General features: G+C 64.7%; 51 protein-coding genes, 1 tRNA gene, 1 other RNA gene and 1 pseudogene (2 of these 54 running past the window's edge). 27 read left to right on the forward strand and 27 right to left on the reverse strand.

Translation table 11 applies throughout. From position 1 onward, the window contains the following. The 4 genes in view from WDX12_RS12640 to WDX12_RS12655 are tightly spaced (at most 55 nt apart) and all read left to right on the forward strand, a layout consistent with a single transcriptional unit that may run on beyond the window. Nucleotides 1-250 carry the end of a phytoene desaturase family protein gene (locus tag WDX12_RS12640; RefSeq protein ID WP_434725090.1) on the forward strand. 1322 nt of this gene lie to the left of the window's left edge, so the window shows 250 of its 1572 coding nt (coding positions 1323-1572); the start codon falls outside the window, past its left edge; its stop codon occupies nt 248-250. Continuing rightward, the gene (locus WDX12_RS12645) at nt 250-732 is read left to right on the forward strand and encodes a MarR family winged helix-turn-helix transcriptional regulator (protein ID WP_434725091.1); all 483 of its coding nucleotides are present in this window, start codon (nt 250-252) and stop codon (nt 730-732) included. The genes WDX12_RS12640 and WDX12_RS12645 overlap by 1 nt, the downstream gene beginning before the upstream one ends. 55 nt (nt 733-787) lie before the next feature. Continuing rightward, a complete protein-coding gene (locus WDX12_RS12650) occupies nt 788-2941 on the forward strand; it encodes a thiamine pyrophosphate-dependent enzyme (RefSeq protein ID WP_434725092.1) in 2154 nt (717 codons plus the stop codon). Further along, a complete protein-coding gene (locus WDX12_RS12655; protein ID WP_434725093.1) occupies nt 2934-4508 on the forward strand; it encodes an indolepyruvate oxidoreductase subunit beta family protein in 1575 nt (524 codons plus the stop codon). The genes WDX12_RS12650 and WDX12_RS12655 overlap by 8 nt, the downstream gene beginning before the upstream one ends. 38 nt (nt 4509-4546) lie before the next feature. On the opposite strand, the gene WDX12_RS12660 is transcribed toward WDX12_RS12655, so the two are convergent. Beyond that, a complete protein-coding gene (locus WDX12_RS12660; RefSeq protein ID WP_434725619.1) occupies nt 4547-4993 on the reverse strand; it encodes a pyridoxamine 5'-phosphate oxidase family protein in 447 nt (148 codons plus the stop codon). Nucleotides 4994-5248: 255 nt separating this feature from the next. On the opposite strand from WDX12_RS12660, the gene WDX12_RS12665 reads away from it, so the two are divergent. Next, a complete protein-coding gene (locus tag WDX12_RS12665) occupies nt 5249-5518 on the forward strand; it encodes a GCG_CRPN prefix-to-repeats domain-containing protein (RefSeq protein WP_434725094.1) in 270 nt (89 codons plus the stop codon). A 338-nt stretch (nt 5519-5856) separates the two neighbouring features. Here WDX12_RS12665 and WDX12_RS12670 read toward each other — a convergent pair whose 3' ends face one another. From WDX12_RS12670 to WDX12_RS12710, 9 genes are all read right to left on the reverse strand, one after another. Continuing rightward, entirely contained in the window at nt 5857-7095 is a 1239-nt protein-coding gene (locus WDX12_RS12670; protein ID WP_434725095.1) for a DUF1501 domain-containing protein, read from the reverse strand. Between the two features lie 36 nt (nt 7096-7131). Then, complete coding sequence (locus tag WDX12_RS12675) at nt 7132-8589, reverse strand: DUF1800 domain-containing protein (RefSeq protein WP_434725096.1); 1458 nt, start codon at nt 8587-8589, stop codon at nt 7132-7134. An 82-nt stretch (nt 8590-8671) separates the two neighbouring features. Next, nucleotides 8672-8950: a GCG_CRPN prefix-to-repeats domain-containing protein gene (locus WDX12_RS12680; protein ID WP_434725097.1), complete on the reverse strand. Its 279-nt coding sequence runs from the start codon at nt 8948-8950 to the stop codon at nt 8672-8674. Nucleotides 8951-9061: 111 nt separating this feature from the next. Beyond that, complete coding sequence (locus WDX12_RS12685) at nt 9062-9502, reverse strand: periplasmic heavy metal sensor (protein ID WP_320297795.1); 441 nt, start codon at nt 9500-9502, stop codon at nt 9062-9064. Then, entirely contained in the window at nt 9499-9948 is a 450-nt protein-coding gene (locus WDX12_RS12690) for a hypothetical protein (RefSeq protein ID WP_434725098.1), read from the reverse strand. The genes WDX12_RS12685 and WDX12_RS12690 overlap by 4 nt, the downstream gene beginning before the upstream one ends. A 74-nt stretch (nt 9949-10022) precedes the next feature. Then, nucleotides 10023-10562, reverse strand: coding sequence for an RNA polymerase sigma factor (locus tag WDX12_RS12695; RefSeq protein WP_434725099.1), 540 nt, complete (start codon nt 10560-10562; stop codon nt 10023-10025). A 45-nt stretch (nt 10563-10607) separates the two neighbouring features. Then, the gene (locus WDX12_RS12700) at nt 10608-11045 is read right to left on the reverse strand and encodes an EF-hand domain-containing protein (RefSeq protein WP_434725100.1); all 438 of its coding nucleotides are present in this window, start codon (nt 11043-11045) and stop codon (nt 10608-10610) included. Between the two features lie 156 nt (nt 11046-11201). Further along, nucleotides 11202-11390, reverse strand: a complete 189-nt coding sequence (locus tag WDX12_RS12705; protein WP_140648157.1) for a YodC family protein — start codon at nt 11388-11390, stop codon at nt 11202-11204. 922 nt (nt 11391-12312) lie between these two features. Beyond that, nucleotides 12313-12388, reverse strand: a tRNA-Thr gene (locus WDX12_RS12710). A gap of 335 nt (nt 12389-12723) precedes the next feature. Between WDX12_RS12710 and WDX12_RS12715 the strand changes: the two genes are divergently transcribed. After that, the gene (locus WDX12_RS12715; RefSeq protein WP_434725101.1) at nt 12724-13920 is read left to right on the forward strand and encodes a hypothetical protein; all 1197 of its coding nucleotides are present in this window, start codon (nt 12724-12726) and stop codon (nt 13918-13920) included. Nucleotides 13921-13983: 63 nt separating this feature from the next. On the opposite strand, the gene WDX12_RS12720 is transcribed toward WDX12_RS12715, so the two are convergent. Together WDX12_RS12720 and WDX12_RS12725 are read right to left on the reverse strand one after the other, a co-directional pair. Continuing rightward, nucleotides 13984-15585: a cisplatin damage response ATP-dependent DNA ligase gene (locus WDX12_RS12720; RefSeq protein WP_434725102.1), complete on the reverse strand. Its 1602-nt coding sequence runs from the start codon at nt 15583-15585 to the stop codon at nt 13984-13986. A 238-nt stretch (nt 15586-15823) separates the two neighbouring features. After that, a complete protein-coding gene (locus WDX12_RS12725; RefSeq protein ID WP_434725103.1) occupies nt 15824-16834 on the reverse strand; it encodes a ligase-associated DNA damage response exonuclease in 1011 nt (336 codons plus the stop codon). 208 nt (nt 16835-17042) lie between these two features. On the opposite strand from WDX12_RS12725, the gene WDX12_RS12730 reads away from it, so the two are divergent. The 3 genes from WDX12_RS12730 to WDX12_RS12740 all read left to right on the forward strand — a co-directional run bounded on the left by WDX12_RS12730 (nt 17043) and on the right by WDX12_RS12740 (nt 19212). Beyond that, a complete protein-coding gene (locus tag WDX12_RS12730) occupies nt 17043-17960 on the forward strand; it encodes a methyltransferase domain-containing protein (RefSeq protein ID WP_434725104.1) in 918 nt (305 codons plus the stop codon). Between the two features lie 275 nt (nt 17961-18235). Further along, nucleotides 18236-18610, forward strand: a complete 375-nt coding sequence (locus WDX12_RS12735) for a hypothetical protein (protein ID WP_320297787.1) — start codon at nt 18236-18238, stop codon at nt 18608-18610. A gap of 71 nt (nt 18611-18681) precedes the next feature. After that, nucleotides 18682-19212, forward strand: a complete 531-nt coding sequence (locus WDX12_RS12740) for an AAA family ATPase (RefSeq protein WP_434725105.1) — start codon at nt 18682-18684, stop codon at nt 19210-19212. 368 nt (nt 19213-19580) lie between these two features. Here WDX12_RS12740 and WDX12_RS12745 read toward each other — a convergent pair whose 3' ends face one another. The 7 genes from WDX12_RS12745 to WDX12_RS12775 form a co-directional block, all read right to left on the reverse strand. Beyond that, nucleotides 19581-20522, reverse strand: coding sequence for a 2-hydroxyacid dehydrogenase (locus WDX12_RS12745; RefSeq protein WP_434725106.1), 942 nt, complete (start codon nt 20520-20522; stop codon nt 19581-19583). A gap of 35 nt (nt 20523-20557) precedes the next feature. After that, nucleotides 20558-22186, reverse strand: coding sequence for an ABC transporter ATP-binding protein (locus WDX12_RS12750; RefSeq protein ID WP_434725107.1), 1629 nt, complete (start codon nt 22184-22186; stop codon nt 20558-20560). Next, nucleotides 22183-23322, reverse strand: coding sequence for an ABC transporter permease (locus WDX12_RS12755; protein ID WP_434725108.1), 1140 nt, complete (start codon nt 23320-23322; stop codon nt 22183-22185). Before WDX12_RS12755 ends, WDX12_RS12750 begins: the two co-directional genes overlap by 4 nt. After that, nucleotides 23322-24419, reverse strand: coding sequence for a microcin C ABC transporter permease YejB (locus tag WDX12_RS12760; RefSeq protein WP_320297782.1), 1098 nt, complete (start codon nt 24417-24419; stop codon nt 23322-23324). The genes WDX12_RS12755 and WDX12_RS12760 overlap by 1 nt, the downstream gene beginning before the upstream one ends. A gap of 30 nt (nt 24420-24449) precedes the next feature. Further along, nucleotides 24450-26327: an extracellular solute-binding protein gene (locus WDX12_RS12765; RefSeq protein ID WP_434725109.1), complete on the reverse strand. Its 1878-nt coding sequence runs from the start codon at nt 26325-26327 to the stop codon at nt 24450-24452. Next, a complete protein-coding gene (locus WDX12_RS12770; RefSeq protein WP_434725110.1) occupies nt 26327-28207 on the reverse strand; it encodes an extracellular solute-binding protein in 1881 nt (626 codons plus the stop codon). Before WDX12_RS12770 ends, WDX12_RS12765 begins: the two co-directional genes overlap by 1 nt. Before the next feature lie 257 nt (nt 28208-28464). Then, nucleotides 28465-29133 (reverse strand): c-type cytochrome, encoded by a 669-nt coding sequence (locus tag WDX12_RS12775; RefSeq protein ID WP_434725111.1) that lies wholly within the window; start codon nt 29131-29133, stop codon nt 28465-28467. Nucleotides 29134-29326: 193 nt separating this feature from the next. Between WDX12_RS12775 and WDX12_RS12780 the strand changes: the two genes are divergently transcribed. Both WDX12_RS12780 and WDX12_RS12785 read left to right on the forward strand, forming a co-directional pair. Next, nucleotides 29327-30055, forward strand: a complete 729-nt coding sequence (locus WDX12_RS12780; protein ID WP_434725112.1) for a 3-deoxy-manno-octulosonate cytidylyltransferase — start codon at nt 29327-29329, stop codon at nt 30053-30055. Between the two features lie 23 nt (nt 30056-30078). Beyond that, on the forward strand, nt 30079-30942 hold the full coding sequence (locus WDX12_RS12785) for a prephenate dehydratase (RefSeq protein WP_434725113.1): 864 nt from the start codon (nt 30079-30081) through the stop codon (nt 30940-30942). 259 nt (nt 30943-31201) lie between these two features. Here the strand turns inward: WDX12_RS12785 and WDX12_RS12790 are convergent, their stop codons facing one another. Genes WDX12_RS12790 through WDX12_RS12800 form a run of 3 tightly spaced genes read right to left on the reverse strand, consistent with a single transcriptional unit; the run spans nt 31202 to nt 32909 of the window. Then, entirely contained in the window at nt 31202-31504 is a 303-nt protein-coding gene (locus WDX12_RS12790; protein ID WP_140843772.1) for a Dabb family protein, read from the reverse strand. 10 nt (nt 31505-31514) lie between these two features. Further along, complete coding sequence (nudC, locus tag WDX12_RS12795; protein WP_434725114.1) at nt 31515-32456, reverse strand: NAD(+) diphosphatase; 942 nt, start codon at nt 32454-32456, stop codon at nt 31515-31517. 33 nt (nt 32457-32489) lie between these two features. After that, nucleotides 32490-32909: an HIT family protein gene (locus tag WDX12_RS12800; RefSeq protein WP_320297775.1), complete on the reverse strand. Its 420-nt coding sequence runs from the start codon at nt 32907-32909 to the stop codon at nt 32490-32492. A 182-nt stretch (nt 32910-33091) separates the two neighbouring features. On the opposite strand from WDX12_RS12800, the gene ffs reads away from it, so the two are divergent. From ffs to WDX12_RS12855, 11 genes are all read left to right on the forward strand, one after another. Beyond that, nucleotides 33092-33188: signal recognition particle sRNA small type (ffs, locus tag WDX12_RS12805), an RNA gene on the forward strand. A 106-nt stretch (nt 33189-33294) separates the two neighbouring features. Further along, nucleotides 33295-35118, forward strand: coding sequence for a DNA polymerase III subunit gamma/tau (locus WDX12_RS12810; RefSeq protein ID WP_434725115.1), 1824 nt, complete (start codon nt 33295-33297; stop codon nt 35116-35118). Between the two features lie 23 nt (nt 35119-35141). Next, entirely contained in the window at nt 35142-35465 is a 324-nt protein-coding gene (locus tag WDX12_RS12815) for a YbaB/EbfC family nucleoid-associated protein (protein WP_040993963.1), read from the forward strand. Between the two features lie 217 nt (nt 35466-35682). Beyond that, nucleotides 35683-36684: a cell wall hydrolase gene (locus tag WDX12_RS12820; RefSeq protein WP_320297773.1), complete on the forward strand. Its 1002-nt coding sequence runs from the start codon at nt 35683-35685 to the stop codon at nt 36682-36684. A gap of 189 nt (nt 36685-36873) precedes the next feature. After that, nucleotides 36874-37479 (forward strand): recombination mediator RecR, encoded by a 606-nt coding sequence (recR, locus tag WDX12_RS12825; RefSeq protein WP_434725116.1) that lies wholly within the window; start codon nt 36874-36876, stop codon nt 37477-37479. A 172-nt stretch (nt 37480-37651) separates the two neighbouring features. Continuing rightward, nucleotides 37652-38923, forward strand: a complete 1272-nt coding sequence (locus WDX12_RS12830) for a lytic murein transglycosylase (protein ID WP_434725117.1) — start codon at nt 37652-37654, stop codon at nt 38921-38923. Between the two features lie 260 nt (nt 38924-39183). Next, entirely contained in the window at nt 39184-40812 is a 1629-nt protein-coding gene (locus WDX12_RS12835) for an ABC transporter substrate-binding protein (protein ID WP_434725620.1), read from the forward strand. Between the two features lie 18 nt (nt 40813-40830). After that, nucleotides 40831-41898: an ABC transporter permease gene (locus WDX12_RS12840; protein ID WP_434725118.1), complete on the forward strand. Its 1068-nt coding sequence runs from the start codon at nt 40831-40833 to the stop codon at nt 41896-41898. Further along, nucleotides 41895-42815: a nickel transporter permease gene (nikC, locus tag WDX12_RS12845; protein WP_434725119.1), complete on the forward strand. Its 921-nt coding sequence runs from the start codon at nt 41895-41897 to the stop codon at nt 42813-42815. Before WDX12_RS12840 ends, nikC begins: the two co-directional genes overlap by 4 nt. Beyond that, entirely contained in the window at nt 42812-43651 is an 840-nt protein-coding gene (locus tag WDX12_RS12850; protein ID WP_320297768.1) for an ABC transporter ATP-binding protein, read from the forward strand. The genes nikC and WDX12_RS12850 overlap by 4 nt, the downstream gene beginning before the upstream one ends. Next, nucleotides 43648-44394: an ABC transporter ATP-binding protein gene (locus WDX12_RS12855; RefSeq protein ID WP_434725120.1), complete on the forward strand. Its 747-nt coding sequence runs from the start codon at nt 43648-43650 to the stop codon at nt 44392-44394. Before WDX12_RS12850 ends, WDX12_RS12855 begins: the two co-directional genes overlap by 4 nt. A 210-nt stretch (nt 44395-44604) precedes the next feature. Here the strand turns inward: WDX12_RS12855 and WDX12_RS12860 are convergent, their stop codons facing one another. From WDX12_RS12860 to WDX12_RS12870, 3 genes are read right to left on the reverse strand one after another with little or no spacing between them, the layout of a single operon-like run. Continuing rightward, a complete protein-coding gene (locus WDX12_RS12860) occupies nt 44605-47703 on the reverse strand; it encodes an efflux RND transporter permease subunit (protein ID WP_434725121.1) in 3099 nt (1032 codons plus the stop codon). Beyond that, entirely contained in the window at nt 47703-48776 is a 1074-nt protein-coding gene (locus tag WDX12_RS12865) for an efflux RND transporter periplasmic adaptor subunit (protein ID WP_434725122.1), read from the reverse strand. Before WDX12_RS12865 ends, WDX12_RS12860 begins: the two co-directional genes overlap by 1 nt. Continuing rightward, the gene (locus WDX12_RS12870) at nt 48773-49909 is read right to left on the reverse strand and encodes an efflux RND transporter periplasmic adaptor subunit (RefSeq protein ID WP_434725123.1); all 1137 of its coding nucleotides are present in this window, start codon (nt 49907-49909) and stop codon (nt 48773-48775) included. Before WDX12_RS12870 ends, WDX12_RS12865 begins: the two co-directional genes overlap by 4 nt. Before the next feature lie 317 nt (nt 49910-50226). Here WDX12_RS12870 and WDX12_RS12875 point away from each other — a divergent pair, with 317 nt between their 5' ends. Continuing rightward, nucleotides 50227-51504, forward strand: a complete 1278-nt coding sequence (locus WDX12_RS12875) for a 4-aminobutyrate--2-oxoglutarate transaminase (protein WP_434725124.1) — start codon at nt 50227-50229, stop codon at nt 51502-51504. Between the two features lie 119 nt (nt 51505-51623). On the opposite strand, the pseudogene WDX12_RS12880 reads toward WDX12_RS12875, so the two are convergent. Further along, nucleotides 51624-51855: pseudogene (locus WDX12_RS12880) on the reverse strand (ribbon-helix-helix domain-containing protein). Nucleotides 51856-51893: 38 nt separating this feature from the next. Continuing rightward, complete coding sequence (locus tag WDX12_RS12885) at nt 51894-53147, reverse strand: NAD(P)/FAD-dependent oxidoreductase (RefSeq protein ID WP_434725125.1); 1254 nt, start codon at nt 53145-53147, stop codon at nt 51894-51896. Between the two features lie 415 nt (nt 53148-53562). On the opposite strand from WDX12_RS12885, the gene WDX12_RS12890 reads away from it, so the two are divergent. The 4 genes in view from WDX12_RS12890 to WDX12_RS12905 are tightly spaced (at most 60 nt apart) and all read left to right on the forward strand, a layout consistent with a single transcriptional unit that may run on beyond the window. Then, nucleotides 53563-54852: an imelysin family protein gene (locus WDX12_RS12890; protein WP_434725126.1), complete on the forward strand. Its 1290-nt coding sequence runs from the start codon at nt 53563-53565 to the stop codon at nt 54850-54852. 60 nt (nt 54853-54912) lie between these two features. Further along, nucleotides 54913-55224, forward strand: coding sequence for a (2Fe-2S)-binding protein (locus WDX12_RS12895; RefSeq protein ID WP_224666571.1), 312 nt, complete (start codon nt 54913-54915; stop codon nt 55222-55224). After that, a complete protein-coding gene (gene bfr, locus WDX12_RS12900) occupies nt 55190-55675 on the forward strand; it encodes a bacterioferritin (RefSeq protein ID WP_320297758.1) in 486 nt (161 codons plus the stop codon). The genes WDX12_RS12895 and bfr overlap by 35 nt, the downstream gene beginning before the upstream one ends. A 12-nt stretch (nt 55676-55687) precedes the next feature. Beyond that, on the forward strand, nt 55688-55877 hold the start of the coding sequence (locus tag WDX12_RS12905; RefSeq protein WP_434725127.1) for a di-heme oxidoredictase family protein. 1412 nt of this gene lie beyond the right edge of the window; only the first 190 of its 1602 coding nucleotides appear in the window; the start codon lies at nt 55688-55690; the stop codon falls past the right edge of the window.

The following is a 55877-nucleotide window of genomic DNA, read 5'->3' on the forward strand; positions in this document are numbered from 1 at the left end:
TTTCCGCGAGACCGTGATCGCGCGCCGCGCCTATTCGCCCGCCGATCTCGAAGCGATGAACGTCAACCTGGTCGGCGGCGATCCCTATGGCGGCTCGTCGACCATCGATCAGTCCTTCCTGTGGCGGCCGTTCAAGGCAAGCCGCAACCACGAGACCGGCATCAAGGGCCTCTATCATATCGGCGCCTCGACCCATCCGGGCGCCGGACTCGGCGGCGGCTCCGGCTTCCTTTTGGCGGGCAGGCTCTGATGGAACAGAAGCTCGAGGAAAGGCGCCAGCGCATCTCAACACTCGGCCAGATCGGCCTGCAGCAATTCGCGCCCTACCTGATGAACCGCATCATGGGCCGCTACAACGCCACGCTGCGTGACGACTTCCGCAAGCAGGGCCTGACCATTCCGCAGGTGCGCACGCTGGCCGTGCTGTCGGTCACCGACGGCGTCACCGTCAACGACCTCTCAGTCTACACGGTTATCGAGCAGTCGACCTTGAGCCGCACGCTCGACACGCTGGAAGGCCAGGGCCTGGTGCGGCGCGAGCAGGGCGTCAGCGACAGCCGCTTCCGCCATGTTTTCCTGACCGATGACGGACGGGCACTGTTCACCCGCGCCTGGCCGGCCATGCACGATGCTTTCGAGGCGATGTTCGACGATGTCGACGATGCCGAATACGCGGCGCTGATCGCGACGCTGCAAAAAATGCTGAAGAACATTCGCAAGCACGAGATCTAGATGCACGCGCCGCCTCCCCAAGGCAACGGGAAGACGGCAACGGAAGGAGGCGAAAATGGCCGAACGGTCTTTTGCCAAGGAAGTCGAAAAGCTGAGACTTGGCGCCGGCGAGGAATTCGCCGGCGAGGGCATCCTCGCCATCACCAAGGCGCTGCTGCAATGTGGCGTCGGCTATGTCGGCGGCTACCAGGGCGCGCCGATCAGCCATCTAATGGACGTGCTGGCCGACGCGCAGGACATCCTGGGCGAACTCGGCGTGCATTTCGAGGCGAGCGCTTCCGAAGCCACCGCCACCGCCATGCTTGCCGCTTCCGTGCATTATCCGATCCGCGGTGCCGCGACCTTCAAGTCGACGGTCGGCACGAATGTCGCGTCCGACGCGCTCGCCAACCTGGCGTCCGGCGGCGTCACCGGCGGCGCGCTGATCATCGTCGGCGAGGACTATGGCGAGGGCTCCTCCATCATGCAGGAGCGCAGCCACGCCTTCGCCATGAAGAGCCAGGTCTGGCTGCTCGACCCGCGCCCGAACCTGCCCTCGATCGTCAAGGCGGTGGAGGACGGCTTCGAGCTATCGGAAATCTCCAACACGCCGGTGATGCTGCAGGTGCGCATCCGCTGCTGCCACGTCCACGGCCACTTCATCGCTAAGGACAACAAGCGCCCGCCGATGTCGGTCGCCGATGCGCTGTCGGCGCCCCGCCGCGACACCGGCCGCATTGTTTTACCGCCCGCCTCCTTCCTGCATGAGAAGGAGAAGGTCGCCAAGCGTTGGCCGGCGGCGGTCGATTTCATCAAGAGCCGCAAGATCAACGAGCTCTTCGGGCCGGACCACGGCTCGGTCGGCATCGTCATGCAGGGCGGTATGTACAATTCCGTCATTCGCGCGCTGCAGCGGCTCGGCCTCGCCGACAACTATGGCGACACCGACGTGCCGCTTTACGTGCTGAACGCCGTCTACCCGCTGGTCGACGACGAGTTCCTTTCCTTCTGCGAAGGCAAGCAGGCGGTGCTGGTCGTCGAGGAAGGCCAGCCCAACTACATCGAACAGGCCTTTGCCGCGATGCTGCACAAGGCCGGGCGCGGCACGAAGCTGGTCGGCAAGGAGCATCTGCCGATGGCCGGCGAATACACTGGCCAGGTGATGCTCGACGGCATCGGCTCCTTCCTGCGCGCCAATGCTCCGCATCTTTTGCCGGGCGAGGTGCGCGCGCCGAACAAGCTGGGCGAGGGCGTCGACACGGCCGACCTCATCAACGTCGTCCCCGGCCGGCCGCCGGGCTTTTGTATCGGCTGTCCGGAGCGGCCGATCTTCGCCGCGACGAAGCTGGTCGAGCAGGAGCTCGGCAAGCACCACATCGCCTCCGACATCGGCTGTCACCTGTTCTCGATCATGCCGCCCTTCGAGTTGGGCGCCACGACGATGGGCTACGGGCTGGGGCCTGCCTCGGCCTCCGCCTTCAATTCGCCGGACGCGAAACGCCGCTCTATCTCCTTCGTCGGCGATGGCGGCTTCTGGCACAACGGCCTGACCTCCTCGATCGGCAACGCCGTCTTCAACAAGAATGACGGCGTCATCGTCATCGTCGACAATTTCTACTCGGCCGCCACCGGCGGCCAGGACATCCTGTCCTCGCGGGCTTCGAACCGCACCAAGTCGACCAAGCACCCGATCGACGAAGCGGTGAAGGGCATGGGCGTCAAATGGCTGCGCCACATCGATCGCACCTATGATGTCGGCAAGATGCGCGCCGCGTTGCGCGACGCGCTGACCACCGAGGAGAAGGGGCCGAAGGTCATCGTCGCCTCGTCGGAATGCATGCTCAACCGGCAGCGCCGCGAGAAGCCGCTGGTCGACAAGGCGATCAAGGGCGGCGAGCGGGTGGTGAAGCCGAAATTCGGCGTCGACGAGGACATTTGCACCGGCGACCATGCCTGCATGCGGCTCTCCGGCTGCCCGTCGCTGTCGGTGAAGTCGCTCGACGATCCGCTGCGCGACGATCCGGTCGCCGCGATCGACCAGAACTGCGTCGGCTGCGGCAATTGCGGCGAGGTGGCGGATGCCGCCGTGCTCTGCCCGTCCTTCTACCGGGCCGACGTCGTCCACAATCCCGGGCGTTGGGACCGGTTCCTGGAAAGCGTGCGCCGCGTCGTCATCGGCCTGTTGCAGCGCCGCCGCGAGAGCCGCCGTTTGATGTTCGCCGATGCTTGACCACAACGCCGCATTGCGCCCGAAGGCGGGCGCTCATGACGACGAGCGGGTGATAAAACTCGCCGTGCTCGCCGTCGGCGGCCAGGGCGGTGGCGTCCTTGCCGACTGGATCACCGACGTCGCCGAACGCAACGGCTATATCGCGCAATCGACCTCCGTCGCCGGCGTCGCCCAGCGCACCGGCGCGACGATCTATTACATCGAGATGGCTCGCGACACCGGCCGGCTGCCGGTCTTTGCGCTGTCGCCCTCGCAGGGCGACGTCGATATCCTGATCGCCGCCGAATTGATGGAGGCCGGCCGCGCCATCATCCGCGGCTTCGTCACGCCCGAGCGTACGACGCTGATCACCTCCTCGCACCGCATCGCCGCCGTCTCGGAAAAGATCGAGCCGGGCGACGGCCGCGCCTCGTCGGAAAAAGTGCACGCGACTGCGCAGGCTGCCGCAAAGCGCTTCATCGCCTTCGACATGGAAAAGATCGCAGCCGAGAACGGCACGATGATCTCGGCCAGCCTGCTCGGCGCGCTGGCCGGCTCCGATGCGCTGCCCTTCACGCGCGAGAGCTACGAGCAGGCGATCGGCGCCGGCGGCCGTGGCGTCAAGGCGAGTCTCGCCGCCTTCCGCGCCGCTTGTGACCGCGCACGCGGCATCGCTGCAGCACCGGCCGATGTCAGGGCAGAGGCGAAACCTGCCGCGCCCCAAGCCAAGTCGACGGCGAAGGTCAGCGGCCCGGAAACCCTGCTGAAGGGCTGGCAGGAACTTGCCGCCCGCGTCGCGGCGCTGCCGGAACCAGCGCGCGACATGGCCGAACGCGGCCTAAAAAAGGTCGTCGACTATCAGGACATCGCTTATGGCCGCGAATATCTCGACCGGCTGGACAGAGTGGTGGCGCTGGACGATGCGGCGCGCGGCTATGCTTTGTCGATTGCGGCCGCAAAGCATCTCGCTAACGCCATGTGCTACGACGACATGATCCGCGTCGCCGATCTGAAGACGCGCTCGACCCGCGACAAGCGTGTGCGCAAGGAGGTCGGCGTCAAGGACGGTTCGGTGCTGCAGGTCACTGAATATTTCCATCCGCGCATCGAGGAGTTCTGCGGCACGCTCCCGGCGGGGCTCGGCAGCTATATCGAGAGCCGGCCGAAGCTCGCCGCTTTCCTCGACCGCCGCATCAATCGCGGCCGCCACATCCGCACCGACAGTTTTTCCGGCTTCGCCATGCTGTGGTTCATCGGTGGCCTGCGCCGCTGGCGCCGCCGCCTGCTGCGCCACAGGATAGAGGTTGAGCATCTGGAGCGCTGGTACGAACTGGCGCTCGCCCATGCGCGGGACAACTACGCGCTTGCCACCGAAATCCTGAACTGTCGCCGCCTGATCAAGGGCTACAGCGACACCCATGCCCGCGCCCAGTCGAAATTCGACCGCGTGCTGTCGGCGCTAGCCATGCTCAAGGGTCGTGAAGACGCCGCCGACTGGATCCGCCGCCTGCGCGAGGCGGCGCTGAAGGACGAAAAGGGCGACATGCTCGATGGCGCGTTGAAGACGGTGGCGACGCTGGGCGGATAGGCCGGCTTTGTAACGCGCGAGTTGTTGCCACGGATTGGCTATTCGGTCGCTTCCCGTCCCGAGACCTCCTCGACATGGATCCGGAAGAAGACGTGCGGCAAACTGTCTGAGACTGGAGGCATGACAGGCTTGAGCGCGCCGGGCTCCCACCAGTCCGTGTGCTTGCTCAACACCGACCATGCATGGTCGCGCTCAACCCGGTGGCCGATTCGGTCCGGCAGTTCCTCATAGCGGCCGTCGACGATCACGCTTCTCCAGCCGCGCCCCTGCGTGTGCTCTCCCACCTGCGCGCATACCGGGGGATTGGCCCGCATCCAGTCGATCTTCTTGCCCGGCAAGGAGAATGCATAGAGGTGACTGTCGGCATAGGCGTAATTGAAACATACGACGTAGGGTCGTCCGTCCTTCGCGCATGCCAGATGTCCAGTGCGGTTGGCCGCCAACATTTTCGTGCATTCCAGGGTGGAGAGCGTGCGGATCATCATCTGTGTGATCTCCTTCAGCCGGCCTTCGGCCTCGCGGATTTCTGTCGATCGGTTCTTGCCGATACTAGTGCGGGACACGTCCAGGCTCATTGATATGGATCAATTTGTTACGGGGCGAAGGCCGGGGCCTGCCATGCCGCACTGATCGAAATCTGCGGCGAACCGATCTAACGAAGATGTGATCGATGCCGCTCCGACGGAATTCGGCTCCGTCCTCCGTTTCACGGAGGTAGGGATGAATTACGGAGACAACGCATGTTCACCAAATACTGTCTGCCCGTTGCCTTGGCCGCCGGCACATTGATGCTGTCCGGCGTCGGCTCGCAGGCCATGCCGATGGCCAAACCCAATGCCGCGCCGCTACCCATCGAAACCGTCGGCTGGCGCTGCGGCCCCGGCTGGCACATGAACCGCTGGGGCAGATGCGTGCCGAACGGCCGGGTGATCATCCGCCCGATGCATGTGCGCCATTGGCACCCCGGCTTCTGGTATCACGGCCGCTGGCATCGCGGTTTTTGGAGCTGATGATCCGTCGAGGGATCGACGCCCCCGCCGGCAACGGCGCGGGCGTTTTTTGTTGAGGGGCTATCTCGTTGAGCTTCGCGGAACGTTCGTGATTGGCCGAAGCCCCTCAGCTTCGTCATCCACGGGCGGAGCGGAAGCGAAGCGGACGCGGAGACCCGAGGATCCATTCCGTGACCTTGGCCGAGGGATGCAGCGGAGCAGAATTCTGCACCGCGGCAACGCCTCGGCGTCACGGAATGGATTCTAGGGTCTGCGCGCGTCGCTTCGCTCCTTGCTCCGCCCTAGAATGACGAAGGATATCTGATGCCGCGCCTGTCACCGCCGGGCAAAGTCGAAGCTCACACCACCAAATCTCGCATCGGCCTCACCGCCGCCGACTCCGGAAACACCTTGTCGCCAAGCACGGCCGGCGACAGTCCGAACTGGTCGGCCAACAGGCCCTTCAGCACCGCGCGCACATCGCTGGTCGGCGCGAGGTCGCGTTGCTCGTAGAGCTGCGCCGGCTTCAGGCCCGGCCAGTCGGCGATGACGCGGCCGCCCTTGATCGCGCCGCCGGCCAAAAGCACCACCGTGCCGGTGCCGTGATCGGTGCCGACCGTGCCGTTGATGCGCGCGGTGCGCCCGAACTCGGTGATGGCGACGACAGCCGTATCCTTCCAGCGTTCGCCGAGCCCCTTCTCGAATTCCTCGAAGGCGCCGTCGAGGCCGCCGAGCAGATTGGCGAGCCGGCCGGTGGCGCCGCCTTCGTTGACATGGGTGTCCCAGCCATCGAAGGCGAGCGCGGCGATGCGCGGCCCGTCATCGGCCGCCATCAACCTCGCAGCACCCTGCGACGACTGCCGCATGCCGGCGGCGTTGTCGAGGCCGCCTTTCGGCTTCATCGTCTTGCCGTCGAGCGCGTCGCCCATCGCCATCCGGTCAGCGTCGAGGCCTTTCTGAAGTGCTGCCGCCAGCAGCGGATCGCGATGGTTGTAGAGGTCGAGCACGCGCTCCGCCAAGGCGTCGCCGGGCGTCGGCAAAGCCTGTGGCGCCCAGCCGAGCACGGGGGCTGCGCCGCGGATCACCAGCGGCGTCGACGGCCCGACCGCCAGCCCGCCGAGCTTCGCCACGCGCTCGCCCGCCGGCAGGCTGGCCAAAGCCCGGTTGAGCCAGCCGGTGGTTGCGTTGCCCGGACCCGGCAGGCCGCTTTCCAGAACGTCCTGGCCGTCGAAATGCGAGCGGTCGCGATAGCCGGTCGCGGCCGCATGCACCACTGCGGCCTGGCCCGCCTTGAACATGCGCGCAAACACCGGCATTGCCGGATTGACGGCGAAGAAACCGTCGAGCGGCAATGCCGCGTTGGCGCCTGAGAGCGAAAGCGCGATGTCGCCATGCAGGCCGACATAGTCGGGATCGCCGACCGGTCCGACTGTCGACAGCCCGTCCAGCGCGCCGCGCAGCACGATGACGATCAGGCGCGGGTCGCGGTTGTCGGCGGCGCGGGCAAAGCGCGGCAGATAGGCCCAGGCAAACAGCGCGCCGCCGGTCATCAAGACAGCACGGCGGGACAGGTTGGGAGTTTCGCAAAGAAGGTTCATGGCCGCTTCTCCATTGCTAGGTCACCGGCGCTGGAATTACCGTCGCTGGAATTCTGGGGCCATCAACAGCAGCGCCAGGCCCTGCTGCTTGGACTCCGCGCGCGAAATCGCCTGCCGCGTCTCGGCCGAGACGGACGCGCCGATCAGCGAGGCCAGCGCCTCGTCGGGGTCGCCGATGTCGTCCGCTTGCTTCGCGGCCTGCCAGGCGATGTCCAGCCGCGTCTTGAGCCCCTCGGCGGAAGCCCATGCGTCCGTCCGGTCGGGAAAGCCGTTCGGCCCCGACGGCTGCCATAGCGGTTCGCCGAGCACGCTCAGCCAGCGAAGCGATCGTTGCGGTTCGTTGCCGGCGGTGGCGCCGACCGCCCGCCGCAGCGCGACGACATAGTCCAGTGGCGAGCGCAGTTTCGTGAGCGGCGTCGACCAGGCTTCGGGCATCTCGATCAGCGTCAATGCGATCGAGCGCAAGTCGCCGTCGGTCTTGGCGAAGACCGTGGCAAGGCGGGCGACTGCCGCCGGGGGCGGATCGTCCGCGATGAAATGGCGGGCAAGCTTGGCGGCGATGTGCTGCGCGGTGGCCGGATGGCGGGCAATGTCGTTGAGCGCCGCCTCCGCCTGGCCCATGCCGCCGTCGGGATAGGTCTTGCCGAGCAGCACCGCCTTGCCCGGCTGATGGGCATTGGCGTTGAAGACGAAGGTGCCCGGCTCTCCGAGCCGCCCCTCGCGTCCAGCCATCGTCCAGCCGGTCAGCATGCCGGCGAAGCTGGTGACGTCGGCCTGGGCATAGCCGCTGCCGACGCCCAGTGTGTGCAATTCCAGGATCTCGCGGGCGAGGTTCTCGTTGAGGCCGCGGCCGCGCCGCTTGCCGGCGCGCGAGTCCGGCCCGATCGACTGCTGGTTGTCGAGATAGAACAGCATGGCGGGATGATGCTCGACGGCCAAAAGCATGTCGGCGAAACGGCCGAGCACGAAGGGCCGGATCGCCTCGCGCTCGAAGGCGCCGGCGCATGCTCGCACGACCGGCGCCTTGGCGACGGAGACGCAGAAATGGTTCGTCCAGAAGCCGACCAGCCGTTCCACGAAACCGGGTGTCGCCACGAGCGCCTTGTCGAAACGGGCCTGCGCTTCGTCGCGATAGATATCGGCCTCGACACGCGGCACCGCGGGCTTGGCTTTTGTCCCGGCCGAGCCGGCCGGGTCTTGCATGGCTGTCGGCTGTATCGCGGCCGCCGCCTTCTCATTCCGCGCCGCCTTGCGCTCCATCGCCGCCGTCATGCTGGCCTGGATTGCCGCGGTGCTGTCCAGCAGCCCGGCATTCTTCGGGTCGTCGGGGGAAATGAGCGCGATGTCTTGCAGTTTGAGCTCGGCCTTGAGATAGCCGCGCGGATCGGCGGCGATCTTGCCGAGGTCGTCGCCGGCTTTTGCGCCGAGGCCGAAGCGGTGAAGCGTCACCAGCGCCGGATCCGGCGATGCGGGATTTGAGACCGGTGCGGCCAACGAAGCCTCCGTTCCGAACTATGCATGGATCGGGAAGGGCGCTCATGACGCCGGCCGCAGCACCGGCGTCATGAGCGGGCGATCACCAGCGGCGCCAGTGGTGATAGGGGTGCCAGGCCGGGCCGATATAGACGCGCGGTCCGCCCCAGTAATAATAGCCGGGATAGACCACGCGACGATTGGGGACGCAGCGGCCCCAGTGGTTGGGATGCCAACCCGGACCGCAGCCCCAGGCGACGTGCTCTATCATTGCGGGCGCCGGCGCGACCGGTGCGATCGGCATCGCCGAGGCGGCGCTTGCGGCGGCCGTTCCGCCGATGGCGAGCGCGGCCGCGATCGAGTACTTTGTCAGACGGTTCATGGGATACTCCCGAAAGTTTCGAGGTTGAAGAGAACCTGCTCGCCGCCAAAGGCGGTCACAGGCCTGTCCCTCTTTCCCTTGAACGGGCGTGCTTGCCCTTTCCGTCGCTGCCTATGGCGATTTTTTTGCGGGCGGCTGCCTGCCGGCACGCCGCAGCAGGGCGTCGGCCAGCAACTGGCGGTCCTCTGGCGAGCTCGACGCGGCGAACGCGATGATGCGCTGCTCGAGCCGGGTGCGCACGGTGACATCGGCATTGCGCGCGCGCTCCAGCGCCGCGGCAAGCGCGTTGCTGTCGAGGGTCGGCTGCTGCAGGAGGTTCGCCGCCTCGCGCCGCGCGGCCTGCCCATCGAGGATCACGTCGCGGGACTCGCGACGTACCTCGCGCAGCGCCTGGCGGAAGATCTTGCGGTCGGCGGAGGGCAGCCGGCCGCCTGCCGATTCCAGCGAAAAGCCCGGATTGGATTTGCCGATCAACCAGCCGGCGCCGCCGGCCACCGCGCCGATCAGAAAAACATTCAGCACCAGGGATGCCGCGACGAGACGGGGGTTCATAGGTCCTCCTCGGCCTGGTCGGCGTCGGGACCGGCATCGCCGAACGACGTCGCATTGGCGTCCATCACATAGTGGTCGGAGGGAGCGTCCGGGGCAACGACGGTCACCAGCGCCAGCCCTGCCACGGCGCCGGCCAGGCCGACACCGGCAAGCCCGAAGCCCAGCCACCAGAACCGGTGGCGGCGCTGCTGCCTGACCTCGGTCGCGGCGTGGGCGGCAATCGCGCGATGCAGAGCCGGGCTGGGCGCTTCGACCCGATGCCGGTCGAGCATGGCGTCGAGCCTGCCGGCACGCGCCAGGATGGCGCGACCCTCGTCGGTCTCAGCAAACGGCATCGCCGCGGCCTGGTCAGCCGGCGGCCAGCGGTGCAACGCGCCGCCATAGGCATCCGCCAGCGCGGCGAAGCGCCCGGCATCCATCGGTCTTGCGATAGGTTTCTCAGCCATCTCTTTCCCCCTTCCACCGTTTTGACGTGGCCCCCCACGCCGCGGTCCTTGGAATTCGCAGTCCCTTCGAGGTCTCAGTCATCGCCATCTCCCGTGAGCATGGCCTGCAGCGAGCGACGGCCCCGCGCGAGCAGGCTTTCCAGCGCATCGACGCTGACCTGCATGGCGCCGGCGGCCTCGATGTTGGACAGCTCCTGATAATACACCAGCACGATCGCCTCGCGCTGGCGCGGCGCGATGCGCTGCAGCGCCTGGTTGACCCTGCGCTCTTCGTCGCCCGGCATCGCATCGGGAAGCGGCGCTTCATCGGCCACCTCCGGCAGCTCGTCCGTCGTCCATTCGCGTCGGCGCCGCAGTCGGTCGTAGCAAAGGTTGAGCGCGACGCGGTGGATCCAGGTGTCGAAGCGCGCCTGCCCGTGGCGCCAGCCCGAGGCATGGCGCCAGATGCGCACGAAGGTCTCCTGGGCGATGTCCTCGGCCTCCGCCGCGTCGCCGAGCATCCGGGCGGCCAGGGCCAGGAGGCGCGGCAGCTTGCGCGCCACCATCGCCTGCACGGCGGCGGGATCGCCGGCGCCGATGCGGCGTACCAGTTCCTCGTCCGGATCGGCGCCCATCAACCCGGGCGCTCGCGACTGTCATTGTGCGGCATAGCCTCTTGGTCATTGCTCCTGATTGGGAGCGGATTTGTGGCCCGGCCTCTCGTCGGCGCCGAGCACGCCGTCGCCGTTCTTGTCGAGCCTGGCGAAGCGCTTGGCGAGGAAGGCATCGAGCTCGCCCTTGTCGACGAAGCCGTCCTTGTTGGCGTCCATGCGCGCGAAGGATTTGGCCGGATCGCCCTTGGCCTTGCGTCCGGTCTGGAAAGCGGTCCATTCGGCGAGGCTGACCTTGCCGTCATTGTCGGTGTCGGCCCGCACCAACGCCTTTTCCCGGCGCGCCTCGAATTTTTCCAGCGACAGGCCGGGCTTGTCCGTGGCGGCGGCCGAGCTGTCCGGCGCCGCCTGGGCCGGCACGGGGGCAGGGGTCGGCGTCGTTGTCTGGGCGACCGCGGCCGCGGTCTGCAAGCCAAAGGCAACGACGAATATCGTTTGGCGGATCATGCTCTCGTCTCCGGTTGGGCGCGGCCATTGGCGGCCACGCTTCAGCCGTTAAACGCGAGGCGGAGCAAAATCCGTCGGTTCTTTTTCGACCGGACAAAAGTCCACTGCATCCGGCCCGGCCGGACCGGAGCATCCCTGAAGGACGGAAAGCGACGACTATCTCGGGTGGTCGACCGCCACAAGTTGGTCCGGCTTGAAGCCCGCATGCTGCGGGGTCCAGACATCGCCTTCGCGGTTGAACCAGTGGCACAGATACGTGCCGGAAGCCGCACCGTCGCTGATTGTCATCTCCGGGCCTCCGGATTTCAGCCTGACGACGTCTCCGGTCTTGAAACTATTGGGCATTTTGACCTCCCATGCTGACAAGGCGAGTTTCCCACCAACAGCGATTCCCGACAATGGCCGAGATGCGCATGTAAAGTGGTGCAGGCTGGGAAGGCGTGGAAAACTGGCGCCGCGCGCGACACGCCGGATAGCGCTGAATGCATGGCCGCCAAAGCTTTGGAGCCGAAACTCGCGGCCTGCTCCCTCCTCGGGTTCAATCGGTGTCGCGCTGTGGAGCTGGCGGCTGTGTCGACCGGCCGTCTTCTCCGGCCGGGCGGACGGTCATGGACCTTTCATCGGGCCACAATGCCTGTGCCTTCATCACCGCCGCCAGAAGATTATCTGCTTCAACGCTTCCGATTTCAGTCAGAAGCGGGCCTTTGCCTCCTGCTCCGAAATCGACGTGATAGACCGTCCAACTCCTCATCGCATTTCCGACAATTTGCGTCTCGGCGCGGGCACGCGGGATGGAAGCCCGGCTTGCTTTTTGTGGTTAGGATTTTGAGGTCCGCAAGCCGGGCATGCACCGACCGATGGGCGGGGGGCTTGGGGTTATCAGCCGGTGCGATCGCGAGACTGTCTGATTTGCCCGCTAGCCCACAATCGACCGAGGTCTGTCCTGCCAAACGCATTGGTCCGAAGGGACAAAAGATATAGCCCCTTATTCCGTTAGGGAAAGAAAGCCTTGCCCTCAAGGGAAGGTGACACGCCGCCCCCGGAGCGTCCTTGTTTGGACGGAAACAGCAGTGGGAGAGGGAAGAAGGAAGATCCTGAAAAAGATTGAGAGCGCGAATGGCAGCGCAGGAAAAGGGTACCCCGCACGCTTCTGGAGTCCCGCTGACGTCGCGCAGTAAGGATTGGGCGAATGTCCTTATTGCGGACTCACGCCCAAATAAGGTCGTGCCGCAATATCCGCGCAAGCGATCCTAATTGTCGGGAGTTTTGGTGCCGCTTGCGTGACTCGAACACGCGACCCCATCATTACGAATGATGTGCTCTACCAACTGAGCTAAAGCGGCCCGGGAAGCGTCAGGCTTCCAGAATGGGCTGGGTGATAGACTCAACCGCTCGCTAATTCAAGATGGGCAGCGGTGAATTCCGGCCTCGTCGGCGGCAATTCCGATCTACGGTTACCGCGCGACGGGCGCAGGCGTTGCCCGCGGCGGCGTGCGGGCCGGCCGCCCTTTGCACCTGGCTGGCCGGCGCGGTCGCGCCGGCGGTGACGAAAAATGTTGATTCTTCAACAAAAAATGCCGAAATGGCTTTGGCCGGCAAGGCAGCCGCTCGCCGTTGATTGATTGGTCGGCTGCGCTACCGATCAGGAACCGTGAGCGAACGCGCAGAGGGAGCTCGCTTGGACCCCATCGAGAAAGCGATCCGCAATGCCTTCGAGAAAGGCAATGCCGAGGACCGGGCGTTCCGCGAGAAGGTCTATCGATCGGCCTTTGCCGCGCTGGACCGCGTCCTGCAGGCCAATCCGAACATAACCGTCGAGGCCGCCATCAGCCGCCGCAAGGCGGTGCAGGCCAAGATCACCGAGATCGAATCGGAGTTCCTGCCGGCAGTGCCCGACGTGACGCTGCCGCCGGAAAACGTCGCGCCGGCCGGCAATGGCGCGCCGGATCCCCGTGTCGAAGCGCCGGCCGGATCGGCAGCGCCCTCGGTCGACGCGCCGTTGCCGCCGTCGCAATCGGCACCCTCGCCCTCGATCACCGTCGACGGTCCGGTCCAGCCCGACGCCTCGGACCAGCCGCGTTCGCGCGTTTTGCCGCGCGTGCCCGACATCATGCCGGACGAGACGGCGCTTCCCGATGCGCCGTCATTAGATGATTCGCCGGGCGCTCCGGTCGGCAACGGCGCCCAGGTTGCGCCCGACCGTGACGAGCGGCGCATTAGGGGCCGGCGCCTGCCGCTCACCGCCATCTTTGTCGTCGCGACGCTGCTCGCGGCCGCCGGAATCGGCCTCTATTTCGCCAAGCAGACCGGTGTGTTCAAGACGGCGGCCGAGCTCAACACCGGTCCGCCGGAACCGACGCCGACGCTGGACGACGAGGATTCCTCGCAGCCGGCCGAACCCGGCTCGCCCCAGAAGCCAGGCGAGGCGGACCAGTCGAAGAACTGGATCAACGTCTTCTCGCCCGCCGATCCGACCCATGTCAGCGCGCCGTCCGACGCCGCCGCCGAGGTGATGAAGGACGACACCGGCCAGTTCCTGCGCATCCGCTCGGGCGCCTCGGGCTCGGCCATTGCCTTCGATGTCGGCCAGGGCGTGCTGGAGAAGCTTGCCGGCAAGCATGCCATGTTCGACATCATCGCCCGCTCGGAAGAGGGCAAGGAGACGCAGATCTCGGTCGACTGCAATTTCGGCGATCTTGGCGATTGCGGCCGCAAACGCTACGCGGTCGGCCACGAGCGCAACGAATATCTGTTCGATGTGCGGTTCCCGAACAAGCATCCGGGCGCCGCCGGCACCATCGCCGTCAACTCCGACTTCGACCAGCAGGGCAAGTCCGTCGATATCTACGACATCCGCGTCTCGATCGCGGAGTGACTGCGCTTACCTATCGATGCGGGCGCAGCAATCCCCGACCGCGCCCGCATCGGATTTTAGCTCTTAGCCATCCAGCAGCGCCTGCAGCGTCTCGATGCGGTCGGCTTCCGCCGCCGGCTTGTCCCAGCGCAGCCGTGAGATGCGGGGAAAGCGCATCGCGACGCCCGATTTATGCCGGGTCGAGCGGTTGAGGCCTTCGAATGCCACCTCCAGCACCAGGCCGTTCCGGCGGTCGGCGCGCACCGAGCGTACCGGCCCGAAACGCTCGATCGTGTTGTCGCGCACATATTTGTCGATCTCTCTCAGCTCCTCGTCGGTGAAGCCGAAATAGGCCTTGCCGACCGGCACCAGCTCTTCCGAGCCCTCGGGGCCGGACCAGACGCCGAACGTGTAGTCGGAATAGAAGCTGGAGCGCTTGCCGTGGCCGCGCTGCGCATACATCAGCACCGCGTCGATGGTGTGCGGATCGCGCTTCCATTTGAACCAGGGCCCTTTCGGCCGGCCGGCGAGATAGGGTGAATCCCAGCGCTTCAGCATCACCCCCTCGATGATCGGGTGCGGCGGCGCCTGGCGAAGCTTCTCAAGCGTTTCCCAATCGGGGAACGCGACAAGGGGCGACAGGTCGAAGCGGCGGGGATCGAGCGTCCCGACGAAGGCCTCGAGGCGCTTGCGGCGCTCGGCGAAGGGCAGCGCGCGCAAATCCTCGCCGTCGATCTGCAGCGCGTCGTAGCAGCGCATGAAGGCCGGATATTGCTGCTGGATCTTCGGCGAGACGCTCTTGCGGTTCAGCCGCTGCTGCAGGTCCGAAAACGTACCCGTCGCCTCGCGCGGGTCGCCGACCAGCAGCTCACCGTCGAGCGCCGCTTCGAAATTCATCGCCGCGGCAACGTCCGGGAAGGCGCCGGACACGTCGTCGCCGGTGCGCGAATAGAGCCGGCGGACGCCGCCTTCGCACACCGCCTGCACGCGGATACCGTCCCACTTCCATTCCGCCGCGTAGTCTGCCGGGTCGAGCTTTGCGAGATCGCCGTCGTCGACGGCATTGGAAAGCATCACCGGCCGGAACAGCGCAAGCGCGGCACTCCTCGGCTTTTCCGCCCGGCCTTCCAGCCAGGCGAACAGCTCGGTGTAAGGCGGCGCCAGCCCGTGCCAGAGTTCCTCGATCTCGGCGACGTCGACCTGGCCGAGGTCGGCCAGCGCCTGCTTGGCGAGCCTGGCCGACACGCCGATGCGCAAGCCGCCGGTCACCAGCTTGATGATGGCGAAGCGCGCCGAGATGCTGGCGTTGTCGAGCAGCCGCGCCAGCACTTTGGGCCCGTCGGAGCGGCTTGCCGCCTGCAATTTGCCGACCACCTCGGCAAGCGTCGGCACATGATTGGGGATATGTCCTTGCGGTTGCGGCCAGACCAGCGACACGGTCTCGGCGAGGTCGCCGACATAGTCATAGGAATAGCCGAACAGCACCGGGTCCATGCGCTCGACCACCAGCGCGCGCAGCATCGCCGGCTTTACCGCCGCGATGTTGAGATCGCCGGTGATGGCCGCCAGCGCCAGCCCGCGATCGGGGTCCTCGACGCTGCGGAAGTAGTCAGTCAGCAGCGTCAGCTTGCCGTTGCGCGACGGCGTCAGCACCAGGCGGTCGAGGAGCTCGGCGAAGCGGTTCATGGCTGGGGGGACCACGCCAATGGCGAGAGCCGGCGCGAGGCGCCCCCCTCTGGCCTGCCGGCCATCTCCCCCTCAAGGGGGGAGATCGGGTGTCGCGCCGGCTTTCGCCAATCTCCGGCGCCGCGGGAGATGCGCCGGCGCTGAAGCTGCCAATCTCCCCCCTTGAGGAGGAGACGTCCGGCAGGACAGAGGGGGGCGCCGTAGAACTCAGCGGCGACGATTGGCGAACACTGTTCCATCAGTCGCCCTCGTCCTCATACCCCACGAGATGCAGCGGCCTTGCCGCGATGCCCTCCAGCTCGCACCAGCGCACCAGCGCCTCCTCGCGGCCATGCGTCACCCAGATTTCCTCCGCGCCGGTTTCCTTGATCGTGATGATCAGCTCGTCCCAATCGGCGTGGTCGGAAATGATCAGCGGCAGCTCGACGCCGCCTTGCTTGGCGCGCTGGCGGATGCGCATCCATCCCGAGGCGAAGCACGAGATCGGGTCCGGAAAACGCCGCGCCCAGCGGTCGGCGAAGGCCGACGGCGGGCCGACGACGATGGCGCCGGCGAAATCGGCCTTGCTGCCGCTCTCGACCGTCGCCGGCTCGAGTTTGCCGAGATCGATGCCCTGGCCCTGATAATATTCGCTGAGCTTCGCCAGCGCGCCATGGATATAGATCGGCCTGTCGTAGCCGGCGTCGCGCAACAGCCGCATCACGCGCTGCGCCTTGCCGAGCGCATAGGCGCCGATCAGATGCGAGCGCTCGGGAAATTGCGCCGCCGATTTGAGCACGCGGGCGATCTCCTCATGGTCCGGCGGATGACGGAACACAGGCAGGCCGAAAGTCGCCTCGGTGATGAAGACATCGCACCGGATAGGTTCGAACGGCAGGCAGGTGGCATCCTTTTGCCGCTTGTAGTCGCCGGAGGCGACGATACGCATGCCCCGGTGCTCGACGCAGATCTGCGCCGAGCCCAGCACGTGCCCGGCCGGATGGAAGGTGACGGCGACGCCATTGATGTCGAGTGTTTTGCCAAACGCTGCTGCCTGCGTCGTTCCGGCGAAATCTTCGCCATAGCGCAGCCCCATGATGTCGAGCGTCTCTTGCGTGGCCAGCACCGACTGGTGGCCGGATCGCGCATGGTCGGAATGGCCGTGCGTGATCAGCGCTCGCTCGACGGGCCGCACCGGGTCGATGAAGAAATCGCCGGGCGGGCAATAGAGGCCTTCCGGTCGGGATTTGAGCAGTTCGCTGGCGCGCATCGCTCCAAGATAGTGGCTAAATTCCGCGCGGGAAGCCTGTTGCAAGAGACTGCTGACTCATCTTGGATCGCGATGGCGTTTCGTTGAAACGCCATCACGATCCAACTCTTTGTTGGAGCATGATCTCTCTCCGAAAACCGGTTCCCACTTTTCGGGATCATGCTATGGAACCCTTCGCCGGCCCGCCTCGCCGGTGGGATCCTTCGCAATGAAACCGTTCCAGGCCTCGTCGGGCGATCTGAATGCCGACCGTCGCGCCGATTTCGCCGAGACGCTGCTCGCCTCGGGCGAGCCCGCGCAGGCGGCGGAGCTTCTGCTCGGCGCGCTGGAACTGGCGCCGCGCTGGGCCGCGGGCTGGTTTCGCCTCGGCGAGATGCAGGAAGTGGCTGGCCTGCTCGACCAGGCCGCGCAAGCCTGGGCCATGGCCCTGAAGCTCGAGCCCGCGGATCGCCTGGGCGCCGCGCTCAAGCTTCAACTGATCGGCAAGGCGCCAGCCGCGGCGGCGCCGCCAAGCGCCTTTGTCGAGACCTTGTTCGATCACTATGCCGACAGCTTCGAGGACTCGCTCGTCAAGAAGCTCGGCTACGGGCTGCCGGACTTTCTCGGTCGCTCCATCGGCACGGCAAGGCCCGGCCGGTTCCGGCTGGCGCTTGATCTCGGCTGCGGCACCGGCCTGATGGGCGAAAGGCTGCGCCCTTTCGTCGACCGGCTGGAAGGCTACGACATCTCGGCCGGCATGCTGAGGAAGGCGAAAGCCAAGGGCATCTACGACCTGCTGGCCAAGGCCGACCTTCAGCATTTCTCCCACACCGGCGACAGAGCCGACCTCGTGGTCGCTGCCGACGTATTCATCTATCTGGGCGCCCTCGAACGCATCGTCGGCGCGGTTGCGACCGTGCTTGCCGAGGATGGCATATTCGCCTTTTCGCTCGAGACGCTTGCCGGCGGCGGTGATTTCGCCCTTTTGCCGTCACGGCGCTATGCCCATTCCGAGGCCTATGCGAGGCGCGTGCTTTGCGCCAACGGGCTTGCGGTCCTGTCGCTGGAAAGCATGGTCATCCGGCACGACCGGCGCGATCCGATCGAAGGTCTTGCCATCGTGGCGGGGAAAGGACATCCGGTGTAAAGGATCGCCAACGCCGCGATCCTTCCCACCCCCCTCTGGCCTGCCGGCCATCTCCCCCGCAAGGGGGGAGATCGGATGTCGCGGCGGCTTTCGCCAATCGCCAACGCTGCAGGAAGAGCGGCAGGCCGAAACTGCCAATCTCCCCCCTTGAGGGGGAGATGTCCGGCAGGACAGAGGGGGTGCTGTCCCGCCGACGTTGTATTAATTCTCTGCCCCCGAAAAAGCCCGAATCGCATGTCGGGTTACAGGGGGGCGAACGTCGCAAGGAGATATCCATGCGCTGGACCATGGTTGCGTTGGCATCCTGCCTGACGGTTGCCGGCTGCGTCGGCGGCACGTCGATGGCCGAGCGTCAGGACGAGGATGTCCAGTCCTCGTTGCAGTATGACGATGTGCCTTGCGACCAATTGCTGGCGCAGCGCAATCAGCTGGCGCAGCAGAACAATCTGCCTGTCACCGCCAAGCCCGGCTTCTCCAATCCGGCGATGGGCTTCGGCCCTTTTATGCCGGACACGCGCTCCAAGGCGCAGCGCGCCAGCAACAAGGCGAGCGGCGAGATCGACGCCATGAGCCGCTCGATCGACCGCCGCGACTGTGGCAAGCCGAAGAAGAAGGAGACGTTCGGGCTGCCCGGCTCGAAGCCTTCCTGAGAAGCCGACATTCGATATTTTAACGCCCGGCCGGATCGCCGAGCGTTTGACTGCGCTTGAAAGTCCAACCGATGAACCTCTCGGACCTCGGCGACCGCATCGTTATCCTGGGACCGTCCAACAGCGGCAAGTCTACCCTTGCCGACGCGATCGCGCGCAAGCGCGGCTTGCAAGCCGTTCACCTCGATCTGCTCTTCCATCTGCCCAACACGGATTGGGAGCAACGCCCGAGGGACGAATTCATCGCCCTGCACGATTCCGCGATAGCTGGCGAGCGCTGGGTGATGGACGGCAACTACTCGGTGTGCATGCCGCAGCGCCTTCGGCGGGCAACAGGCTTGATCCTGCTGGATATCTCCACGGCGTCGAGCCTTCTGCGCTATTTTAGGCGAACGCTGTTCGAGAAAGACAGGCTAGGCGCCCTGGAAGGCGGGCGCGACAGCGTCAAATGGGACATGATCCACCACATCGCCGTCACCACGCCGAAAAACCGCAAGAAATACCAGGCGATGTTCGAAGAGCTTGCGCTGCCGAAGCTGCGGCTGTCTTCGCTGCGGGCGATCAAGCAGTGTTTTCGCGACTGGGGTTTGACTCCGAACTAGTGGCACTGCACAGGGGTTTGACCGGTCGGCTCCATTTGCGTGCGTCGGTAGGTGGCATGTTTGGAGGTTGGCCGAAACGCCCATCGCGATCGTCATTCTAGGGCGGAGCAGGAGCGAAGCTCCGTCGCGAAGACCCTAGAATCCATGCCGTTACCTTCGCCAAGGCGTGCAACGGAGCAGAATTCTGCACCGTGGCGGCGATTCCAAGTCACGGCATGGATTCTATGGTCTGTGCGCGTCGCTTCGCTCCTTGCTCCGCCATAGAATGACGAGGTTGGGGCGGCTTCGATAATCCCCGGCATTTGTGCTGACTTTCACGGAAAATCTTGCACCAAGACAAACGGCAACCTTTCATCCCTTGTCGGGGACTAATATCCCGCTTCGCGGTCGACCAGGTTCTGGAGCTTATCGCCGCGCTCGAATGCGTCCATCTGCCGAAGCATGATCGGCACCAGATGGGCCGGGTCCGAGGTCGCCGCCGCGTGCGGCGTGACGAACACTTTCGGATGGCTCCATAACGGGCTGGTCTTCGGCAGCGGCTCGACTTCGAACACGTCGAGGCTCGCTTCCTTCAGCGTGCCGTCGTCCAGCGCGCGCACGATGTCGGCGTCCTTCTGCAGGCGGCCACGCCCGGCATTGATCAACACCGCGCCGCCAAGGCCGTTGCGCCGGCGCAGTTCCTTGAGCAGCCCGTAATTGACAATGCCTTGGGTTTGCGGCGTGAGCGGCAACAGCACCACCAGTATATCGGTGGCGTTGAGGAACGGGATCAGCCCCGCCTCGCCGGCATAGGTCGAAACACCCTTCATGGCCTTGTCGCTGCGCGACCAGCCATTGACGGCGAAGCCGAGCGAAAGCAGCGCCGACGCCGCGGCGCGGCCGAGGTGACCGAGGCCCATGATACCGACGGAGATGTCGCCGGCCGGCCGCTGCAGCGGCTCGTGCCAGGTCTTCTTCGGCTGCTGTGCCCGATAGAGCATGCCGTGCCGATGGTGATCGAGCACCCTCCAGACGACATATTCGGTCATGTACTGGGTGAGATTGTCGGCGACGACCCTGACGATCGGCACATCGGGCAGGCCGGGGTCGGCAAAGATGTGATCGACACCTGCGCCGACCGAGAAGATGGCGCGCAGGTTGGGCAGTCCGGAGAGCAGGTTCGGCTTGTGCTTCCACACCACCGCGTAGGCGATCGAGGGGTCGCTGGCGCCGGCCGGCTCCAGCACCACCTCACGTTCGGCCGCCAGCAGCTGGTGCCAGCGCTGCGGATGAAACGCCGTGACGGCAAGCAGGATTTTGCCTTTTTCCATTTTCGGATTTTTCTTCCCTGTATCTCCAGCCAAGCCTACTCGCTGACCACGCCGGTCGGCGCCGTCTCGATCTTGAAGGCCGCCGCCATCAGCGCCCGCGTATAGTCGGTTTGCGGGCTGCTGAAAATCTGCGCGGAAGGTCCCGCCTCGACGATCTGGCCATTGCGCATGACGATGACGTCGTTTGCAAGGGCACGGACGACCTTGAGGTCGTGGCTGATGAAGAGATAAGCGAGGTTGTGCTTGGCCTGAAGGCCGCGCAGGAGGTCGACCACCTGCGCCTGCACGCTCATGTCAAGCGCCGAGGTCGGCTCGTCGAGCATGACGAAGCGCGGGTTGAGCACCATGGCGCGGGCGATGGCGACACGCTGGCGCTGGCCCCCGGAGAACTCGTGCGGGTAGCGGTGACGGGTTTCCGGATCGAGGCCGACCTCCTTCAGCACCTCCACGATCTTGTCGTCGCGCTGGTCGGCGGAGAGTTTCGGCGAATGGATCTTCAGCCCTTCCTCGATGATCTCCGAGACCGAGAGGCGCGGGCTGAGCGATCCGAACGGATCCTGGAAGACGATCTGCAATTCGCTTCTCAGCGGCCGCATGGCGCTGAAGGACAGCTGGTTGATGTCGCGTCCGTTGAAATTGATCGTGCCGGTCGAGGAGATCATCCGGGCGAGCGCCAGCCCGAGCGTCGTCTTGCCCGAGCCGGATTCGCCGACGACGCCGAGCGTCTGGCCGGCGCGCACGGTGACGTCGATGCCGTCGACCGCCTTCACATGGTCGACAGTCTTGCGGAAGAAACCCTTCTTGATCGGGAACCAGACCTTGATGTCCTTGCCCGTCATGACGGATTTGGCGCCCGGGTCGGCCGTGGGCGGCTTGCCCTTCGGCTCGGCCGCCAGCAGATGCTTTGTATAGTCATGCTGCGGATTGGCGAAGATTTCCCTGGTCGGACCGCTCTCGACGATCTTGCCCTTGGTCATGACGCAGACGCGGTCGGCGATCCGGCGCACGATGCCGAGATCGTGCGTGATGAACAACAGCGACATGCCCTTGCGGGTTTTGAGCTTCGCCAGCAGTTCCAGGATCTGCGCCTGCACGGTGACGTCGAGCGCCGTCGTCGGCTCGTCGGCGATCAGCAGTTCCGGCTCGTTGGCCAGTGCCATGGCGATCATGACACGCTGGCGCTGGCCGCCGGAGAGCTGGTGCGGATAGGCGTCGAGGCGCTTTTGCGGATCGCGGATGCCGACCTCGTTGAGCAGCTCCAGCGTGCGCGCGCGGGCCGGAGCATCGCGCATGCCTTGATGCAGCTGCAGCACCTCGACGATCTGCTGCTCGATCGTGTGCAGCGGGTTGAGCGAGGTCATCGGCTCCTGGAAGATCATGGTGATCTTGTTGCCGCGCACGCCGCGCAGGGCCTTCTCGTTCATGGCGAGCAGGTCGGCGCCGCTGAACAGGATCTTGCCCGACGGATGGCTGGCGGCGGGATAGGGCAGAAGCTTCAGCACCGACAGCGCCGATACCGATTTGCCCGAGCCCGATTCGCCGACCAGGGCCACCGTCTCGCCCTTGGCGATGTCGAAGGAGATATGGTCGACGGCGATCGATTGCTTGCCGCCCTGCGCGAAGGCGACGCTCAGATCTTGGACGGACAGCAGGGCTTGGCTCATTTGAACGTCTTGCGCGGATCGAAGGCGTCGCGTGTCGCCTCGCCGATGAAGACCAGCAGGGACAGCATCACCGAGATGACGATGAAGCCGGAAATGCCGAGCCAGGGGGCGTTGAGGTTGCGCTGCGCCTGTTTCAGCAATTCGCCGAGCGAGGCCGAGCCTGGCGGCAGGCCGAAGCCGAGATAGTCGAGCGAGGTCAGCGTCGAGATCGAGCCACTGAGCAGGAAGGGCAGGAAGGTCAGCGTCGCCACCATGGCGTTCGGCAACAGGTGCCGGAACATGATGGTGAGGTTCGGCACGCCCAGCGCGCGCGCCGCGTTGACATATTCGAAGTTGCGCGCGCGCAGGAATTCGGCCCGCACCACGCCGACCAGCGCCACCCACGAGAACAGCAGCATCAAGCCGAGCAGGATGAAGAAGCCGGGCGGCAGGATGGCCGAGACGATCAGCAAAAGGTACAGCACCGGGATCGCCGACCAGATCTCGATGAAGCGCTGGAAGAGAAGGTCGGTCCAACCGCCGAAATAGCCCTGCACCGCGCCGGCCGCGACGCCGATCAGCGACGAGCCGAGCGTCAGGATCAGGCCGAACAGCACCGAGATGCGGAAGCCGTAAATCACGCGCGCCAGCACGTCGCGGGCCTGGTCGTCCGTGCCCAGCCAGTTCCAGTTGCCGACGACGCAGTTCTCGTCGGCCTCTCCCTTCGGGTATTGGCCGCAACGCTTGTTCTTGTCGTAAAGCCAGGACGGTTTTGCCGGCGCCGGTTCCGGAATGGCGTTGTTGACCGTCTGATAGGAGTAGCGGACCGGCGGCCAGATCATCCAGCCATTGGCATTGATCTCGTCCTGGATCACGGGATCGCGATAGTCGGTGACGGCATAGAAACCGCCGAACTTTTCTTCCGGATAGGCGACCAGAACCGGAAACAGGATCTCGCCCTTGTAGGAAGCGATGATCGGCTTGTCGTTGGCGATCAGCTCGGAAAACAGTGACAGCACGAACAGCAACAGGAAAATCCAGAGCGACCAGTAGCCGCGTCGGTTGGCCTTGAAGTTCTGCAATCGCCTCTGGTTGAGCGGCGACAGCCATGGCCTGCGGGGCCGCGCCGGCGCGCTTTCGATCGCGGCCTCGGCCATCAGATGTCTCTCCGCTCGAAGTCGATGCGCGGATCGACCCAGGTGTAGATCAGGTCGGACAGAAGGCCGACGAACAGGCCGAGCAGCGAGAAGATGTAGAGGGTGGCGAACACCACCGGATAGTCGCGGTCGATCACCGACTTGAAGCCGAGCAGGCCGAGGCCGTCGAGCGAGAAGATGTTCTCGATCAGCAGTGAGCCGGTAAAGAAGGCCGAGATGAAGGCGCCGGGAAAGCCGGCGATCACGATCAGCATGGCGTTTCGGAAGACGTGGCCGTAGAGCACCTTGTGCTCCGACAGGCCCTTGGCGCGCGCCGTGACCACATATTGCTTGCGGATTTCTTCAAGGAAGGAGTTCTTGGTGAGCAGGGTGGTCGTCGCGAAAGCCGACAGCACGAGCGCCGTCAATGGCAGCGTCATGTGCCAAAAATAGTCGGCGATCTTGCCCGGCCAGGAGAGCTGGTCCCAATTGTCCGAAACGATGCCGCGCAGCGGAAACCAGTCCCAGAACGAACCGCCGGCAAACAGCACCATGAGCATGATGCCGAACAGGAAGCCGGGAATGGCATAGCCGACGATGACGACGCCACTGGTCCACACGTCGAAGGTCGAGCCGTCCTTCACCGCCTTGCGGATACCGAGCGGGATCGAGATCAGGTAGGACAGAAGCGTGATCCACAGCCCGATCGAGATCGAGACGGGCATCTTCTCCAGGATCAGATTCAGCACCGAGATGTCGCGGAAATAGCTGTCGCCGAAATCGAAGCGGCTATAGTTCCACAGCATCATGCCGAAGCGTTCGAGCGGCGGCTTGTCGAAGCCGAACTGCTTTTCCAGCTTCTTGATGAATTCGGGATCGAGTCCCTGCGCGCCGCGATATTTCGAGCTAACGTCGCCGGCAACGTCGAAATTGCCGCTACCGCCGGCGTCGCCGCCACCGCTGCCCAGGCGATCGTTGCCGCCCTGGTTGGTCAGCCGGGCGATCACCTGCTCGACCGGACCGCCCGGCGCGAACTGAATGACCGCGAAGGAGATCGCCATGATGCCGAACAGCGTCGGGATCATGAGAAGAATGCGGCGCAGGATATAGGCGCCCATCAGGCGTCCGACCCCGCGCAAACGTTCATGTCAGGCTTTGCCAATCTTTGCCGCCTTGCCCTTGTCGACCCACCACAGCGCTTCGACCGGAAAGCCGAAATCGGGTTTCTGCTCGGGGAACCCGAACATGTCCCAATAGGCGCTTCGGTGATTCGCCAGATACCAACTTGGAATCCAATCGCGCCGCGCGCGCAAGGCCCGGTCCAACGCGCGCATGGCGGTGGTCAGGCTTTCACGGTCCTTGGCGGCGCCGACGGCATCGATCAGCGCATCGACCGCCGGACTTGCAACGCCTGACAGGTTGCGCGAGCCCGATACGGTGGCGCTGCGCGAGTGGAAGAAAATTTCCAGATCGTCGCGGGTCGGCGTGGCGCTGAAATTGAAGGCGGCCGAGAGCAGGTCGAAATCGAACGTCGATTGCCTCAGCTGGTACTGAGCTGAATCGACCAGCCGGATCGAGGCATCGATACCGATTGCCTTCATATTGGCGACCCAGGGCGAATAGACCTGCACGAAGGTCTCGTCGTCGACCAGGAATTCGGCGGACAGCCGCCCGCCCTTGTCATTGACCACGAAATCGCCGGAGCGTTTCCAGCCGGCCTCGGCGAGCAGCTTCAGCGCCGCGCTCAGTTGCTTGCGGTCTCGCCCGGACGCGTCCGATGGCGGTTGCGTCACCGCTTCGCCGAAGGTCTCAGGCGGCAGCTGGGCGCGCAGCGGTTCCAGCAGCGCCAGCTCCTGCGGCGTTGGCGCGCCGGCGGCCCGGAAGTCGGACTTTTCGAAGCAGGATTGCGAGCGCTCATAGGAACCATAGAAGAAGTTGCGCCGCGTCCATTCGAAATCGAAGCAGAGCGCGATCGCCTGCCGCACGCGCGGGTCCTTGAATTGCTCACGCCGCTGGTTGACCGCGGTGGCCTGCATGGAAGGCGTTGTTTCGGCCGGGAACTCGTGTTTGATCACCTTGCCGGCGGTGAAGGCTGGAAAGTCGTAGGCCGTCGCCCAGACACGCGAGGTGAATTCCTCGCGATAGAGGATCTCGCCCTTCTTGAAGGCCTCGAACCCAGCCGTGCGATCCTGGTAGAATTCGACGCGGATGCGCCCGAAATTGTTCTGGCCGCGATTGACCGGCAGGTCGTTGCCCCAATAGTCGGTTACACGCTCATATTCGATCCAGGCACCCGCCGACCAGCGTCCGACCTTGTAGGCGCCACAGCCGAGCGGCGGATTGAGCTGCGAGGAATCGAACGGATTGGCCGTAAAGAAGGCCTTCGACAGGATAGGGAATCCGACCACGTTCAGGATAGTGCGGGCCGACTGCTTGCCGGAGAATTTGAGCTCGACGGTGTGAGCGTCCTTCGCCACGACATCTTCCAGATGCGTCAGCGACAGCGCGTAGTCCGGATGCCCTTTGTCTTTCAGCAGCTTGAAGGTGAAGGCGACATCGTCGGCGGTGAGTTGCGTGCCGTCATGGAAGCGTGCCTGCGGGCGCAGCGAGAAGGTGAAGCTGTTGCGGTCGTCCGAAATCGTCACGTTGTCGGCGATCAGCCCGTAAACCGCGTCAGGCTCGTCGAGCGCTCTCGCCATCAGCGTATCGAAGCACATCTCCATGCGTTGCGGAGAATCGCCCTTGGGGACGAAGGAATTCAGCGTGTTGAAGGTTTGCGGGCTCTGGTTCGCGCCCCAGTTCGGCGGCGAGAAGTTGAAGGTGCCGCCTTGCGGCGCATCGACATTGACATAGTCGAAATGCGTGAAGTCGGGCTTGTATTTCAGGTCGCCGAAGGCCGACAGGCCATGCAGCTTGACGCCGGTCGGTGTCTCGGCAAAGGCGCGGCCAGACAGCAAGGCCGCAGCTGTTGCCGCGACGCCGAGCGCCAGGAAGTCGCGACGGGGAAGCAAAGCCTGCCGCCCCATCAATTGAGGCCTTTGTATTTGGCGGCCAATGCCTTTTCCTTCTCTGGGTCGATCCACCAGGAATCGATATCGGCGCCGCGATAGGTGGGTTGCTTCTCCGGCATGCCGAATTTGTTCCAATAGGCGAGCCACACCACCGCGCGATGGAATTGCGGGACCACATAGTAGTTCCACAACAGCACCCGATCGAGCGCATGGGTGGCCGCGACGAGGTCGTCGCGATCGGTGGCGAAGATGATGCGGTCGACCAATGCGTCGACAACCGGGTTCTTGATGCCGGCATAGTTGCGCGATCCGGGCGCGTCGGCGGCCTTCGAGCTCCAGAAATCGCGCTGTTCGTTGCCTGGCGATTCTGACTGCTGCAGCAGATTGGTGATGACGTCGTAGTCGAAATTGTTGACCCGGTTGACGTACTGGGTGGGATCGATGATGCGCAGCGTCGCATCGACGCCGATCTTGCGCAGGTTGGCGACATAGGTGCCCGAGAGGATCTGGTCCGTGTCGGACGTGCCGATGATCTCGAATTTGAACGGCGCGCCGGTCTTGGCGTTCAACATCTTGCCGCCCTTGATCACCCAGCCCGCCTGGGCGAAGAGGTCCACCGCCTGCTTCAGGTATTTCCGTTCCGCCTGCGGCGAGTCGTAGATCGGCAGCTTGAATTCCTGGGTGAACAGTTCAGGCGGCAGCTTGTCGCGGTATTTCTCCAGGATTTCGAGTTCCTTGCCTTGTGGCAAGCCGCTCGAAGCCAGCTCGGTGCCCTGGAAATAGCTCCGGGTGCGGGTGTTGAAGCCGAAGAACAACGTGCGGTTCATCGTTTCGAAATCGTAGGGATAGTTCAGCGCCTCGCGCACCCGGCGATCCTGGAACAGCGGCCGGCGCTGGTTGAGCATGAAAGCCTGCATCGGCTCAGGCGAGGTGGTCTTGAATTCCTTTTTGATCACGTCGCCGGCGCTGATGGCGGGAAAATTATAGGCCGTCGCCCAGCGCCTGGAGCTGTTTTCCGGCTTGATGTCGTCCAGCCCGCCCTTGGTGAAGGCCTGCCAGGCGGCGTTGTCGTCCAGTATGTAGGTGAAGCGCTGGGTGTCGAAATTCTCGCGGCCGACCTTCACCGGCAGCTTGGCGCCCCAATAGTCCGGCACGCGCTGCCAGACGATCTCCGAGCCCGGCTTGAAGCTGGCGATCTTATAGGCGGCAGACCCCAGCGGCGGCTCCAGCGTCGGCCTGGTGATGTCGCGCTTCTTGCCGCTGGCGTCCGTGCCTTCCCACCAGTGCTTCGGCAAAACGACGAGATCGCCGAGGATCTTGGGCAGCTCGCGGTTGCCCTTCTGGTTGAAATGGAATTCGACCTCGCGATCGGAGATCGCCACAGCGTCGGTGACGTTCTCGAAATAGCGGCTGTACTGCGGGCTGTTGGCCTTGAGCACCTGGAAGGACCAGATCACGTCGTCGACGGTGATCGGCTGGCCGTCATGCCATTTTGCCCGTGGATCGAGCCGGTAGGTGGCGGACGAGTAGTCGGAAGGGTATTTGTAGGCATCGGCAACCAGCGGGTGGCTGACGCTGCCTTCGTCGGTCGCCTGGTCCATCAGCGTGTCGTAGAGCAAACCGCCGCCGAACCCGACCAGCCCCGCGGCCGGCGACCCCTGTACGATGTAAGGGTTGAAACTGTCGAAAGTGCCGGTAACAACGGAATTGTAGGTGCCGCCCTTCGGTGCATCCGGATTGACGTAGTCGTAGTGCTGGAAATTCTCGCCGTACTTGGAAGGTCCGATCAGCGACGACGTCGTGCGCCACTCATCGGCGAAGCTGGCCTGCAGGCTGGCGGCGAAGGCGAGCGCCAGCGCCGATGCGAAAAGCGTGCGGAAGCGGCCAACCTTCATGCGTTCTCCTCGTCGTGAGCCTTAGAGCGCCCATCGTTTCACGGAAACGACGGCCGCTCTATTGCCTTGTCTCGGCGCAATTCCAGACGGAAAACCGGTTCCCATTTTTCCTGGAATTGCTCTACCCACCCGCAATCTAGATCATTTGACGCCGGTGGGAACCGCAAGCACGGCCTTTGTCGCCGTCCATGCATATTTCCTAACAGAAAAGCCGGGACGAACCCGGCTTTTCCAAGGAAGTCTCTATGACAAATTGTTTATTGAGCAGGCGCCGCGGGCTTGGCCGGCGCAGCGCCTTCGGCGGGCTTGGCCGGGGCAGCACCCGCAGCCGGCTTGGTAGCGTCCGCCGGCTTTGCCGAGGCGTCGGCGGCAGCGCCCGGCTGCGGCAGCGGCTTCGGATTGTCCGACAGCGTGCGCAGATAGGCGATCACGTTGGCGCGGTCTTCATCCTTCGGCAGGCCGGCGAAGCCCATCGCCGTGCCTTTCACGAACTTCTTCGGCGAGGTGATGAAGTGGTTGAGGTTTTCGTAGGTCCAGTGCTCCTGGCCGCCCTTGGAGAAGTCCTTCATGCCGGCCGAATAGGCGAAGCCCTCATGCTCGGCAACCGGACGATCGACGATGTCCCACAAATCCGGGCCGACCTTGTTCGGTCCGCCCTTCTCGCCGGAATGGCAGGCCTGGCACTTCTTGAAGATGGCGGCACCGGCATCGGCGCTGGCGCCGGCGAGCAGGTCGGCGATCGGCTTGGCTTCCGCCGCAGGCGCGGCGGCGCCGCCTTCGGTCGGCTCCTGGGCCTCGATGGCGAAGCCGGGCTTTTCCGGCGCCGGCGAGGCGAACAACGCGTCCGAGACGAGACCTATCGAAAAGACGATGAAGCAGGTTCCCAGAAATCCGCCGAGCAGCTTGTTGACTTCGTTGGAATCCATACGCCCCTTGCTCCCTTTTCCGGCGGACCGTCCCGTCCACTCCGTCCGTCGGTATCGCGAACTGCCTCGAAAGGCCAGTCAAATCGGGCGGAAACTAGGTCTTTTGCTCTGGCGTTGCAACACCTATAAGGGCGCTTCCAGTGAGACCTTTTGCCACTTTTCCATCCGCGTTTTTCGACCGCCCAGAAATCCGATGTCAACCTTGATCCTGATCCCCGCCCGCATGGCCTCGACGCGCCTGCCGGGCAAGCCGCTGGCCGATATTGCGGGCGCGCCGATGATCGTCCATGTCGCCCGCCGTGCCGCCGAGGCCAGGCTTGGCCGTGTCGTGGTGGCAACCGACACCGAAGCGGTCGCGCAAGCCGTGCGGGCGCACGGTTTCGAGGCGGTCATGACCCGTGCGGATCATGAATCGGGTTCCGACCGCATCTTCGAGGCGCTGACGGCCCTCGACCCCGAAAAGCAGGTGGAAACGATCGTCAACGTCCAGGGCGACCTGCCGACCATCGATCCCGAGATCATCGGCGCGTCGCTGCGGCCGTTTGAGGACAGATCGGTCGATATCGCCACGCTCGGCGTCGAGATCGTGCGCGACGAGGAGAAGACCAACCAGAATGTGGTCAAGATCGTCGGCTCGCCGCTTTCCGCGACAAGGTTGAGAGCGCTCTATTTCACCCGCGCCACCGCGCCTTGGGGCGAGGGGCCACTCTACCATCACATCGGCCTCTACGCCTATCGCCGTGCCGCGCTGGAACGCTTCGTCGCGCTGAAGCCGTCGCCGCTGGAGCGTCGCGAGCGGCTGGAGCAGCTGCGCGCGCTCGAAGCCGGCATGCGCATCGACGCCGAGATCGTCAGATCGCTGCCGCTTGGCGTCGACACCCCCGACGATCTGGAGCGGGCGAGAAAAATCCTTTCAAACTGAGACAAGATAGAGACATCTGGGGCATGACCGCTAAGACCGACAGAATTTCCTTCCAGGGCGAACCCGGCGCCAATTCCGACACGGCCTGCCGCAACATGTTCCCGTCGATGGAGCCGTTGCCTTGCCCGACCTTCGAGGACGCCTTCAACGCGGTCGAGACCGGCAAGGCCGAGCTCGCCATGATCCCGATCGAGAACACGATCGCCGGGCGCGTCGCCGACATCCATCACCTCTTGCCGGAATCCAAGCTGCACATCGTCGGCGAGTATTTCCTGCCGATCCACTTCCAGCTCATGGTGCTGCCGGGGGTGAAGCGCGAAGAGATCAAGACCGTGCACAGCCATATCCATGCGCTCGGCCAATGCCGCAAATACATCCGCAAGAACGGCTGGAAGCCGGTGATCGCCGGCGACACGGCGGGTTCGGCCAAGATGGTCTCGGAGGTCCGGGACCGCACCATGGCCTCGCTGGCGCCGGCCTTGGCCGCCGAGCTCTACGGGCTCGACATCATCGAGAAGAATGTCGAGGACACCGATAGCAACGTCACCCGCTTCGTCGTGCTGACCAAGAACAAGCAATGGGTGGAGCGCCCCGCGCCGGACGCCAAGATGATGACGACCTTCATGTTCCGTGTCCGCAACGTGCCGGCGGCGCTCTACAAGGCCATGGGCGGTTTCGCCACCAACGGCATCAACATGACCAAGCTCGAGAGCTACCAGCTCGGCGCCTTCACCGCGACGCTGTTCTACGCCGACATCGAAGGCCACCCCGACGATCCGCTGGTCAAGCTGGCGCTGGACGAGCTGCGCTTCTTCTCGCGCGAGATGCGCATCCTCGGCGTCTATCCGGCAAGCGCCTCACGCGAGCAGTGGAAGGTGGCGGATTAGGCTGGCTAAACCTGCGAACTTAGCCGAGACGCTCACACTTCGTCATTCACGGGCGAAGCAAGGAGCGAAGCGACGCGCGCAGACCCGAGCATCCATTCCGTGACGTTGAAGCGCCGCGCCCACGGCGCAGAATTCTGTTCCGCTGCGCCCTTCGGCTGAGGCAACGACATGGATTCCAGGGTCTTCGCTTCGCTCCGCCCTGGAATGACGACCTGATGGAGGCCCGCGCTAATCTCCGACGTTTGCGCTTAACCCAATTTCAGCCGAAGCCGAGCGGCACGTAGTCGATTTCCATGAACTTCTCGACCTCCGGCACCCAGCGGTCGCGCACGAAGGCGACGTGGTCGGGATGCTCGTTGTAGCGCGTGTAGGCCGCCTGGTCGGCGAACTCCATCGAGAAGCCGAACTGGTAGTCGTTCTTCGGGCTCACCTGCCGCAACTGCTCGAAATGCGTGACGCCCTTGATCCCGGTCAGGATCTTCTTCGCGTCGTGCAGGAAGCGCTTCGTCTCCAGCGACTGCAGCGGATGTTTCAGCGTGAACACGACGGTGTGACGGATCATGTTTCTGCTCCTATTCGCTGTCGACCCAGGCGCGGATGAGGTGATGGGCGATCGCTCCCTTCGGCGGGGTAATCAAGCCGTCGGCGTGCTGCCTGTCCAGCATCGTGCGCACCTCGTCGCGGAAAAACCAGCGGCAGTCTTCCAATTCGTTGAGGTCGGCCTGGATATCCTCGTTGAGCGGCTCGCCGAAGCAGCCGATCATCAGCGAATAGGGGAACGGCCAGGGCTGGCTGGCGTGGTAGACGACGCGGCCGAGCCGGATGCCCGCCTCTTCCAGCGTCTCGCGCCGTACCGCCGCCTCGATCGTCTCGCCCGGTTCGATGAAGCCGGCAAGCGCCGAATACATGCCCGGCGCGAAATGCCTGCCGCGTCCGAGCAGGCATTTTTCGCCCGTCACCGTCAGCATGATCGCCACCGGGTCGGTGCGCGGGAAATGGTCGGTGCCGCAGGCAGGGCAATGGCGCCGGTAGCCGCCGGCCCGCATTTCCGAGCGGTTGCCGCATTTCGAGCAGAAGGCGTGGCTGGCGTGCCAGGCAAGCAGCGCGGCGCCTTGCGCCAGCGCGCCGGCGGCCGCCTCGTCGACCAGCCCTTGCATGTAGACGGAACGATAGTCGATCGCCTTGATCGTCTCGGGCAGCTTTTCCGGCTCGATGCCGGCAGGCACCGCCAGCACAGGGCCTTCCTCCGAAAAGCCGAGCAGCACGCCGTGGTCGAGCGAAACCTCGAAGGCCTGGCTTTCATCCGCCTTGAACCAGGGGTCGAATTTGCCATCGTCGAGTTTGAGGTAGAGCCGGCCGGCATGCATCAGCATGAGCCGCGCGGTGCGGTCGGCCAGCGCTTTTCCGACCGCGTCGTCAGCGCGGTTCTCGGACTGCCGGTCGATCCGGTTACCGGCGAAACCGACGAATTGGCTGGGCTCGCGCAAGGGCGCGTCGAACAGGCGAAAGCTCATGGGAACTCGGGTGCGGAATTGACACTGGTCAGCTTATAGCGCCGCCTTGATCGTTTGGGCAAACCGCCTGATATCGGAGCGCTGGTAGGGTTCGCGCATGCCGTGCCCCCAGACCGGTCCCGGCCAGCCGGGATCGCCCTCGGAGCGGGCGACGACATGGACATGCAACTGGCGCACGATGTTGCCCAAAGCCCCGGTGTTGATCTTGGTGCAGCCGGTCACCCGCTTCAGCGCCTGCGCCACCATATTGGTCTCGAAGGTCAGCATCGTCTGGTCGAGCGGCGTCATGTCGTGGATTTCCTCCACGCCGGGCCGTTGCGGCACCAGCACCAGCCATGGCCAGCGGCGGTCGTTCATCAGCCTGAGCTCGCAAAGGCCAAGCCACATGAGCTGCTCGCTATCCGCCTCCAGCCGGGCGTCCAGCGTGAATCCGGCCTTGAGGCCAGGCAGCATGGGCGTTTCCTTCGCTTTTGTTGTAAGCATTTTCCAAACCCGGAACGCTAGAGCGGCGGCAAGGTGGCTGCAAGCGATTCATTGCCGTCATTATCGATTTGAAGGACTTTCCGCCCTCTATGTGGCGGCAGGTTTCGGCTCGGCCCTTGCATTTCGCCGCCGAATTGCCGATATGGAGCGCGGGAGGTTGGTGGTGGACGATCCACTCGCCAACCGGGTCAGGTCCGGAAGGAAGCAGCCCTAACGAGCCCGGAACGGGTCATTGTTCCAGCCTCCCGCCTCTTCGCCTTTCTCCCGCGACATTGACGGCCCCGAGCCGTGCGGGTGAGACTATGCGCAGGAATCGGCCGCCTTCCGTCGCGGTCCTGGGAGCTTTTGACGGCGAATGAGCGAAGCCGGAAATTTGGGGCCAGAAAGCCTGGGAACAGGTAAGGCCGGCGCTTACCGCGTCCTGGCGCGCAAATACCGCCCTTCGAATTTCTCCGAGCTGATCGGCCAGGAGCCGATGGTCCGCACGCTGACCAATGCATTCGCCACCGGCCGCATCGCCCAGGCCTGGATGCTGACCGGCGTGCGCGGTGTCGGCAAGACGACGACCGCGCGCATCCTGGCGCGGGCGCTCAACTACAAGACGGCGACCGTCGATCAGCCCTCCGTCGACCTTTCGATCCCCGGCGAGCACTGCCAGGCGATCATGGAAGGCCGCCATGTCGACGTCATCGAGATGGACGCCGCCTCCCATACCGGCATCGACGACATCAGGGACATCATCGACCGCGTCCGCTACGCGCCGGTCTCGGCCCGCTACAAGGTCTACATCATCGACGAAGTGCACATGCTCTCCACGCAGGCCTTCAACGGCCTGTTGAAGACGCTGGAAGAGCCGCCGCCGCACGTCAAGTTCATCTTCGCCACCACCGAGATCCGCAAGGTGCCGATCACGGTGCTGTCGCGCTGCCAGCGCTTCGACCTGAGGCGCATCGATGCCGGCGCGCTGGTCGGCCATTTGTCCTCGATCGCGGCCAAGGAAGGCATTGCCGTCGACGACGAGGCTTTGGCGATGATCGCGCGGGCCGCCGAAGGCTCGGCGCGCGATTCGCTTTCCATCCTCGACCAGGCGATCGCCCATGGCAGCGGCACGGTGAGCGCGCAGGCCGTGCGCGCCATGCTCGGCCTCGCCGACCGCGCCCGCATCATCGACCTGTTCGAGCATGTCATGAAAGGCGATGTGGCCGCGGCCCTGGCCGAATTCCGCGCGCAATACGACACCGGCGCCGATCCGGCCGCGGTGCTCACCGATCTTGCCGAGTTCAACCACCTCGTCACCCGCCTGCGCTTCGTGCCGGCGGCCGCCGACGATGCGTCGCTTTCCGAGGACGAGCGCCGGCGCGGCGCCGAATTCGCCGGCACGCTTTCGGTGCGCGTGCTGTCGCGGACCTGGCAGATGCTGCTTAAGGGCATTCCCGAGGTGCAGTCCTCCAACCGCCCGGTCAGCGCCGGCGAGATGGTGTTGATCAGGCTCGCGCATGCCGCCGATCTGCCGACGCTGGACGAGGCGCTGAAGTCGCTCGAGGGCGCGACCCTGGTGCAGAACGGCGCGCCGCCGCGCGCCAACGGAGCGCCGGCGAGTTCCGGCAATAGCGGCGGCGCGAGCGCTGTCGCGCAGACGCGGATGCCGGCTTCCACCGGTGGCGGCGCCCAGACGATGCGCCTGGTCGAAACGCAGCCCACGCCCGCCGCCTTCGTTCCGGCGCCGGAGCCCGTTGCCGAGGCGCCCGTCGTTCCGGTGAAATCGCTGGCCGATATCGTCGCGCTTGCCGACGCCAATCGCGACATGGCCTTCAAGGTGCTCCTGAAACGCTGCGTGCGACCGGTCCGCATCGAGCCCGGCCGTCTCGATGTCACCTTGACCGACGACGCGCCGAAGATGCTGCTCAACGACCTGACCGCCAAGCTGCGCGCCTGGACCGGTCGCAACTGGCTGGTGTCGCTGTCGAAGGAAGAGGGCGGCCAGACATTGGCCGAGATGGAGACGACGAAGCGCGAGAACGCCTTCTCCGATGCCAAGAGCGACCCGACTGTCGCGGCCATTCTCGCCCGGTTCCCCGGCGCCAAGATCATCGACGTGCGCATTCCGGACGTGCCGGATGTGGAAGAGGCCGAGGCCGAAGTGCCGGTCGAGCCTGCGGCCGACGACGACGAAATCTGAAACAATCTTAGAGGACCACCCCGATGAAAGATCTTCTCGGCCTGATGGGCAAGGCGAAGGAAATGCAGGCCAAGTTCCAGGCCATGCAAGACGAGATCGCCACGCTTGAGGCCACCGGCCAGGCCGGTGGCGGCCTGGTCAGCATCACGCTGACCGGCAAGTTCGAAATGAAAGCGCTGAAGATCGATCCGTCGTTGATCAAGGCGGACGAAGCCGAGATCCTGGAGGACCTCATCCTGGCCGCTCACAATGACGCCAAAAATAAGGTCGAGCAGGTGATGCAGGAAAAGACCAAGGCGTTGACGGCGGGTCTGCCGATTCCGCCCGGAATGAAATTGCCGTTCTGAGGCGGCGTCCCCCAGTTAATTGATTATGAACGGAAATTGGGCGCGCGGCGCGTTGTTAACTATTTTGCCGGCGTTGCTCACGGGCTCATTACGCGGCTTTCATAAAGTTTTACCCAAGTCCAGATTTTGCTAACCCTCTAGCCATCTTTTTGCCCGAAAGAGTCTCATTCTTGCCACATCTCGGGGCGGGCTGGCATCTGGACATGAGGCTTTTTTGGTGATCGCGACGCGATGGAAGACGCCGCTGCTGCTTATCGGCATCGTCACTTCCCCCTTGCTCCTGGCCGGTTGCAGCCAGACCACTTCTTCCCATGGCATGTCGGTCTCGGGTCTGACCGACGCCCTCACGCCAAGCTTCCTCACGCGTTCCTCCAGCCCCTCGCTGAAGGACAAGGAATGCCTGCAAAGGGCGATGTTCTTCGAGTCCAACCGGTCGAGCCGCGACGGCATGATCGCCGTCGGCACGGTCGTCATGAACCGGCTTCGCTCCGGCCAGCACGGCAGCACCATCTGTCAGGTGGTCGGCGAGCCGGGCCAGTTTGCGCCCGGCGTGATGACGCGGCCGATGAACTCCAGGGCGCTGCCCGATGTCGAGGAAGCCGCCGACGCGGTGCTGCGGGGCGAGCGCAAGGCCAAGCTCAAGAACACGATGTATTTCCACACCGCCGGCCTGCATTTCCCCTACAAGAACATGCATTACACGATGGTCGCCGGCGGCAACGCCTTCTATGAGAAGCGCGGCCGCAACTGGCAGCCGCTGCCGGACGAGCCGATGGTCGCCATGAATGTGGACAACCAGCAGAAGTCCGGTCGGCAGAAGCCCGCGGCCGACGCCCCGGTGCTGGTTGCTTCCGCCGAACCGGTGGTAAAGACGATCGTCCGTCCGGACCCGGCGAAGCAGGCCGCCTTGGCCGCCGCCGCGCGGACCGAAACCGCTTCCGCCGAACAGACCTATGTGACCGCTGCCGCGGCGCCTGCAATCCCTGCACCATCCGCGAAGTCCGGTCGTCTCGCGCAGAAGCAGATGGTCGTGGCGATGCAGGAGCCGATGGCCGAACCGGACGCCTCGCGTTTCGGCGGCACGCTCAAGGGTCGCTATATCACTTCGGTGCCGAACGCACCGCAGGAAGCATCGATGGGCTTCCAGTCGACGCCTGAGAACACCGACGCCATAGGCGCGATGATCGTCAGCCAGGACCGGCCGCTCGAAGCCAACTGAACCCGATTGCATCCGCACAGGGCCCGCCATGGCAGCATGGCGGGCCCTGTGCCGTTGCCGGCTGTCCTGAAAAATCCTGGATCAGTCCGCCGTTTCACGAAACGACGAACTGATCCATCTTTTCGCTTCACGCAATTCCGGACGGAAAACCGCTTCGCACTTTTCCTGGAATTGCTCTAGATCAGGGCGATGTCGAAGAGAATCGCCGGTCCGGAAATCGAACGCCTGATCCAGCTCCTGGCCAAGGTGCCGGGGCTTGGGCCGCGCTCGGCCAGGCGCGCGGCGCTTCATCTCATCAAGAAGAAGGAACAGCTGCTCGAGCCCTTGGCCGCCGCCATGGGCGAGGCGGTCGACAAGGTCAGGATCTGCTCGACCTGCGGCAATGTCGACACCGCCGATCCTTGCATGATCTGCACCGACCCGCGCCGCGACGCCAGCACGCTGATCGTCGTCGAGGACGTCTCCGACCTCTGGGCGCTGGAGCGCGCGGCGGCCATGAACGTGCGTTATCACGTGCTCGGCGGCACGCTGTCGCCGCTCGACGGCATCGGTCCGGACCAGCTCAACATCCGCTCGCTGGTCGACCGTGTCGCCGGCGGCGAGGTGAAGGAAGTCATCCTTGCGGTCAACGCCACCGTCGAGGGGCAGACGACCGCGCATTATTTGACGGATCAGTTGTCGGGCTTCGAGGTGAAGGTGACGCGGCTCGCGCATGGCGTGCCGGTCGGCGGCGAGCTCGATTACCTCGACGAAGGCACGCTGGCCGCGGCGCTACGATCAAGGACGGCGTTTTGAGGGGATTTTGGGGGACTTGGAGATGACAGCATTCCTTCGCGCCCCCCTCTGTCCTGCCGGACATCTCCCCCTCAAGGGGGGAGATTGGAAACTGCACCGGCGGCGCCCTCTTTCCCATGTTGGTGATTGGCGAAAGCCGAACCGACAGCTGATCTCCCCCCTTGAGGGGGAGATGTCCGGCAGGACAGAGGGGGGCGCGAAGGAACGCGGCTTTTCCAGCTTCGCATTTCTACTGCTCGCACTACTCGGTGTCCTTTTCACTCTTCCCACCCGCGCCGCCCCCATCGACGATCGGTTCCAGGCCTGGCTGCAAACCGACCTCTGGCCCGAAGCCAAGTCCAAGGGCATCTCGAAGAAAACCTTCGACGCCGCCTTCATCGGTGTGAAGCCGAACCTCAAGCTGCCCGATCTCGTCCTGCCCGGCGAAAAGCCGACGACGCCGCAGAAGCAGCACCAGGCCGAGTTCGGTCCGCCGGCCAACTATTTCGCCGAGAAGATCATTCGGGCCGTCACTACCGGCGGCAGGATGCGCGAGAGCGCCAACGCCCGCACGCTCGGGCTGATCGAGAAGCGCTACGGCGTTCCAGGCGAGATCGTGCTGGCGATCTGGGGCCGCGAGACCGGCTTCGGCGCGGCCAAGATGCCTTACGATGCCTTCGAGGTGCTGGGCACCGACGCTTTCCTGTCGACCAAGAAAGACTTCTTCCGCACCGAGGTGCTGGCGGCGCTCGAAATCGTCGAGCGCGGGTTGGCGCCGGTCAACACGATGAAGTCGTCCTGGGCCGGCGCGCTCGGCCAGCCGCAATTCATGCCGACCTCCTTCTTGAAGCATGCCGTCGATTTCGACGCCGACGGCCGGCCCGACATCTGGAATTCGACGCCCGACGTGCTCGCCTCGATCGCCAATTACCTCGTCCATTACGGCTGGGTGAGGGGACGCGGCTGGGGGACCGAGGTGACGGTTCCGGCAAATGTCTCCTGCTCGCTCGAAGGGCCCGACCAGGGCAAGAAGATCTCCGACTGGGTGGCGATGGGCATCAGGCGCGTCGACGGCAAGGCGTTTGCGGCGAGCGAGTTGAAGGCCGAGGGTTTCCTGCTGATGCCGGCCGGGCGCAGCGGTCCGGCCTTCGTCGTCACGCCGAACTTCTATGTGATCAAGCAATACAACAACAGCGATCTCTACGGCCTGTTCATCGGCCATGCCGCCGACCGCATCGCCAAGGGCGACGCCACCTTTGCCGGCGCCTGGGGCGCGGTCGGCGATCTCCATCGCTCCGATATCGCCGCCCTGCAGCATGCGCTTGAGGCCAAGGGCTACGATGTCGGCAGTGCCGACGGCCTGCCCGGCTTCAAGACCCGGCGCTCGATCGGCATCTGGCAGTCCAAGAAAGGCAAGCCCGCCACCTGCTTTCCCGATGCGGGCCTGGTTGCGCAGCTGAAATAGCGGCTGCTTCCCAAGGCGCGGCCCCTGGCAAATGTTTCCGGATCGGCGGCGTCAATTAGCCGGCGCATGGGTCGACTCATGGCGGCCCGTCTGGTCCGATATGGTATCTGCACGCTGTCGGGCGAGCGCCGTCGAATGGGTGTTGACCAACTGGACAAAAACCACGACGGTACGTGGTCCAAGCCGCTGCCGGCTTCGAGAAGAATAATGAAGGCCTGAGCCGGGAACTCAGGTCAACAAAACAGGGAACGATCACCATGATGCTGGAAAAGTTTGCTGTCCGTAGCTTGCTTGCGGGTGTGGCAATGACTGCGCTGCTCGCAACGCCTGCCTTCGCTGTCACGCCCGCCGATACGCTGGTCGAGGGCTTCGCCATCGACGACATCATCACGATGGATCCGGGCGAAGCGTTCGAGCTGTCGACGGCCGAAGTCACCGGCAACACCTACGATCTCCTGGTCCGCCTCGACCTCAGCGATACCTCAAAGGTCAAGGGTGACCTCGCCGAGAGCTGGACCGTTTCCGATGACGGCCTGACCTACACCTTCAAGCTCAAGCCCGGCATGAAGTTCGCGTCCGGCAACCCGATCACCGCGGCCGATGTCGCCTATTCCTTCGAGCGCGCCATCAAGCTCGACAAGAGCCCGGCCTTCATCATCAACCAGTTCGGCATCACCGGCGACAATGTCACCGAAAAGGCCAAGGCCGTCGACGACACCACCTTCCAGTTCGTCGTCGACAAGGCCTACGCCCCGAGCTTCGTGCTCAACTGCCTGTCGGCCACAGTCGCCTCCGTCGTCGACGCCAAGCTGGTCAAGGAGCATGTCGCCGCCGTCACGCCGAGCGCCGACTACAAATGGGACAACGACTTCGGCAATGCCTGGCTGAAAACCGGCTATGCCGGCTCCGGCCATTACAAGCTGCGCGAGTGGCGCGCCAACGAGGCCGTCGTCATGGAGCGCAACGACAATTACAACGGCGAGAAGGCCAAGCTCGCCCGCGTCATCTACCGCAACATGAAGGAAAGCTCGGCGCAGCGCCTGGCGCTGGAGGCGGGCGATATCGACGTCGCCCGCAACCTCGAGCCGAACGACCTCGACGCCATCGCCAAGAACGCCGACCTCACCACCACCAGCGCGCCGAAGGGCACGGTCTATTACATCAGCCTCAACCAGAAGAACCCGACGCTTGCCAAGCCCGAGGTGCGGCAGGCGTTCAAATATCTGGTCGACTACGATGCGCTGGGCTCGACCATCCTCAAGGGCATCGGCGAGATTCACCAATCCTTCCTGCCGAAGGGCGACCTCGGCGCTATCGACGACAATCCCTTCAAGCTCGACGTCGCCAAGGCCAAGGAACTGCTCGCCAAGGCCGGCCTGCCGGATGGCTTCAGCGTGACCATGGACGTGCGCACGGGACAGCCGACGACCGGCATGGCGGAATCGATCCAGCAGACGCTTGGTCAGGCCGGCATCAAGCTGGAGATCATCCCTGGCGACGGCAAGCAGACCCTGACCAAGTACCGCGCCCGCAATCACGACATCTATATCGGCAATTGGGGACAGGACTATTTCGACCCGAACTCCAATGCCCAGACCTTTGCCTCGAACCCCGACAATTCGGATGCCGGCAAGTCGCATACGCTTGCCTGGCGCAACAGCTGGGACATTCCGGAACTGACCAAGGAAACGGAAGCGGCGCTGCTGGAGAAGGATTCGGGCAAGCGCGCTGACATGTACAAGGATCTGCAGAAAAAGATCCTCGACACCAGCCCCTTCGTCATCATCCACCAGCAGCTCGAAGTGGCCGGCCTGCGCAAGAACCTCAAGGGCTTCGCGCTCGGCCCGAGCTTCGACACCAACTTCGTCGGCGCGGTCTCCAAGGAATAGCGTCGGCGGATCCGCCGCGTGAGCGTAGCTGAAAACCAGGTGGCGGCAGGGCGCGGCAGCGCCCGTGCCGTCGCCTTTCTATCGTCGCTTGGCCGCTTCCTGGTCATCGCGGTGACGACCTATCTCGGTCTTCTCGCGGTGACCTTCTTCATCGGCCGTGTCATCCCGATCGATCCGGTGCTGGCTGTTCTCGGCGACCGGGCGCCGACGGCCGTCGTAGAGCGTACGCGCCGCGAAATGGGCCTCGACCTGCCCTGGATCGAGCAGTTCTACCTCTATGTCAAAGCAGCGCTGAGGGGCGACTTCGGCACTTCGGTGCTGACCACCAATCCGGTCATGTCCGACATCCGCCGCGTCTTCCCGGCGACCATCGAGCTGGCGACGCTGGGCACGATCATCGGCGCCGTCATCGGCGTGCCGCTCGGCGTGCTGGCCGCCGTCAAGCGCGGCAGCCTGATCGACCAGGTCGCGCGCGTCGTCGGCCTGATCGGCTATTCGGTGCCGATCTTCTGGCTTGGCCTGCTCGGGCTGGTGCTGTTCTACGCCAAGCTGCAATGGATCGCCTTCCCGGCGCGGCTCGACGTCGTCTTCGAATACACGTTCACGCCGATCACCGGCTTCTACCTGCTGGATGCCGCGATCCAGGGGCAGTGGGACGTCTTCTATGACGCCTGGCGCCACATCGTCCTGCCGGCCGCGCTGCTCGGCTATCTCTCGCTCGCCTATATCAGCCGCATGACCCGCTCCTTCATGCTGAACGAGCTGGCGCAGGAATACATCGTCGCCGCGCGCGCCAAGGGCCTGTCGGAAAGCCGTATCATCTGGGGCCACGCGCTGCGCAACGCCGCCGTGCCGATGGTGACGGTGATCGCGCTTTCCTACGCCAACCTGCTCGAAGGCTCGGTGCTGACAGAGACCGTCTTCTCCTGGCCTGGCATCGGCCTCTACATCACCAACTCGCTGCAGAACGCCGACATGAACGCCGTGCTTGGCGGCACCATCGCCATCGGCTCGGTCTTCATCGCCATCAACCTTCTGTCCGATCTGCTTTACCGGCTGCTCGATCCGAGGACGAAGGCCGGATGAGCGCTGAAACCATCCAATCCCGTCGCGAATGGCTGCTGAGCGACCGGCCGGCCTCTCGCCTGCAGGCAAGGCTCGGCCGCGCCTATGTCGCCTGGCGGCGCTTCTCCGCCAATCGCCTGGCGCTGGTCGGCATGCTGATCATCATCGGGCTCCTGGTGGTCGCCGCCTTTGCCGATGTGCTGGCGCCCTATTCGCCGACCATCGGCGATCTGAAGAACGCCCGCCTGCTGCCGCCCAGCACAGCGCACTGGTTCGGCACCGACGACCTCGGCCGCGACATTTATTCGCGCATCGTCTATGGCGCGCGCTGGACGCTTTATGTGGTGATCCTCGTCGCCATCATCGCCGCGCCCATCGGCCTTTTGGTCGGCACGATCGCCGGTTATGCCGGCGGCTGGACCGACACGATCCTGATGCGCATCACCGATATCTTCCTGGCCTTCCCGAAGCTGGTGCTGGCGCTGGCTTTCGTCGCCGCGCTCGGCCCCGGCATCGAGAATGCCGTGCTGGCGATTGCCATCACCTCCTGGCCGCCTTACGCGCGCATTGCCCGCGCCGAGACGCTGACGGTGCGCAACTCGGACTATATCAAGGCGGTGCAGTTGATGGGCGCCTCGCCCTTCCGCATCGTGCTGCGCCACATCATGCCGCTCTGCATCTCCTCGCTGATCATCCGCGTCACGCTCGACATGGCAGGCATCATCCTGACCGCCGCCGGCCTCGGCTTCCTCGGCCTCGGCGCGCAGCCGCCGCTGCCCGAATGGGGCGCGATGATCGCGTCCGGTCGCCGCTTCATCCTCGACCAATGGTGGGTGGCGGCTGCACCGGGTGCTGCCATCCTCATCGTCAGCCTCGGCTTCAACCTGCTCGGCGACGGCCTGCGCGACGCGCTCGATCCCCGGAGCGGTGACCAATGAGCGGCGAAACACTCCTCGACGTCGACGACCTGCGTGTCACCTTCCCGACCCGCACCGGCCTCGTGCAGGCCGTGCGCGGCGTCTCCTTCTCGCTCGGCCGCGAGCGCCTGGGCATCGTCGGCGAGAGCGGCTCCGGCAAATCGCAGACCGGCCGCGCCATCATGGGCCTCACTCCGCCGCAGGCCGAGGTTTCGGCGAAGAAGCTCGCCTTCGACGGCATCGACCTGCTGTCCGTATCGTCGCGCGAGCGTCGGGCGCTGCGGGGGAACCGCATCGCCATGATCCTGCAGGATCCGAAATATTCGCTCGACCCGGTGATGACCATCGGCCGCCAGATCGTCGAGACGCTGCGCACGCATGAAAAGGTCTCCAGGAGCGAGGCGCGCGAGCGCGCGCTGGCCATGCTGCAGGCGGTGCAGATCCGCGATCCGGCCCGCGTCTTCGACCTTTACCCGCACGAGGTCTCGGGCGGCATGGGTCAGCGCGCCATGATCGCCATGATGCTGGTCACCGGACCCGAGCTGATGATCGCCGATGAGCCGACCTCGGCGCTCGACGTCACCGTGCAGCTCGACGTGCTCAAGATCCTCGACAAGCTCGTCGCCGAGCGCGGCATGGGCCTGATCTTCATCTCGCACGATCTGCGCCTGGTCTCCTCCTTCTGCGACCGCGTCGTCGTCATGTATGCCGGCAAGGTCGTCGAGCAGATCAAGGCTTCCGAACTGCGCGATGCGCAGCATCCCTACACGCGCGGCCTGCTCAACTGCATGCCGAGGATCGGTTTCGAACGCCATCCGCTGCCGGTGCTCGACCGCAAGCCGGAGTGGGCGGCATGACCGCTTCTATCACTGTGGAAGGGCTGGAAGTGGTCTTCGACCGGTTTCGCGCGCTGAAGGGCGTCAGCCTCGATGTTCGGGAAGGAGAATCCTACGGCCTGGTCGGCGAAAGCGGTTCCGGCAAGTCGACGCTGCTGAGGGCGATCACCGGCCTCGCGCCGGTCGCGTCCGGCACCATCACCGTCAACGGCAAGACCCTTGGCAAAACCCGCGACAAGGCTTTTTACCGTGACGTGCAGATGGTGTTCCAGGACCCGTACGGCTCGCTGCATCCGCGCCAGACGGTCGACCGCCTGCTGCAGGAACCCCTCGCGATCCACGGCATTGCCGACGGCGAGAAGCGCATCGAGCGCGCGCTGGACGAGGTCGGCCTCGGCAAGGGCTTCCGCTTCCGCTACGCGCACCAGCTCTCCGGCGGCCAGCGCCAGCGCGTCGCGATTGCGCGCGCGCTGATCCTCGAACCCTCGGTCCTTCTGCTCGACGAACCGACCTCGGCGCTCGACGCCTCGGTGCAGGCGGAGGTGCTGAACCTGCTCGAAGAGGTCCGCCGCCGCCGCAAGCTCACCTTCCTGATGGTCAGCCACGACCTCGCCATCATCACCCATATGTGCGAGCGGCTGATGGTGATGCAGAACGGCGAGGCGGTCGAGACGCTGACCGCGAGCCAGCTGATCGGCCACCGCGTCAGCGAGGATTATACGCGGAACCTGCTGAGGGCGAGCGAAGGGTTTGTGCGGGTGTAGCTTCGTAGGTAGCGTTCCTTCACACCCCCCTCTGTCCTGCCGGACATCTCCCCCGCAAGGGGGGAGATTGGATGTCGCGAATGCTTTCGCCAATTGCCAACTTTGCAGGAAAAGCACCGTCAAACCAACTGCTGATCTCCCCCCTTGCGGGGGAGATGGCCGGAAGGCCAGAGGGGGGTGGGCGGGAACTCGGCAATCGAATTTTGCGGCTCAAACCGCCCCGCCTTCCGGTACCGCTTCTGCTTCCTCACCGTCACCCGCCCCTCGCTTCGGCTCCTTGATCCTGAACCACGTCACGTAAAGCGCCGGCAGGAACAGCAGCGTGATCGCGGTACCGGCGATGATGCCGCCCATCATGGCATAGGCCATCGGACCCCAGAACACTTCGCGCGCGATCGGGATAAGTGCCAGGCTGGCGGCCGCCGCCGTCAGCGCGATCGGCCGCATGCGGTGCTCGGTCGCTTCGATCACCGCCGCCCAGCGATCCTTGCCTTCGGCGACGAGGTCCTCGATCTGCACGATCAGGATGACCGAGTTGCGGATCAGGATGCCGATCAGCGCCAGGACGCCGAGGATGGCGACGAAGCCGAGCGGCGCGCCGCTCGGCACGAGGGCCGCCACCACGCCGATCAGGCCGAGCGGCGCCACCGCCACCACCAGGAACAGGCGCTGGAAGCTCTGCAGCTGGATCATCAGGATGGTCGCCATGACGAACAGCATCAGCGGCACCACGGCCGCGATCGGGCCTTGGCTCTTGGCGCTTTCCTCGACCGAGCCCGCGGTCTCGACCGAGTAACCGGGCGGCAGCTTGGCGATGAAGGCGTCGACCGACGGCTTCAGCTCGTTGACGACGGTCGCCGGCAGCACGTCGCCGACCAGGCCGGCACGCACGGTGATCGTCGGCGTGCGGTTGCGCCGCCATACCGTCGGCTGTTCGAGGTCGTAGCGGAAGTTGGCGATTGCCGCCAACGGGATCGACTCGCCGGTGCCGGTCGGCAGTTGCAAATTCTGCAACGTCGAGATCGAGCTGCGGTCCGCCTCGCGCGAGCGCGCCACGACATCGATCAGGTAGGTGGCGTCGCGCACCTGCGTGATGGTCGCGCCGCCGACCGTGCTGTTCAACGCGCTGGCGATGTCGGACGAGGTGATGCCGAGCTGGCGCGCCTTGTCCTGCAGCACGTCGACCCTCAGCACGCGCTGCGGTTCGTTCCAGTCGAAGGTGGGGGCGGCCAGCTTCGGATTGGCCGAGATCACGCCGGCGAATTGCTGCGCGAGCTCCCGCACCGTCTGGATGTCGGGACCGCCGACGCGGTATTGCACCGGCCGGCCGACCGGCGGGCCGAGCTCGAGCGGCTTGACGAAGGCGTCGGTGCCGACGAACTCCGCGCGCAGCAGTTTTTCCAGCGCCGGCTTCACCCGGTTGCGCGCCTCGATGCTCTTGGTGACGATCACCGTCTGGCCGAAATAGGGGTTGGCCGGCTGCACGTCATAGGCAAGCACGAAGCGCACCGCGCCCTGGCCGATATAGGAAGAGAAGTGGTCGATGTCGGGATTGCCGACCAGCGCCCGCTGTTCGAAGCGCTCCATCTGGTCGCGCGTTTCCGTGATCGAGGAGTTCTGCGGCAGGTTCCAGTCGACGATCAGCTCCGGCCGGTCTGACGGCGGGAAGAACTGCTGCTGCACGAGCCCGAAGCCGGCGATCGAGGCCGCGAACACAAGCACCGTCGCGATGATGGTCAGCCAATGGCGGCGCACGGAGAAGACAAGCACGCGCCGGAACATCGAGGTGAAGCGCCCGGGCTGGTCGTGATGCTTCTCCTTCATCGTCGCGGGCAGGATGGTGACGCCGAGTAGCGGCGCGAACAGCACCGCCACGATCCATGACACCAGCAGCGACACGGCGATGACGACGAACAGCGTGAAGGTGTATTCGCCGGCCGCGCTCGAATTGAGGCCGATCGGGATGAAGCCGGCGACCGTCACCAGCGTGCCGGTCAGCATCGGGAAGGCGGTCGAGGTGTAGACATAGGTCGCCGCCTTGCGCAGATTGTCGCCGACCTCCAGCCGCGCCACCATCATCTCGACCGCGATCATCGCGTCGTCCACCAACAGCCCGAGCGCGATGATCAGCGCGCCAAGCGAGATGCGCTGCAGCGAGATGCCGAGATAGGCCATCACCGTGAAGGTGATGGCCAGCACCAGCGGGATCGACAGCGCCACGACGAAGCCGGCGCGCAGCCCCAGGCTGATGAAGGAGACGGCGAGCACGATCGCGACGGCCTCGAACAGCGCCCGCGTGAAGCCCGAGACCGCCTCCTCGACGATCACGGGCTGGTCGGCGACCAGATACACGCCGACGCCGACCGGCAGGTCGGCCAGCACCTTCTGCATCTCCTCATGCAGCGCCTCGCCGAATTTCAGCAGGTTGGCATTGGGCTTCATGCCGATGGCAAGCCCGATCGCATCCTGGCCGTTGAAGCGGAACAGCGCCGTCGGCGGATCGACATAGCCGCGCCTGATCGTCGCCACATCGCTCAGCCGGAAGAAGCGGTCGTTGACGCGCAAATTGATGGCCCGCAGGCTCTCCTCGGAAGTGAACTGACCGCCGACGCGAACGCTGATGCGCTCCGGTCCGGACTCGATGACGCCGGAGGGCGTGATCGCGTTCTGCGCCTGCAGGCTGGCGACGATTTGCTGCTGGTTCAGGCCGAGCGCCGCGATCTGCCGGCTCGAGAATTCGAGATAGATCGCCTCGTCCTGCGCTCCGACCAGATCGACCTTGCCGGCATTCGGCACGGTCAGGATCTTGGTGCGGACATCCTCCACGTAATCGCGCAATTGGCGCGGCGTCAGCCCGTCGGCGGTGAAGGCATAGATATTGCCGTAGACGTCGCCGAAGCGATCGTTGAAGAACGGTCCCTGCACGCCTTGCGGAAGCTGCGCCTTGATGTCGTTGACCATGTTGCGCACCTGAAGCCAGTTTGGCACGACGTCGCGCGCCTTGGTGGTGTCCTTCAGGTTGACGAAGATGACGGTCTGGCCGGCTGTGGTGACCGATTTGGTGTAGTCGAGGCTGTCGAGCTCCTCGAGCTTCTTCTCGATGCGGTCGGTCACCTGCTGCACCGTCTCCTTGACCGAGGCGCCGGGCCAGTTGGCCTGGATGATCATGGTCTTGATGGTGAAGGCGGGGTCTTCCTCGCGGCCGAGATTGAGATAGGAGAAGATGCCGGCCACCACGAAGACCAGCATGAAGTACCAGACCATGGAGCGATGGCTGAGCGCCCAGTCGGAGAGGTTGAAGCCCTTCATCAGACGCCGCCCTCCGGCACTTTGACCTTCTGGCCTTCGGCGAGGCTGTGCACGCCGGCGGTGACGACGCGCATGCCGGCCTCGAGCCCCTCCGCCACCGTGAAGCTGCCGCCGCCCTTGGAGGCGACCTTGATCTCGCGCGTGCTCACGCTGGAGGATTGCGGATCGACGATCCACACTTTTTGCGAGCCGTCCTTTTCGAGCAGCGCCGACATCGGCAGCTCGATCGTCGGGTTGACCTTGGTCATGCGCGTCGCCGTGATCGTCGAGCCGAGCCGGAACGCCGTCGGCGGATCGACCAGCGTCAGCTTGACGCGCCGTGTGCGGGTTGTGCCTTCCGACTGCGGCGCGATCTCACGCAGCCTGGCGTCGGTCTTGATGGTCGGTACCGACTGCAGGACGATCTCGAAGGGCATGCCTACGGTGAGATCGCCGATCAACTGGTCGGGGATGTCGACCACCGCCTCGCGCGGGTCGGTGCGCGCCACGGTGACGACGGTCTGCCCTGCCGAAACGGTCTGGCCGACTTCGGCGCCGGTAGCGGTGACGACGCCGTCGAAATCGGAGAACAGCCTTGCATAGCCGAGCTGCTCCTGCGACTTGGCCAAAGCGGCACTGGCGCGCTCCACGCCGGCTTCCGCCGCCTGCCGCGCCTGTTTCGCGGCATCGAACGTGGCTTGCGAGGTGTTGGCCGAGGCAAGCAGCTGGCGCTGGCGATCCTCGCTGGCGGCGGCGTTGGTGAACTGCGCCTGCGCATTCGACAGATCCGCTTTCGAGGCCTGGACGGCAAGCTCCAGCGCCGTCGGATCGAGCGCCGCGATGGTCGTGCCCTTGATGACGAGGTCGCCGACCTTGACGTCGCGCGAGACGACGCGGCCGAGCAGGCGGAAGGCAAGGTCGGCGCTGTATTGCGGCTCGATCGAGCCGGCGAAGCCGAAGGTCTCGACGGTTTTCGGTTCGATCACCATGGACAGGACCGGCCGGATGATCTCCGGCGGCTTCTCTTCCGAGCGCGAGCAAGCGGCAAGCGCCGCAAGGATCAGCAGGGGAACGATACGCGGCAACCGCTTCATTGGCTCGCTCCCGACACCTCGATCGTCTGTCCGGGGCTGAGCAACTGCCCGCCGGCGGTGACGACGCTCTGGCCTTCCTGCAGCCCCTTGTCGACGACGACAATGCCGGAATCGAAGGCGAGCACCTCGACCGGCGCCGGCGTCACCGCCTTGCTCGACGGATCGACGATCCAGACGGCGGGCTTGCCGGCGGTCGAGGTCAGCGCCTGCCAGGGCAACAGGATGGCTTTGACCGACCTGGCGCTGACCGTGCCGATCACCGCTGCGCCGAGCGGCATGCCGGCGGGCGTGTCGGGAATGCCGACCTTGACCCGGATCGATCCCGACTGGGTATCGACCGCCGGCGAGATTTCGCGCACCTTGCCCACGGCCCTGATCTGCGGGTCCGACAGCAGCGTGATCGTCACCGCGGGCGACGGCGGCGTCTGGGCAACCAGAGTTTCATGAACGTTGAAGACGGCGTCGCGATCGCCGTCCTCGGCGATGGTGAACACCGTCTGCGCCGCCTGGACCACCTGTCCGGCCTCGACCTGGCGCGCCGTGATGACGCCGGCGGCGCCCGCCTTGAGCTCGGTGTAGGAGAGGTTTTCCTTGGCGTTGGCCAAGGCGCTTTGCGCGGCATCGACGCTGCCCTGCGCCACTTTCAGCGTCTGGTTGGCGGTGTCGAAGTCCCGTCTCGTCGTGAAACCCTGCGAAAGCAGCGTCTTTTGCCGCTCGTAGGTGGCCGCGGCCTGGGTCAGCTGCGCCTGCGCGGCGTCGAGATCGGCCTGGGTCGACCGCAGGTCCGATTGCTGTTCCTGCGGATCGATGCGGGCAAGCACCATACCCTGGTCGACATGCTGGCCGACATCGACCAGACGTTGGGCGACGCGGCCGCCGACGCGGAACGACAGATTGTTGAGCGTGCGCGCCGCGATCACCCCGGTCAGCGAGGTCCGTGGCGCGTAGTCGGCGAGCGCGACCGTCTGGGTCGTCACCACCACCGGCAGCTTCTTTTCCGCCGCCTGCTGTTTCTGGCAACCGGCCGCCGAAATCGCCGCGCCGGCGCAGGCCAGCACCAGCAAGGTTTTTGTACGAAAAAGCGGGCGGGGCGGCGAAGACGGCAAGGCGGACGATGTCACGTTCCTGCTCATGGTTCCCCTCAGCCCGTGGGAGCCGCTCCTGACGGCGGCACGTCGCGGATGAAACGAGACTAATCGATCGGCGGGAAAAGGAAACCATTTCCGCAGCGCCCATCGTCACTCTGGTTAAGATCGCTTCTTTCTGCCTGATGCAAGTCCGCACGCAAAACCGCGTCACACTTTTCCCGGAATTGCGTTTAGGCAGGCCCAATCGACTGGGCCATGGTGCCGACTTGAGCAAAATGTGAAATAAGGTCAGAAGAGGCCTGCAACGGCATCAACAAGAACGGCCCAGTCTCGACATAGGGATGGCCCGATTGAGGGACGAGATGAAGAATTCAGCCATTTCCGAACGCAAGAACCAGTCGATCTCGCGCGGCGTCGGCATGACGACGCAGATCTATGCCGATCGCGCCGAGAATTCGGAAATCTGGGACGTTGAGGGCCGCCGCTATATCGACTTTTCGTCGGGCATCGCCGTGGTGAACACCGGCCATCGCCATCCGAAGGTGATAGAGGCCGTCAAGGCGCAGCTCGACCGCTTCACCCACACCTGCCACCAGGTCGTGCCTTACGAGAGCTACGTGCACCTCGCCGAGCGGCTGAACGGCCTGCTGCCCGGCAAGTTCGACAAGAAGACGATCTTCGTCACCACCGGCGCCGAGGCGGTCGAGAACGCCATAAAAATCGCCCGCAACGCCACCGGCCGCCAGGCAGTCATCGCCTTTTCCGGCGGCTTCCATGGCCGCACCTTCATGGGCATGGCGCTGACTGGCAAGGTCGTGCCTTACAAGGTCGGCTTCGGCGCCATGCCGGCCGATGTCTTCCACGCCCCGTTCCCGGTTGCGCTGCACGGCGTCTCGGTCGCCGATTCTCTCGCCGCGCTCGACAAGCTGTTCAAGGCCGATGTCGATCCGGGCCGCGTCGCGGCCATCATCGTCGAGCCGGTGCAGGGCGAGGGCGGCTTCTATGAAGCGCCGCGCGATTTCATGGCAGCACTGCGCAAGATCTGCGACCAGCATGGCATCCTTCTCATCGCCGACGAGGTGCAGACCGGCTTTGCCCGCACCGGCAAGATGTTTGCCATGGATCATCATGACGTGGCGCCCGATCTCACCACCATGGCCAAGAGCCTTGCCGGCGGCTTCCCGCTGTCGGCCGTCACCGGCCGCGCCGAGATCATGGATGCGCCCGGTCCGGGCGGGCTCGGCGGCACCTATGGCGGCAGCCCGATCGGCGTCGCCGCCGCCCACGCCGTGCTCGACGTCATCGACGAGGAAAAGCTCTGCGACCGCGCCAACGCGCTGGGCGCCAGGCTGAAGCAGCGGCTGGAATCGATCCGCGACGACGTGCCGGAGATCGTCGACATCCGCGGCCCGGGCTTCATGAACGCCGTCGAGTTCAACGACGTGAAGAAGGGCCTGCCGTCGGCGGAGTTCGCCAACGCGGTCAGGCTGAAGGCGCTGGACAAGGGCCTCATCCTGCTCACCTGCGGCGTCTACGGCAACGTCATCCGTTTCCTGTCGCCGATCACCATCCAGGACGGCGTCATGACTGAGGCGCTGGATATCCTGGAAACCTCGATCCGCGACGCGCGGGCGGCTTAAGGGCACCCTGCATTCCTCCTGACGGCTTACGTCGAAGCGATTGGATGTGCCGTCAGGAGCTAGGATTCTGTAGCCAGACTGGAATATCCGTCTTGGCGTGCAGAATCCGCCAAAATGATTTATCGGCCCTGCGCTCTTCGTCGCAGGGATACGAAGTAGTTGTCGTCAACGCGATTGCCCGGCGAGGACGACGCGCCTTCTAGCAGCAAACAGCGTAGAAGTTGACGATCCTGATCGTGGCGGATCAGTTCACGCACATACTCGCTGCTCAGTGCCATAGCCGCGCTCCGCCACTTGCTGCTCGACGAAATGCTGCAAGCTGTCAGGCAGCGAGACATTTATTGTGCTCATTCGAACACTTTGCGGCGTTCTCCCGAAATTGGCAATCTCTACGCACTGGCCTTGGCCGGTTCCATTTCCTGAAACGCCGCAAGCGCCGCCTTCAGCGCGTCCGGCCCGCCTGCCACAGTCTGCGGCGTCGGCGAGAAACCGGCGCCGAGCATCTTGCGTCCCAGCATGTGATCGGCCGGCCGGTTGACGGATTCGATGCCGAGCAGCCGGCTGCCGGCATAGTGGTAGATCGAGAACTTGTTGTCGGCGAGATCGCCGAGCACCACGTGGCTATCGCCGCCTTGCGTGAGCCCCACCATCTGCAGCTTCATGTCGCCGATATCCGACCAGAACCACGGCACCGCAGAGAATGGCTCGGCATGGCCAAGGATGGTGCGCGCGGCAAGCCGCGCCTGGTCGGTGGCGTTCTGCACCGATTCCAGCCGCACGTCGCCGCCGGTGAACCAGTGCCGGTAGGAAGCGGCGTCGCCGATGGCGAGGATTTCGGAGATCGAGCTCTGCATCTGCTGGTCGACGCGGATGCCGTTGGCAATCGCGATGCCGGCGGCTTCCGCCAGCTCGACATTGGGCACCACGCCGATGCCGATGATCACCATTTGCGCAGGCAGGCGCTCGCCGCCGGACGTGATCGCGGCCGAGACGCGGCCATCTTCGCCCTCCAGGCGGGCGACGGTGGTACCGGTCAGGATGCGCACGCCGATCGCTTCCAGGCGCTGGCGCACATGCGCGGCGATGACCGGCGCCACGGCGCGGCCGAGCAGCCGGTCGACGGCTTCGACGACGGTGACGTTGCGGCCGGCGGCTCTCAACGTCGCCGCGATCTCCAACCCGATGAAGCCGCCGCCGAGAATGACCACGTCTTCGGTTTGCGCGCTGAGCTCGCGGATCGCCCGCGCGTCGGCCAGCGAGCGCAGCGAGACCACGCCGGCAAGGCCGGCGCCGTCGAGCTTGAGTGGGCGCGGCCGCGAGCCGGTCGCAAGCACCAGCCGGTCGAAGCCGAGCGTTCCACCGCCTGTGACATTCAACTGGCCCGCGCGGGCATCGATGCTCTCGATGCGTACGCCCGGCCGGTAATCGATGTAGTTGCCAGTGTAGAAGGCTTCGCCGCGCAAGGGCTGCGGCTTGGCCTCGGGATCCTTGATGAAGGTCTTGGAGAGCGGCGGCTTGTGATAGGGCAGTTCCTTCTCGTCGCCGATCAGGACGACGGGCCCTTCATAGCCCTCTTCGCGCAGGCTGGCTGCGGCCTGCACGCCGGCATGGCCGGCACCGACAATCACAACCCCGTTCGTCATCGCAATCCTTTTACTCAGCAAATCTAGGCTCTTGCGCCAAGTGGCGATTGTCTGCCGCCGCCGCAAGAGTAGGCGTCCGGGTCGCACCCAGAATGGCTGCCTGTCAATCCTGTCTCCGGTCGGGCGGTTGTCTTAAAGTTGATAATCCTAGTTTAGAATAATTCTAAACTATTGTTTCAATTGAATTTTTTTCTGCCGCGCCAGTTGACTCCCGGCCTCTCCATCGCTTTATGGAGAGCTGCGCGCAAAGCGCATCCCTTTGATGTCTGGGCCTTGAACCCTTTCGATTGGAGGCAAGTGGGTGTCTTTTCATCGCGAACCGCGCTTCGACGCGGCCACCATTTTTCCCGGCATGCTTATGCCTCGGCGCGGGTGGGCGCCTTTTATCGAATTTCCAAAGAACTGGAGAAGGATAATGACGGCACGTAACGGCGGCAGGCTGGCTGCGATCTGCGCCACGGCTGCACTGACGGCGGCGGTTTTCGTGTTGCCGGCGAAAGCCGGGACCGACGCCAAGGCCGTGATCAAGACCTATGCCGATATCGGGCTTGCCAAATACGAGGATTCGCTGACCACCGCGCAGGCGCTGGACAAGGCGGTCGACGCACTCATCGCCAGCCCCTCCGCCGACGCGTTGAACGCCGCGCGCGAAGCCTGGAAGGCGGCGCGCATTCCTTACCAGCAGACCGAAGTCTACCGCTTTGGCAACAAGGTCGTCGACGACTGGGAAGGCGAGGTGAACTCCTGGCCGCTGGATGAAGGCCTGATCGACTATGTCGCCAAGAGCTACGGCACGGAATCGGACACGAACTCGCTTTACACGGCCAATGTGATCGCCAACAAGGAAATCGAGATCAACGGTAAGAAGGTCGACGCCTCGAACCTGATGCCGGAATTCCTTTCGGGTACACTGCAGCAAGCTGGCGGCATCGAAGCCAATGTCGCGACCGGCTATCATGCGATCGAGTTCCTGCTCTGGGGGCAGGATCTGCACGGCACCGGCCCGGGCGCCGGCGAACGCCCCTATACCGACTACGACCTCAAGAACTGCACCGGCGGCAATTGCGACCGCCGCGCGCAGTATCTGAAATCGGCAACTGACCTTCTGGTCGCCGATCTGCAGAAGATGGTCAACGACTGGAAGGAAGAAGGCGCGGCGCGCAGGAACCTTGTCGACGGCGAGCCGAACACCGCCATCTCGATTATCTTCACCGGCATGGGCTCGCTTTCCTACGGCGAACTGGCCGGCGAGCGCATGAAGCTCGGCCTTTTGCTGCACGATCCGGAAGAGGAGCAGGACTGCTTCTCCGACAACACCTATAACTCGCATCTCTATGATGCCGTCGGCATCCGCGACGCCTACCGTGCCAGCTACAAGCGGCTCGACGGCTCCGTGGTTTCGGGTCCGTCGGTGTCCGACATGGTGAAGGCCGCCGATCCGGCGATCGACAAGGAACTGTCGGGCAAGCTCGACACCACCGTCGCCAAGATGGAGGCGATCAAGGCACGCGCCCTGGCCGGCGAGACCTACGACCAGCAGATCGCCGAGGGCAACACCGAAGGCAACGCCACCGTGCAGGCGGCGATCGACGCCCTGATCGACCAGACCAAGTCGATCGAGCGCGCCGTCGGCTCGCTCAAGCTGAACCAGATCGCCTTCGAGGGTTCCGACAGCCTCGACGCTCCCGACAAGGTGTTCAAGTAGGACTAGACACACCCACCAGCCAAGCGGCGCCGGACCGGCGCCGTCAGCCAGAGCAAACAGATGCTGATCTGCCATTGCAACATCATCACCGAGAAGGAGATCGAGCAGACGATCGTCGGCCTGCTGGATGAGGATCCCTGGCAGCTGATCGTGCCCGCGAAGGTCTATCATGCGATGCGCAAGCGCGGTCGCTGTTGCGGCTGTTTCCCGAATGTGGTGGAAACGATCATTCGGGTCACCGAGAACTACCACGCCCGCTCAGAGGTGGGCGGCGTGGATATCGTTTCACACCTGGATCGCGTGAGAGGCTTGCGCGGCCAATACGGGAGCAGAACCCATGAAAGGCGAACCGCAGGTCATCGAGCGGCTTAATGAAGCTCTGTTTCTGGAGCTTGGAGCCGTCAACCAGTACTGGGTGCATTATCGTCTGCTCGAGGATTGGGGCTACACCAAGCTGGCAAAGAAGGAGCGGGCGGAATCGATCGAGGAGATGCACCACGCCGACCGGCTGATCGCGCGCATCATCTTCCTCGAAGGCCATCCCAACCTGCAATCCGTCGCGCCGTTGCGCATCGGCCAGAACGTCAAGGAAGTGCTCGAATCCGATCTCGCCGGCGAATATGACGCGCGCACCGCCTACAAGCGCTCGCGCGAGATCTGCCATGAGGAAGGCGATTTCGTCTCGATGAAGCTGTTCGAGGACCTTTTGACCGACGAGGAAGGACATATCGACTTCCTGGAGACGCAGCTCGACCTGCTTGCCTCGATCGGCGAGGAAAAGTACGGCCTGCTCAACGCCGACCCGGCCAACGAGGCGGAGTAAGGACATGCGGGAATGCGGCGCCCCGTAGTTCGTTTTTCGCGCCGCGCGCGGCGGGCTGCAATCGACGGCCTGTCGCTTCGGAAGTCTCCGCGATACCGGACCGGTTGCGGGGCTTCGCTTCTGCTGGCGATCATGCTTTCCGCTCCCGCCATGGCCGGTGAGCCAGCCGCTCTGCCGACGAGCCGCACCGACCTGACGCCGA

The sequence above is a fragment of the Mesorhizobium sp. RIZ17 genome (genome assembly GCF_051127865.1).
GTDB lineage: Bacteria > Pseudomonadota > Alphaproteobacteria > Rhizobiales > Rhizobiaceae > Mesorhizobium > Mesorhizobium humile.

What these genes read in the sequence shown, in the direction of transcription:
- WDX12_RS12645 (WP_434725091.1), top strand. Translation starts at nt 250, where the DNA reads ATGGAACAGAAGCTCGAGGAAAGGCGCCAGCGCATCTCAACACTCGGC.
- WDX12_RS12650 (WP_434725092.1), top strand. Translation starts at nt 788, where the DNA reads ATGGCCGAACGGTCTTTTGCCAAGGAAGTCGAAAAGCTGAGACTTGGC.
- WDX12_RS12655 (WP_434725093.1), top strand. Translation starts at nt 2,934, where the DNA reads ATGCTTGACCACAACGCCGCATTGCGCCCGAAGGCGGGCGCTCATGAC.
- WDX12_RS12660 (WP_434725619.1), bottom strand. Translation starts at nt 4,993, where the DNA reads ATGATGATCCGCACGCTCTCCACCCTGGAATGCACGAAAATGTTGGCG.
- WDX12_RS12665 (WP_434725094.1), top strand. Translation starts at nt 5,249, where the DNA reads ATGTTCACCAAATACTGTCTGCCCGTTGCCTTGGCCGCCGGCACATTG.
- WDX12_RS12670 (WP_434725095.1), bottom strand. Translation starts at nt 7,095, where the DNA reads ATGAACCTTCTTTGCGAAACTCCCAACCTGTCCCGCCGTGCTGTCTTG.
- WDX12_RS12680 (WP_434725097.1), bottom strand. Translation starts at nt 8,950, where the DNA reads ATGAACCGTCTGACAAAGTACTCGATCGCGGCCGCGCTCGCCATCGGC.
- WDX12_RS12685 (WP_320297795.1), bottom strand. Translation starts at nt 9,502, where the DNA reads ATGAACCCCCGTCTCGTCGCGGCATCCCTGGTGCTGAATGTTTTTCTG.
- WDX12_RS12690 (WP_434725098.1), bottom strand. Translation starts at nt 9,948, where the DNA reads ATGGCTGAGAAACCTATCGCAAGACCGATGGATGCCGGGCGCTTCGCC.
- WDX12_RS12695 (WP_434725099.1), bottom strand. Translation starts at nt 10,562, where the DNA reads ATGGGCGCCGATCCGGACGAGGAACTGGTACGCCGCATCGGCGCCGGC.
- WDX12_RS12700 (WP_434725100.1), bottom strand. Translation starts at nt 11,045, where the DNA reads ATGATCCGCCAAACGATATTCGTCGTTGCCTTTGGCTTGCAGACCGCG.
- WDX12_RS12705 (WP_140648157.1), bottom strand. Translation starts at nt 11,390, where the DNA reads ATGCCCAATAGTTTCAAGACCGGAGACGTCGTCAGGCTGAAATCCGGA.
- WDX12_RS12720 (WP_434725102.1), bottom strand. Translation starts at nt 15,585, where the DNA reads ATGAACCGCTTCGCCGAGCTCCTCGACCGCCTGGTGCTGACGCCGTCG.
- WDX12_RS12725 (WP_434725103.1), bottom strand. Translation starts at nt 16,834, where the DNA reads ATGCGCGCCAGCGAACTGCTCAAATCCCGACCGGAAGGCCTCTATTGC.
- WDX12_RS12730 (WP_434725104.1), top strand. Translation starts at nt 17,043, where the DNA reads ATGAAACCGTTCCAGGCCTCGTCGGGCGATCTGAATGCCGACCGTCGC.
- WDX12_RS12735 (WP_320297787.1), top strand. Translation starts at nt 18,236, where the DNA reads ATGCGCTGGACCATGGTTGCGTTGGCATCCTGCCTGACGGTTGCCGGC.
- WDX12_RS12740 (WP_434725105.1), top strand. Translation starts at nt 18,682, where the DNA reads ATGAACCTCTCGGACCTCGGCGACCGCATCGTTATCCTGGGACCGTCC.
- WDX12_RS12745 (WP_434725106.1), bottom strand. Translation starts at nt 20,522, where the DNA reads ATGGAAAAAGGCAAAATCCTGCTTGCCGTCACGGCGTTTCATCCGCAG.
- WDX12_RS12750 (WP_434725107.1), bottom strand. Translation starts at nt 22,186, where the DNA reads ATGAGCCAAGCCCTGCTGTCCGTCCAAGATCTGAGCGTCGCCTTCGCG.
- WDX12_RS12755 (WP_434725108.1), bottom strand. Translation starts at nt 23,322, where the DNA reads ATGGCCGAGGCCGCGATCGAAAGCGCGCCGGCGCGGCCCCGCAGGCCA.
- WDX12_RS12760 (WP_320297782.1), bottom strand. Translation starts at nt 24,419, where the DNA reads ATGGGCGCCTATATCCTGCGCCGCATTCTTCTCATGATCCCGACGCTG.
- WDX12_RS12765 (WP_434725109.1), bottom strand. Translation starts at nt 26,327, where the DNA reads ATGGGGCGGCAGGCTTTGCTTCCCCGTCGCGACTTCCTGGCGCTCGGC.
- WDX12_RS12770 (WP_434725110.1), bottom strand. Translation starts at nt 28,207, where the DNA reads ATGAAGGTTGGCCGCTTCCGCACGCTTTTCGCATCGGCGCTGGCGCTC.
- WDX12_RS12775 (WP_434725111.1), bottom strand. Translation starts at nt 29,133, where the DNA reads ATGGATTCCAACGAAGTCAACAAGCTGCTCGGCGGATTTCTGGGAACC.
- WDX12_RS12780 (WP_434725112.1), top strand. Translation starts at nt 29,327, where the DNA reads ATGTCAACCTTGATCCTGATCCCCGCCCGCATGGCCTCGACGCGCCTG.
- WDX12_RS12785 (WP_434725113.1), top strand. Translation starts at nt 30,079, where the DNA reads ATGACCGCTAAGACCGACAGAATTTCCTTCCAGGGCGAACCCGGCGCC.
- WDX12_RS12790 (WP_140843772.1), bottom strand. Translation starts at nt 31,504, where the DNA reads ATGATCCGTCACACCGTCGTGTTCACGCTGAAACATCCGCTGCAGTCG.
- nudC (WP_434725114.1), bottom strand. Translation starts at nt 32,456, where the DNA reads ATGAGCTTTCGCCTGTTCGACGCGCCCTTGCGCGAGCCCAGCCAATTC.
- WDX12_RS12800 (WP_320297775.1), bottom strand. Translation starts at nt 32,909, where the DNA reads ATGCTGCCTGGCCTCAAGGCCGGATTCACGCTGGACGCCCGGCTGGAG.
- WDX12_RS12810 (WP_434725115.1), top strand. Translation starts at nt 33,295, where the DNA reads ATGAGCGAAGCCGGAAATTTGGGGCCAGAAAGCCTGGGAACAGGTAAG.
- WDX12_RS12815 (WP_040993963.1), top strand. Translation starts at nt 35,142, where the DNA reads ATGAAAGATCTTCTCGGCCTGATGGGCAAGGCGAAGGAAATGCAGGCC.
- recR (WP_434725116.1), top strand. Translation starts at nt 36,874, where the DNA reads ATGTCGAAGAGAATCGCCGGTCCGGAAATCGAACGCCTGATCCAGCTC.
- WDX12_RS12830 (WP_434725117.1), top strand. Translation starts at nt 37,652, where the DNA reads ATGTCCGGCAGGACAGAGGGGGGCGCGAAGGAACGCGGCTTTTCCAGC.
- WDX12_RS12835 (WP_434725620.1), top strand. Translation starts at nt 39,184, where the DNA reads ATGCTGGAAAAGTTTGCTGTCCGTAGCTTGCTTGCGGGTGTGGCAATG.
- nikC (WP_434725119.1), top strand. Translation starts at nt 41,895, where the DNA reads ATGAGCGCTGAAACCATCCAATCCCGTCGCGAATGGCTGCTGAGCGAC.
- WDX12_RS12850 (WP_320297768.1), top strand. Translation starts at nt 42,812, where the DNA reads ATGAGCGGCGAAACACTCCTCGACGTCGACGACCTGCGTGTCACCTTC.
- WDX12_RS12855 (WP_434725120.1), top strand. Translation starts at nt 43,648, where the DNA reads ATGACCGCTTCTATCACTGTGGAAGGGCTGGAAGTGGTCTTCGACCGG.
- WDX12_RS12860 (WP_434725121.1), bottom strand. Translation starts at nt 47,703, where the DNA reads ATGAAGGGCTTCAACCTCTCCGACTGGGCGCTCAGCCATCGCTCCATG.
- WDX12_RS12865 (WP_434725122.1), bottom strand. Translation starts at nt 48,776, where the DNA reads ATGAAGCGGTTGCCGCGTATCGTTCCCCTGCTGATCCTTGCGGCGCTT.
- WDX12_RS12870 (WP_434725123.1), bottom strand. Translation starts at nt 49,909, where the DNA reads ATGAGCAGGAACGTGACATCGTCCGCCTTGCCGTCTTCGCCGCCCCGC.
- WDX12_RS12875 (WP_434725124.1), top strand. Translation starts at nt 50,227, where the DNA reads ATGAAGAATTCAGCCATTTCCGAACGCAAGAACCAGTCGATCTCGCGC.
- WDX12_RS12885 (WP_434725125.1), bottom strand. Translation starts at nt 53,147, where the DNA reads ATGACGAACGGGGTTGTGATTGTCGGTGCCGGCCATGCCGGCGTGCAG.
- WDX12_RS12890 (WP_434725126.1), top strand. Translation starts at nt 53,563, where the DNA reads ATGACGGCACGTAACGGCGGCAGGCTGGCTGCGATCTGCGCCACGGCT.
- WDX12_RS12895 (WP_224666571.1), top strand. Translation starts at nt 54,913, where the DNA reads ATGCTGATCTGCCATTGCAACATCATCACCGAGAAGGAGATCGAGCAG.
- bfr (WP_320297758.1), top strand. Translation starts at nt 55,190, where the DNA reads ATGAAAGGCGAACCGCAGGTCATCGAGCGGCTTAATGAAGCTCTGTTT.